Consider the following 56585-nt stretch of genomic DNA (forward strand, 5'->3'; position numbering starts at 1 on the left):
CTGGCCAGACAGCTTTCTCGCAAGCTGTCGCCATCGATGAACTTCGGAAGGGGGTAAATCTTTGCTGGGCGGGAGCGCTATGGCGCGCGGCGGCGTGATGCGGGGGTCATATGAATGTCTCCAGATCGTTATCATGGCCGCCGTTGTGAACAGGGCGAGCGCTTTCTCATGACTACACGATAGGGATGCAGGCTGCAGGTATCAATTAAGTTGCTGCGGCGAACATTCCGGTCAGCGAAACGGTTCGCCGACCTTCGCGGGTGCACGCGCGGTCCGCTGTTCAAGAAGTGGGGGTATTTCGCTGCGGCTGCGGGCGCATGTGATGCCGCCGACGAGACACCCCGGCGGTAACGTCGCGGCATCCGCAGCCCTCTCGATCAATCGGCGAAATCGGTGGCTTCTGAGGACCCCTTCCACGCTTCGAGATCCTTTGCGACGGCCTTGGCCTTGTTGGCCGCGAGTTCGTTGGCGATCTTGCCGGCAAACAGATGTAGCGGCGGCGATTCGACACTGACGGCCTGGATGATCAGCAGTGCCAGCTTGTCAGGGTCTCCGGCCTGGTGGCCGTGCAGCGTGCCGAGATGCAAGTCGAGCGAAGCCTTGGCCTCCGTGTACGCGTCGATCTGGCGCCTGGACACCGCCAGTGCACCGCTCGACAGGAAATTGGTGCGGACCGGACCGGGATAGACCACTGTCGCGCGAATACCAAATTCGGCGACTTCCGCGGCCAGCGACTCGGTCAGGCCTGCCAGCGCGAACTTGCTCGCGACGTAGCTGCCCCAGCCCGCGTATCCACCCTGATAGCCGACGATGGAGGCGATATTGATGATGTGCCCGCTGCGTTGGCCGCGAAGACGCGGCAGCGCATGGCGCAGCACGACCATCGGCGCAAAGAAGTTGACCTCGAAATTCTGGCGAAGCTCTTCGTCGGACAATGCCTCGACGGTTCCTTGCTGCGCGTAGCCTGCGTTGTTCACGACCACGTCGATGGCGCCGAACGTCTGCACGGCATTCTCGATGGCCCGCTGGACACTTTGGTCATTGGTCAGGTCCACCTCGAGCGGAAGGAAGCTGTCGGATGCTTGTCCGAACGTCGTCGTCAGCGATGCTGCGGTGCGCGACGTTGCGGCGACACGATGGCCTTGCTCAAGCAGATGCTTGACGAGTTTCTGGCCGACGCCTTTCGATGCGCCGGTGATAAACCAGGTACGGGATGCTGCGTTCATGATGAAGAGCCTTAATGGGCTGTGGGTTGAAGCTGGATCGGGCAACGTCTTCAGCGCACTCCGTGATCGGATTGCGTGATACGTGGCAGTGACTCAGAACGGGCTGGCGGTGGGCCGTACGACGATCTCGCTGACATCCACGTCGGCCGGCTGCTCCACGGCGTAGGCGATTGCGCGGGCGATGGCATCGGGCGTGATGGCGATGCGGCGGAACTCCTGCATGGCCGAACGTGCGGTGTCGTCGGAGATCGAGTCGGCCAGTTCGGACTCCACGACGCCCGGGCAGATGACCGTCACGCGGATCTTGTCCGTCTCCTGGCGCAGCCCGTCGGAAATGGCGCGCACGGCAAACTTGGTGGCGCAGTAGACGGCTGCGGTCGGCGACACGGAAAGGCCACCGATCGACGAGATATTGATGATCTGCCCCTGGCCTTGCTGCTCCATCGTTGGCAGGACGGCAGCGATGCCATGCAGTACGCCACGGATGTTCACGTCGATCATCCGGTTCCACTCGTTGACCTTCAGTGCGTTCAGCGGCGAGAGCGGCATCACGCCCGCATTGTTGATGAGCACGTCGATGCGGCCGAAGGCATCGAGTGCGAATCGCGCAAATGCGGCGACGTCATCCGCCGAGGTGACGTCGAGTGCGCGATAGCGGACGCTACCGCCAGCTGCCTGCAGCGATTCGGTCAGCTCGACGAGCCTGTCGGTGCGGCGTGCGCCGATCACTAGACGATGGCCTTGCGCGGCGAGCAATCGGGCGGCGCCCTCGCCAATGCCGCTGCTGGCGCCGGTGATCAGGATGACCTTCGATTCGTTGGATGGGATTGCCATCTTGCATACTCCTATTGTCGGTTCGGATTTGACGGCATTTGCCCGCGATTGCCAGCGGAACAAGCCTTGCCGGTTGCGGCCTGCAAGAAAGCGATACGTTTCGTTGGCCGGTGAATGAATGGTAGAGGCGACGCACTCCGAGGCGAATACACGGACCGATGCCGTTATTGCCTATTCCTATTGACTGCGGTGGTACGCGGGATGTTGGGGGCTAGAATGGCGACCATCGCGACACAAGGAGAGAGCGGTGTCGAACGTCCGCAATCCCGCTTCCACCCGGATGGTCCGTCTGCTTGAGAGACTGGCGCCCAACGAGGGTTACACCCAGTCGGCGCTCGACAGCGTGCGGCTGATGCGTTCCGATCGCCCGCTGGGGCGCACGCCTGTGCTGTACGAGCCGAGCATCGTGATTGTTTGTCAGGGGCGCAAGCTCGGATTCCTGGGCAACGAGGTGTATGTCTACGATGCGCAGCACTACCTCGTGCTGTCCGTGCCGCTACCGTTCTCGACGGAGACGCAGGCCTCGCCGGAGGAGCCCATGCTTGCGGTGTCCATCCGTCTGGACCTGATCGAACTTAGCGAGCTGATTACGCAGATCGGTGCCGACGGGCATCATCCCGAAGCGCCCCCGACCGGCATCGCATCCACGCGGCTGGAGGGAGACCTTGCCGGCGCCACGATACGGTTGCTGGAAGCATTGACGGCACCGCTCGATGCGCAGGTACTGGGGCCGGGCATCGTGCGAGAAATCTGCTATCGCGTGCTGACAGGGGAGCAAGGCGGGGCAATGCGTGCCGCGCTTGCGCATCACGGCCGGTTTGGACGTGTGGCGCGGGCACTCAAGCGGATTCACACCGACTACGCGACGCCACTCAACGTCGCTCGTCTTGCCGAGGAGGCCGGCATGAGCGTGCCGGCATTTCACGCCAACTTTCGCACGGTGACGCAGACGTCCCCGATCCAGTACATCAAGTCCACCCGCCTTCATCAGGCGCGCTTGCTGATGATCCGCGACGGCGTGACCGCCGCAGCCGCGGCGGGACGCGTCGGCTACGAAAGCGCGTCTCAGTTCAGCCGGGAGTTCAAGCGCCTGTTTGGCCGGACACCAGTCGAGGAAGTGCGCGACATGCGCGAGTCATTCACGCTCTCGCCGGCGGTCCGCTTTGGCACGTAGGTACGCTCTAGTCACGCTCTAGGCGGCCGGGAAAGCGGTCGGCGCGAGGTGGCTGCTGCTGGGGCGGCTCTGGAGGAGAGCCGCCCAGATAATCGGAGAGCAAGGCGCCGCAGGCAGATTCTTCCGTTTGCGTTCCGGCCCTACATGTCCCGGTGCGCAAAATGCCCGCGCTGTGCGTCGGCCATCAGGTCGACGAATTGCTCGATGCTCATGTGCACCAGTTCCTGGTGGTCGCCCGCTTCGAAGTAGACGTCCGGGTGTGTCAGCAGACTGTCGTCCAGCCAGGTCTGCGTGCCATATGCCATGCCGACCGGCGGGATCGCCCCGAGGTTGCAGTCCCTGAACACTTCGCGCACGCCGTTTTCATGCGCAAGCGTAAGCTTGCGGCCGGTCTGCTCGCGGAGCTCCGATAGTTTCAGGTGGTGCGTGGAAGGGATGACGGCTGTGAGATAGCCGCGGTTGTCTTCCAGCAGGACGGTCTTGGCCAGTCGGTCTCCGGGAACGTGCTCGGCCCGCGCAGCAGCCATGCTGCTGGGGCTGCCGGGGTGACGCACGGTGTCGAACCGACTTTGCTTGTTGCGCAAGCATCTTGCCAGCGTGGTAGCCATGGTCATGATTGCATCCTCCGACGCGCTCATCGCGACTGTTGTCCGAATGCAAACAACTATAGACGCCTCCCCAAGCGGCAGAGTCGGCCCAAATTCAATGGCGGCCATAGCTGGAATCAATGGAACGGGGCGGAATCGCGTTCTAGGATGGTATTGCAACTGTGATGTCCAAATCAGTCTGGAAAATCCGAACACTGTCCCCCAAGACCAGTCTCCACTGACGGCGACGAGCTACGGCGCGGTGTTACGTTGAGTTCAAGCGACCAAGGAGACACGCATGACGACTGAAGCGAAGTGCCCGTTTCTTCATCCCGCTGGCGCCGGCCGATCACTGAAGGAGTGGTGGCCAGAGCGGCTTAATCTGCATATCCTGCGCCAGAACTCCGCGCCGTCAGATCCAATGGGCAAGGAGTTCAACTACGCGAAGGAGTTCAGCAGCCTGGACCTGACGGCCGTGAAGAAGGATCTGGAGGCGCTGATGACCGACTCGCAGCCCTGGTGGCCGGCGGACTTCGGTCACTACGGCCCGTTGTTCGTCCGCATGGCATGGCATGCCGCAGGTACTTACCGCATCGGCGACGGGCGCGGTGGCGCGGGGGCAGGCCAGCAGCGCTTCGCACCCACCAATAGTTGGCCTGACAACGTCGGCCTCGACAAGGCGCGCAGGTTGATCTGGCCGATCAAGCAAAAGTACGGTCGAAAGCTCTCATGGGGCGACCTCATCGTCCTCACCGGCAACGTCGCACTGGAGTCGATGGGATTCAAGACCTTCGGGTTCGCCGGCGGGCGAGAGGACGTCTACGAGCCGGACGAATCCGTCTACTGGGGGAACGAAGACAAGTGGCTGGGCGACAAGCGTTACAGCGGCAACCGGAACCTCGAAAATCCACTTTCCGCAGTGCAAATGGGATTGATCTACGTGAATCCGGAAGGCCCGAATGGCAATCCGGACCCCCTTGCGGCAGCCGTGGATATTCGCGAGACGTTCCGCCGCATGGCGATGGACGACGAAGAGACCGTTGCGCTGATCGCGGGCGGCCACGCCTTCGGCAAGACGCATGGCGCTGGTCCGGCATCTCACGTGGGGCCCGAGCCTGAGGCTTGCGGCCTGGAGGAACAGGGCCTCGGCTGGCGCAGCAGCTTCGGCACGGGCAAGGGCGGAGACACCATCACCAGCGGGCTGGAAGTCATCTGGACCACCACACCGACGCGGTGGAGCAACGACTACTTCAAACACCTGTTCGAATATGAATGGGAGCTGACGAAGAGCCCGGCCGGCGCGAATCAGTGGAAGCCGAAGGGCGACGCGGGCGCCGGCACCGTGCCAGATCCTGCCGATCCGTCGAAGCGTCGTTCACCGTCCATGCTGACGACCGACCTATCACTGCGGCTCGACCCGGTCTACGAGAAGATCTCGCGGCGGTTCTACGAGCATCCGGAGCAACTGGCCGATGCATTTGCCCGTGCGTGGTTCAAGCTGACCCACCGCGACATGGGGCCGCGCGCACGTTATCTCGGCCCCGAAGTCCCGAAGGAAGAACTCCTCTGGCAGGACCCCATCCCGCCGGTCGATCATCCGCTGATCGATGCACAGGATGTTGCGGCGCTCAAGGCCAAGGTGCTGGCTTCGGGGCTGACCGTCCCGCAACTGGTATCGACAGCGTGGGCATCGGCCTCGACGTTCCGCGGATCGGACAAGCGTGGCGGCGCCAACGGCGCCCGCATCCGCCTTGCGCCGCAGAAGGACTGGGACGTCAACCAGCCTGCCGAACTGAAGAAGGTTCTGGCCACGCTGGAGGGCATCCAGGGAGAGTTCAACAAGGCACAGTCCGGCGGCAAGAAAGTCTCGCTGGCCGACCTGATCGTGCTGGCGGGGTGCGCGGGGGTCGAGCAAGCGGCGAAGAATGCCGGCCACAATGTCACGGTGCCGTTCTCGCCGGGACGCATGGACACCTCGCAGGAAAAGACCGACCTTGATGCCATGGTCGTGCTCGAACCGGTCGCGGACGGGTTCCGTAACTACCTGCAAGGCAAGTTCTCGATCCCGTCCGAGGCGCTGCTAGTCGACAAGGCGCAATTGCTGAAGCTGACGGTGCCGGAGATGACGGTGCTGGTGGGCGGCATGCGGGTGCTGGACGCCAACTTCGGCAAGTCTCAACACGGCGTCTTCACGAAGCGCCCCGGCACGCTGACCAACGACTTCTTCGTGAACCTCCTCGACATGGGCACGGAGTGGAAAGCCCTGTCGGAGGAAAAGGACGTGTTCGAAGGAAGCGACCGCAAGACAGGCGCGCCGAGATGGACCGGCACGCGAGTCGATCTGGTCTTTGGTTCGAACTCCGAGCTTCGGGCAGTTTCCGAGGTGTATGGCGGCTCGGATGCGCAGGAGAAGTTCGTCCAGGACTTTGTGGCAGCGTGGAACAAGGTGATGAACCTGGACCGCTTCGACCTCAAGTGACATCAGCGGCAAGGCCGCAGTAACGATGGGGCCGGTCGCAAGACCGGCTCCAGACTACGCTATATATGGCGCCAAAGTTCGTATCAGTCACGATGCGCTCAATGGCGACCTTCACGCGGAATCCTGTAAAGCTCACGCCTGGGTCCCGCCATTTCAGGCGATGACCTTCTGCTCCTCGGCAGGCTGCTCGCGCATGCGACGGGCTTCGTCGCGCAGGAACTGCTGGTAATCGTCCAGATCGCCGTCGAAGGGCTCGACACCGCCCTTGGTGACCAGCCAGAACTCGTCGCATACGGCGCGCAGCAGGGCCCGGTCGTGGCTGACCAGCATCACTGTGCCTTCGAATTCGTTGAGCGCCATGCCTAGCGCTTCGCGGGTGGACAGGTCGAGGTGGTTGGTAGGCTCGTCGAGCAACAGCAGGTTGGGGCGCTGCCACACGATCATGCACAACACGAGCCGCGCCTTTTCGCCGCCACTCATCGTGCTCACCGCCTGATGGACCATGTCGCCGCTGAAGTTGAAGGTGCCGAGGAAGGTGCGAAGCGATTGTTCGGTGCCACTCTGGCCGGGGGCGCGCATGTGCGGCGGCGTGTCCTTGGCAAGGCGGATCATGTGTTCCATCGGCGTGTCGAGCGGGCGCAGCACGTCGAGTTCCTGCTGTGCGAAGTAGCCGATATTCAGCCCCTTGCCTTCGCTGATTTCGCCGCCAATCGGCGCCAGCGCGTGCGCCACCGTCTTCACCAGCGTGGACTTACCCTGGCCGTTGGCACCAAGAATGCCGATGCGCTGCCCGGCCAGCACGGAACGGTTGATGCCCCGCACGATGACCGTGGGCGGCGTGCCCGGCAGTGCGCCGGTCGGCGCCGGGTAGCCGAAGCTCGCGTCCAGCATCGACAACAGCGGGTTCGGCACATTGAGCGGCTCCTTGAACTCGAAGTTGAACTCCGCGTCGGCAAGTACCGGTGCGATCTTCTCCATGCGTTCGAGCGCCTTGACCCGGCTCTGCGCCTGCTTTGCCTTCGAGGCCTTGGCCTTGAAGCGGTCGATGAATTTCTGCAGGTGGGCGATCTTGTCGGCCTGCTTGGCCATCGCAGCCTGCTGCAATACGAGCTGCTCGGCGCGCATGTCTTCGAACTTGCTGTAGTTGCCGCCATAACGCACGAGCTTGGCGTTGTCGACGTGCACCGTCACCTGCGTCACCGCGTCGAGGAATTCGCGGTCGTGGCTGATCACTACCAGGGTCCCTTGATAGCGCTTGAGCCAGGCTTCCAGCCAGACCAGCGCGTCGAGGTCGAGGTGATTGGTCGGTTCGTCGAGCAGCAGCAGGTCGGACGGGCACATGAGCGCGCGCGCCAGTTGCAGTCGCATGCGCCAGCCGCCGGAGAAGCTGTTGACCGGCTGGCCAAGCTGCGCTGCAGTGAATCCCAGGCCCAGGATCAGCGCCTGGGCACGTGCGGGGGCATCGTGTGCACCGGCGTCGTGCAGGGCCATGTAGGCGTGCGCCATGCGCATGCCGTCGTCGCTGGCCTCGGCGGCGGCTACTTCGGCCTGCGCGGCCAACAGCACGGTGTCACCCTCGACTACGAAGTCGGTCGCGCTCTGCGCGGTCTCCGGCATCTCCTGCGCGACCTGGCCCATCTTCCATGCAGCGGGAATCGAGAACTCGCCACTGTCTTCGTGCAGCGTGCCGTTGAGAAGGGCGAAGAAGGACGACTTGCCGGCACCATTGCGGCCGACAAGGCCAATCTTTTCGCCGGGGTTGAAGGTAACGGACGCGCGGTCGAGTACGACATTGACGCCGCGACGCAGCGTGACATTACGGATGGAAATCATAGGGCGCTACTTCGGAGGGGATTGGCATGATAGCCGACCGGACGTGCGGGGCTGTCTCTTTTCTGGCCGCACGCGTGAAAAGCCGCTTGCGCTTTGCGGCGCCCACCGGCCACAAGGCCGCAGTGGCCCCAACCCGCGGCCGATAGCTGCCATCGCCAGCAATAGCCGGCGTCGGAAGGGCTTCAAACGTATTAACATGGGAATGAGCAGGTGCTGCGGCTGCTCGCGCCGATGACGTCCACGTCACGATCCTCCGCGTGATGGGAGAAACACATGGCAACTTACGAGTTCAAGGACAAGGATCTCCAGTTCCTGGCTCAGGGCGCTGACTGCTGTTTTGCGTCTCCTGACACGGCTTTCGTTGAATGCGCAGACAGCCATCCGGCGTTCATGGTGACATGGCCGGAGGTCGGATCGCCGATGATGAGCCTTAAGGTGCAGATTCGGGCAAGCCAGTACGCCAGTTACCTGACGGACCCGTTCAGGGGACGAGAAGTCCTGCGCAAGGCAGTCGAAGATCGCCTTGCACTGATCCACACCGTGAAAAGCGGACTGCTCCTCGCTCCCGATATCTAGGAGCTTGTCGTTCTGACGGAATCGCTTACGTGCGGAGGCCGCGAGGCGAGCGGTCGACGTCGTCCGCCAATGCCCCAACAAAAAAGCACCTTCTACAGGTGCTTGGTGCTTCCAGCCATGGGGGGCGTCCGAACCGGGTCAGCAACTTATGATCCGGCTCGGACCTGCAGGCATATGTGGCCTGCACGATCACGCTTCAACCAGCAATCTATCCGGGAAACATGATCGATTCGCTGACCTACCTTCGCTTTACGAGAGCGTGTCTCAGTCAGCACTCTAATTTTAGGGCAGCCGGCGAATAGGTCAACCTGAATCCGGCTGTGCCGATTTCGTCGCGAGCGTGCCCGGACGATGCTCCACGATGCCGCAGAAGACTGATCACGCAGCGAGCGTGCCGTTGATACACGTGACCGACTGGCCACCGACGCGGATGACGCGATCCCCCTCGAAGTTCACGATCAACTTGCCCGCGCGGCCCACGACGGCGCCTTGCGTAGCCACATAAGTGGAACCAAACGTCGCGATCTGACCGGCGTCGCGAATGAACGCAGCCACGGAGCCGTTGCCGCTGCCGCACACTGGGTCTTCGTTCACGCCAACGCTGGGCGCAAACGCACGTACCTCGATGGCTGCCTCAGAGCCTGCGCCATAGGCTCCAAACACTACGATGCCGATGGACTGATTGCGCCTATCGAATTCGGCCATCCGGGCGAAGTCCGGTCGCAGGTCCAGGACGGCTTGTGCACTCGCGAGCTGCACAATCGTCCAGACCGGTCCCACATTGACGAACTTTGGCGTGTGCTCACGCAGCACGGGCGCGCCGAGGATGGATTCCATCTCATCGACCTGGGCGGGGACCATCGGCATCAGGCGGGGCTCGGGCAGGTTGAAGGCAATGACCGGGCTGGCGCCTTCACACATGGTGACGGTCAACTCGATCAGGCCGGCGCCGCACTCCTGGACCAGCTTGCCGTCCCTGGGCGTGATCTTGCGTGCTTCGATGAGAGCGTGGGCTGTACCCAGTGTCGGGTGACCTGCGAACGGCAGTTCGGATTGTGGCGTGAAGATGCGCACGCGGTAGTCTGCGCCGGCCTGCGTTGGCGGCAGCACGAAGGTCGTCTCGGAAAGATTCGTCCAGTTGGCTATGCGCTGCATCTCGTCCGAAGTCAAATCCTGGGCTTCCAGCACGACGGCTACGGGGTTGCCGCGGTAGGGGGTGCTGGTGAAAACGTCAACCTGCTTGAAGGGAACAGTGGACATGGGTCTGCTTTCCAGAAAATGGGGTCCGAGTGTGATGCCCAGTGACTCGCGCAAACGTCGACGGCAATACCGGCCCAGATGCCTGCGGTCCGCGCTCCGCCAACAATGCTGAAATATTAGGATTGGTGGGACAATGAGTACAGGTACAGCAATATGTCATTTCAATGGTGACAGTTCACGATGAAAAGAAGGCAAGTGCCATCAAGCGGGACCGCAGGGAGCCTGTATGAAGCACTGGCAGACGAATTAACTGCCGCAATCCGGTCCGGACGCCTGCCCGCTGGCTCCAGCTTGCCCTCTCTGCGCGAATGCGCCGCGCAGCGCAAGCTCAGCCTCAACACGGTGAACGCGGCCTATCGGCTGCTGGAGGATCGTGGGCTGATCGCTGCCCGACCTCAGTCGGGCTTCTACGTGCGTAGCGAGCTGGCGGAGCCAGAATTCGCATTCCGCCGAATCGCCAAGGACGTCATGAGCCCCGCGCAGGTGGATCTCATGACCTCCGTACTACAGGCCCAGCAGCAGCCTGGCCACATGGATCTGGCATTCGCCGGCCCGCGCGGCAAGAGGTTCTATCCGGGCGAGCGCTTGGCGCGCATCACCAGCTCTGTCCTGCGCAGACATGGCGAGATTGTCGCCACCTACGCGCTGCCGCCTGGCTCGCTGCTGTTGCGCGAACAGATCGCCCTGCGCAGCTCGCGGCTGGGCATGGATCTCACGGCGGACTGCATCGTGTTGACACATGGCGCGATGGAGGCGCTCCAGCTTGCGCTGCGTGCGGTCACGCAGGCGGGCGACTACGTCGGCATCGAAGCGCCGTCGTACTTCAACATCTACCCGTTGCTCGCGGCGCTGGGCCTCAAGGCCATCGAGATCCCGACACATCCGCAGCACGGCCTGGATGTTGATTCCGTCGAACACCTGCTTTTGCAAAAGCGCGTGGCTGCCGTAGTCGCCATGCCGACAGTGCATAACCCGCTCGGGTGCTCCATGCCAGTGGAAGCAAAGCAGCGGCTCGCCCAGCTCCTGCACCAGCATCGGACACCACTGATCGAGGACATGGTGTACGCCGAGCTTCAGTTCAGGGAGCCGCTGGAGCCCACCATCAAGTCCTTCGATCGCATGGGTTGGGTGTTGGCCTGCGGCGGATTCTCGAAAACGCTTGCTCCCGATTACCGCATCGGATGGATCGTGGGCGGCCGTTACCAGGAGGCCGTGCAACGCCTGAAGTTTGCGTCCAGCGCTTCAGAATCCATGCTTCTGACCGAAGCAGTGGGCCAGTTTCTCAAAAGCGGCGGTTATGAACATCACTTGCGTACGCTCCGGAGGCTGTACGCCTCGCAGGTGGCCACGGTGCGCGGATGGATCGCGCAGGCGTTTCCCGAGGGCACCCGCGCCACGCAACCCACCGGAGGCTTCGTGCTTTGGGTCGAGCTTCCGCCGCAGGTCGACAGCCTGAAACTGTTCCATGCAGCCCTGGCGAGGGGCATCGTGATCATGCCCGGCCAAGTCTATTCCAAGGGCCCGCGATATCGCCACTTTCTGCGCCTGTCCTGCTGCCAGGACATCGACGACAGGTTCGCCGCAGCCATACGCACCCTTGGGCAGCTAGCCGCCGAACTGCTGGCGGGTGAAGTATGTGAGCACGGCAACCACTAGCGTGAGAGTTTTGACCGTCCAGGAGAGGCCCACGGCGACGACCATTTGAAGAGGTCCAGACTTGATCTCCCTTCTTAAGAAAGGAGATCCGGCTTCAGATTCGCGGGGTTAGCCAGAAGGCACTGGTCGTCTGGCTTCCCGGCGTGGATCAGAACTTGTGCCGGATTCCCGCTACTGCAGTGACCTGCGATTTGGTGGATGACGGCGAGAGCGTATAGATCTGCGCGAAGGTGGCGTCGCCGGCCGCCCTTTGATAGATGCCGACCAGGAACAGGTCGGTACGCTTGGAAAGGAAGTAGTCGGCGCCCAGGTTGACCTGGTGCCATTTCGGCTGGTTGCCGCCGGGCTGGTACTCGCCCCATGTATAGATATAGGCGGCACCGAGCATCAGATTGGGCGTGATGTAGTCGGTCACGGAGATCTCGCCGTTGTTGACCGTCAGCCTGGTGTTGTCGAGATAGTCGAAACGCACGTTCGTGTACAGCACCGATACGCCTATCTTGTCGAACTGATAGGCGCCGCCGGTGCCGAAGATGCGCTGATGTTCCACCTTGGCGCCGCTTGCCAGGCTGGTGACGAAGGGGGAAGAGAAGCCATAGTCGCCAACCACCGCGCCGGACTGGTTGCCCGCGTTATTGGGCGTATTCAGTTCCTCATAGGCCATGCCCAGCGACAGATCATTGCGCTTGTAGGAAACCCCGAAGCTGTACGCGTTGTTGGAGCGGAAGTCGCCAGGCTTCTCGCCGAGACTCATCATGCCGGCGAATTGCAGGCCGCCGTACGAAGGGCTCTTGTAAGCGATCGTGTTGTTGACGCGGAAGGTGTTGAAGACGTTGTCGCTATCGCCGATGTGCGTGCCGAAAGCGGCGAACTGCGTGGCCGATTCATAGGGCCACAATGTCGCCGCGGGCAGGTCATATTGCCGGCCCAGACTGATGGTGCCAAGGACCGGCGACGACATGCCGACGAATGCCTGCCGGCCGAACAGGCGGCCGCCTTGCGACAACGTGCCGGTGTCAATGGCAAAGCCGCCTTCCAGCGTAAAGAAGGCGGTGTTCCCTCCCCCCAAGTCTTCCGTTCCCCGCAGGCCCCAGCGCGGCGTCTGCATCGGGCCGTTCGCCAGTTGCACCTGGGAATGGCCGTTCTGGTTATTGGCGTACACGATGCCGGTCGAAATCAGGCCATACAAATTCACCCCGCTTTCTGCATGAGACGCTTGGCAGGCCAGCAGCGTGGCGGCGGCAGCTATGACACATCGCTTCATTGTGACTTTCCTGTCGAGTGATGGATAAGTGCTTTCCTCCCCGCGTGCACGCAAGTGCACAGGGATTCGGGGATGACTGGGGCTAACCGGAAGAGAGGTCGGGAAACGCGCGCGCTATGGGCGGACCGGAGTCGTGCCGCGAGCGAGCCGGAGTGCAATGCCCGGCGCAGCAGGACGGACGGCGGGCGCCTTATGTGATGTGGCGGCCAGCCGGCAGGACGCTTGGTTCATGTCTGTCTCCTCTTGAATCTCTTTATTGGTGAGATCTGCAGCCATTGTCGAGGCACGGAAACTGGCGCGGGAAGCACAGATTTTGGCTACCGCCGAGCGAAATATTCGCGCGCGGGAAGGGATTGTGCGCGGCTCGATGCATCAGGACGGCGTCACGATGGCGATCTAATTTTGGCATCGGGTACGATCTAAAATCGGTTCTTGTTAGAGCACCCCTGTCAACTCAAAATACAGCCAACACGAGATTTGGCCGGCTTAGCCAGGCCAGCGGAACGACATAGAAACCAAAGGAGACGCAGATGTCAGGATTAGAGAATCCGGGGCGCCGCCGCGTGCTGCAAACGTCATTCGTGGCGGGCGGGCTGGCGGCCTCGGGTGCATTGCTGTCCGTACGCACCCTTGCCGCCGAACGTGCGGTGGTCAATATGCAACTGGGCTGGGTGCCCGGCGGCAATCAGGTGGGCGAGGTCGTGGCAAAGCGGCTCGGCTACTACGAACAGGAAGGCATCGATTTCAAGATCCAGCCCGGCGGCCCCAATATCGATGGGGTGGCCATCGTGGCCTCGGGCCGCGGTGAAGTCGGGCAGATTTCTTCCAGCCCCTCGGTGATGCTGGCGGTATCGGAAGGCTTGCCGGTCAAGTGTTTCGCGGTCGGCCTGCAGCAGCATCCCTATGCATTCTTCTCTCTCAAGAAGGCGCCGATCCGCTCCCCGCAGGACATGATCGGCAAGCGGATCGGCATTCAGGCCACCGGCCTGGTGCTGCTGAAGGCCCTGCTAGCCAAGCACAAGATCACCGAGAGCCAGGTCAACATCGTGCCGATCGGCGCTGACATGTTGCCGCTGCTGAGCGGCCGGGTCGATGCGGTGACCGGCTGGCAGACCAATGTTTCGGCGCTCAAGGCGCTGGGCGCGGACCGCGTCGATCTGAGCCTCTGGGACTCGGGCGTGCGCCTCTATGCGCTGCCCTACTACGCGCACACCAACACACTGCGCAACCATCCAGAGGTGTTGCAGCGCTTCCTGCGCGCGACCGCGCGGGGCTGGCTCTACGCCAACATGAACCGGGACCAGGCAGTCGACCTGCTGCTCAAGGACTACCCGAGCCTGAACCGTGCGGATGAACGCGCCGCGATCGACGCCTTGATGGGCTATGCCTTCAACAAGGAGAGCGGCACGCAAGGCTGGGGCGCGATGGACCCGGCCATTTGGCAGGAGCAGATCTCGCTGTACGCGCAGCTCGGCCAGTTCCGCGCGCGCGCCCCCAAGCTGGAGGACGTCATGACGCTCGACATTCTGCAGGCCACCAAGTCCTCCCGACTGACGGCGTAAACCATGCTAACCACTCAAACCAATCCCTCGCGCGTGCCGCTGTCGATCAGTTGCCGCGATATCAACGTCCGCTTTTTCACCGACCGCCGCAGCACGACCGCCATCTCGGGCCTGAGCCTTGATGTCGCCAGCGGGGAGTTCCTCACGCTGCTTGGCCCTTCGGGCTGCGGCAAGTCCACCTTCCTGCGCGTAGTGGCCGATCTGGTCAAGCCAAGCCGTGGCGAGATCCGCGTGCTCGACGCGGCGCCGCAGGTGGCGCGGGCGCGGCGCGACATCGGCTTCGTATTCCAGGACGCCGCACTGCTGCCATGGCGCACCGCGCTGGAGAACGTCGCGCTGCCGCTCGAGGTTGCCAACGGCCGTGCGCGCGCCGGACGCGCGACACCACGCGAGCTGCTGGAACTGGTCGGCCTGAAGGGGCGCGAGGATGCCTTCCCGCACGAAATGTCCGGTGGCATGCGCCAGCGCGTGGCGATTGCCCGGGCGCTGGTCAGCGATCCGAAAGTGCTGCTGATGGACGAGCCGTTCGGCGCGCTCGACGAGATCACGCGCGACCGGCTCAACGAGGAACTGCGCCGGGTCTGGCGGGAAATGGGGCTGACCATCCTGTTCGTGACCCACAGCATCTACGAGGCCGCGTTTCTCGGCCAGCGCGTGTTGCTGCTGGCGGCCAATCCGGGCCGGGTCAAGGAGATCGTGCCGGTCACCCTGCCCGAGGACCGCACCCTCGACATCCGCGAGACGCCTGAATTCGTACAACTTAGCGCGCATCTGCGGCGCGTGCTGGAGACCTGCTGATGAGTACATCGGAAATCAAGCTTGACCTGCCGGGCGTAGCGCCGGACGCCGAAGCCGACGCCTATTTCGCCAGCCGCCGCCGCCGTATCTGGCGCGCGCGTGCGATGCCGGCGCTCGGCATTGCCGGGCTGCTGTTCGCCTGGTGGGCGGTGGTGGTGGGCTTCGACATCAAGCCGTTCATCGCGCCATCTCCCGGCCTGGTGCTGCAGACCTTGTTCGACAAGCGCGACGTGTTGCTGCAGAACCTGATTCCTACCGCCGTCGAAGCGACCGGCGGCTTCCTGCTGGGCAACCTGCTTGCCATCCTGCTGGCAACGGTCTTTGTCCACAACAAGACGCTGCAGGAGATCTTCTACCCGGTCGCGGTCATGATCAATTCCATCCCGGTGGTGGCCAAGGCGCCGATCCTGGTGCTGATCATGGGCAACGGCATCGAGCCGAAGATCACCATCGCCGCCATCGTGTGCTTCTTCCCCACACTGGTGAACATGGTGCGCGGGCTGGAGGCCGTGAATCCGCAGTCGCTGGAGTTGATGCAGGTGCTGTCCGCCAGCAAGCGCGAGATTTTCTTCAAGCTGCGCCTGTTCAACTCGCTTCCCTATCTGTTCTCCGCACTACGCATCGCCGCGTCGATGTCGGTGATCGGCGCGGTGGTCGGTGAATGGATCGGCGCCACCGAAGGCATCGGCGCCATGATCATCCAGGCCACCTACGCGTTCGACTCGGCCCTGCTGTACGCGGCAATCGTCATGTGCGCGGTGATGTCCGGGACCTTCTTCCTGGTGATCGCGACGATCGAGCGCTGGCTCATCAAGTGGCAACCCGAGAACGCCCATTGAGCACGGCACCACAACAACAATTTCGAGGATAGCAATGACCAAGATCAGTGACTGGATTCGCCAGCCGGTTCAAGACGTGCGCGTCGCAGCCAAGGCCAACGTGGTGGTGGTGGGCGGCGGCCCGGCGGGCCTGTCGGCCGCGCTGGCGGCCGCGCGCAACGGTGCCGAGACCATCCTGCTCGAGCGCTACAACCACCTGGGCGGCCTGGCTTCGGGTGGCATGGTGCTGGTGCTGGACGATATGTGGGACAGCCACCTGCAGGAAATCTCGGTGCGCGGCAACTGCCTGACGATGATCGAACGCATGGCCGGGCTGGGCCTGGCAAGGTTCCCGCGCGCCAATGAGTGGGGCGAGGATCCCGCCGCATACCGGCGCTGGGGCCGCTGGGGCACCTTCGACTTCCATAGCCAGAAGACGCCGCATCCGGTCTGCTTCGCCGCGGCCTTCGATCCGGACGCCTACAAGCGCGTTGCGCTCGACATGGTGCAGCAAGCCGGCGTCCAGCTGCGGCTGCACTCCTGGTTCTCCCAGACCCTCGTCGAAGACGGACAGGTCAAGGGTGTGATCTGCGAAACCAAGAGCGGGCGCGAAGCCATCCTGGCCGACGTGGTGATCGATGCCACCGGCGATCTCGACGTGGCCGCCTCGGCCGGTGCGCCGCACGTCGGCGGCAGCTATATCACCACCACGGTGTTCCGCCTTGGCGGGGTCGATACCGAAGCCGCCGAGCGCTTCGAGCAGGAAGAGCCGGAGGCCTACGCGCAGCTTGACCGTCAGATCAAGCGCATTCTCGGCGGGTCCTGGGGCCTGTGGTGGCTCAAGACGCCGCTTCCCGGGGTGGTGTGGTGCAACTGCCCCCACATGGCCGGCATCGACGGCCTCAAGGCGGAAGACCTCACCCGCGCCGAGATCCAGGGGCGCCAGCACATTCACGCCGTGGTCGAGTTCGTGCGCGACAAGCTGCCTGGCTTCGAGCAATGTTTCGTGATCGACGTCGCGCCGCAGACGGGCGTGCGCCAGACCCGCCTGCTTGAGGGCGAGTACGTGATGAGCAAGGAGGACGTGGCGCAGCGCGTGCGCTTCGACGACAGCATCGCGCGCGGCCGCGACTACTACATGCCGTACCGTGTGCTGCTGCCCAAACAGGTCGACAACCTGCTGGTGGCCGGCCGCCACTACTCGGCCACCTCGCAGGCGCAGAAGATCTCGCGCGAGATCCCGCCGTGCATGGCGATGGGCGAAGCGGCCGGTGTCGCCGCGGCGCTGGCGCTCAATGCCGGAGTGTCGGTGCGCAATGTCGACGTCGGCAGCGTCCAGAAGGCCCTGCGTGCGCAGGGTGCCGATCCGGGCAACCAGGCGGGCCGCAATGCCGACATTCCGGCACTGGCCGCCTATATCCCGCAGGCACAGGCAGCATGAACGACATGGAGACAGGGAATATGCAGCAAGACATGCCGCTGACGGGTATCCGGGTGATCGATTTCACCCAGGTCATGATGGGCCCCGTGTGCACGCAAACGCTGGCCGACTACGGCGCCGATGTGATCAAGATCGAGCGCAAGGGGGCAGGCGATCTGAGCCGCTCGACCTTCGAGCCGGTGGCGGGCACCGATAACCCGATTTTCTGCAGCCTGAACCGCAACAAGCGCAGCATCGCGCTTGACCTGCGCGATCCGGCCGCGATGGCGCACGTGAAAACGCTGATCGCCGGCGCGGACGTGGTCGTCAACAATTTCCGGGCTGGCGTGATGGAGCGCATGGGCCTGGGTTACGAGGCATGCCGCGAGCTGAACCCGCGCATCATCTACGCCGTTGGCACCGGCTTTGGCGAGAGCGGGCCTTACGCCCACAAGGGCGGGCAGGATGTGCTGGCGCAAGCCGTCAGCGGCGTCATGGCGCGCCGCGCTGACGAATCGGTGCCGGTTTCGGTCTACCCGACGGCGCTGGCCGACTACTCGGCCGGCATGCACATGGTGCAAGGCGTGCTGCTGGCCCTGCTGCACCGCGCCCGTACCGGCGAGGGGCAGAAGATCAGCGTGTCGCTGTACAACTCCATGCTGGCTATGCAGATGCAGGAGGCGGCCATGATCATGATGGAGGATTCGGAGGTCAACTGGGCCGCCATGCCACTGTCCGGCGTGTTCCACACCCAGACCGGGCCACTGGTGATGGTCGGCGCATTCAAGGAGAATCCGCTGCGCGATATCTGTACCGCGCTCGAACTCGAAGACCTGTCGGCCGATCCGCGCTACTGCGACCTCAACCAGCAGTTCCGCAACAAGGCTGCGCTGCAGACCATGCTGCGCGAACGCTTTGCCGCCAACACGCGCGAGCACTGGCTGGCGCGCCTGGAAGCGCAGGACATCCTGTGCGCACCGGTGCGCGACCTGCGCGAGGCGCTGGTGGACCCGCAGACCCTGCACAACCAGATCCTGCTGGAAGGGCAGGGCGAAGGCCGGCCCGTCAAGTTCGTCGGCAGCCCGATCAGCATGTCGCGCGCGCGCGTCAGCCTGCGCCGGGCGCCGCCGCGCCTGGGCCAGCACAACGAAGAGGTGCTGGGTGAACTCGCCCAGGCAACCACCTGCGCAAAGGCGGAGGCAGCATGAGCGTCCATCTGCAAGTCGAGAATTTCGTCGCCACGGTGACGCTGTCGCGCCCCGATGTGCTCAATGCGATCGACCTCGCCACCGAGGCCGAACTGCAGCGCATCTGGACCGAGCTGGAAGGCCGCCGCGATGTGCGCGTGGTGGTGCTGACCGGAGCGGGCGAGCGCGCCTTCTGCGTCGGCGCCGACCTGAAGAATCCTTCCACCACCGGCCTGGAGTACTGGGGCGCGGCGCGTCCCGGCGGCTTCGGCGGAATCGCCCTGCGCGAGTCGCTGAACGTGCCGGTCATCGCCCGCGTGAACGGCTTTGCCCTCGGCGGTGGCTTCGAGATGGTACTGGGCTGCGATATCGTGGTGGCCTGCGAGGAAGCCAGCTTCGGCCTGCCGGAAGCCCTGGTCGGGCGCATGCCGCTCGACGGCGGCATGACCTTGTTGCAGCGCCAGATCCCCTTCCGCAAGGCGATGGCGCTGCTGCTCACGGGACAGCGCATGCCGGCACGGGAAGCCGCCGAGATCGGCCTGGTCAACGAAGTCGTGCCGCGTGCAGAACTGGATGCGGCGGTGCAGCGTTGGATCGACGCGCTGCTGGCGTGCGCGCCGCTGTCGCAGCAGGCAATCAAGCAGGTGGTGCGGCGCACTTCGACGCTGTCGCCCGTGGATGCTCAGGCGCAGCGCCTGCCGGCGCTGGTGGCCGCGCTGCAGTCCGAGGACGCGCACGAAGGCGTGCTGGCCTTCCAGCAAAAGCGCAAGCCACAGTGGCGGGGTTGCTGATGGCCTACGTCATTGCCTCGGGATGCATCGACGTCAAGGATGGCGCCTGCGTAAAATGCTGTCCTGTTGATTGCATCTATGAAGGCGGGCGCACGCTCTATATCCACCCGGATGAATGCATCGGTTGCGGGGTGTGCGTGTCGGTGTGCCCGACCGAAGCAATCTACGAGGATGTGGAACTGCCGTCGGCCGAAGCGGTATTTGCCGACGTCAACCGCGACTTCTTCGCCAGCGGGGTGAGCGGCATCGGCTCGCCCGGCGGTGCCGACTATGTCGGGCCGCTTGCCTGCGACCATCCGCTGGTGGCCGCGTATCCGGCCAGGGACGGGCGCTAGGCCCGGCGAGCCGGCATCGCGATTCGAGAGAACAGGTCATGCACGCCAGCATTCTGAAGTACTTCGTCGAGGTCGCACGCTGCGGGTCGATCCGCAAGGCAGCGCAGAATCTCTATGTCGCATCGAGCGCAGTCAACCGGCAGATCCTCAAGCTCGAAGCCGAAATGGGGACCGACCTGTTCGACCGCCTGCCCAACGGCATCCGCCTGAATGCCGCCGGGGAACGGATGCTGCAGCATATCCGCGCGACGCTGAACGACTTCCACCTGATGCGTAGCGAACTCGACGAACTCAAGGACGAGCGCAAGGGCCACGTGTCGGTGGTGGCGATGGATTCGCTGTTTGTTGATTTCCTGCCTGCCGCCGTGGAGGACTTTACCGAGCTCTACCCCGCGGTGACATATGCCGTCGCGGCGGTCACGCCGTGGGACGTGGCGCCCAAGGTGCTGGGCGGCGAATACGATGTCGGCGTCACCTTCGTCGCCAAGCTGCCCGCGGGGCTGGACGTGGTGGCGCAGGTAGCGCTGCCGCCTGGCGTAGTGATGGCGTCCTCGCACCCGCTGACCAAGCTGGAGCGCCTGAGCTTTGCCGATTGCCGCAACCATGCGTTTCTGCGCCTCGAGGGACGCTCGCCGATACAAGGCGTGGTGTCGCCCAGGTTTGCCGAGTTCTGGGATATTCAGACGCCTAGCGTGACCTGTAATTCGACGACCCTGCTCAAGCGGCTCGTGGCCTCGGGGCGCGGCATCTCGTTCTTCTCGAAGCTGGCCTTCCTCGATGAAATCGCGAACGGCGAAGTGGTCTGGCGACCGTTCGACGAACCCAATATCAACTCGCTGACAGTTGGCATCATCACGCCGAACCAGCGCGTGCTGTCCAAAGTCACTCATGAATTCGTCAGAGGCATCGTGCACCGCCTGAAGCAGGTGGAGCTGTCCTTGCTCGATACCTGACCGCCCGAAGTCAATCCAGCCCGATAGCTGTCATCACTTCTCCCGCGCGGGCGGGAGAACGATGGCTGTCGTCCGATCTATCCATCTGAAACAGTGAAGGTCTTCGAATGAAGCACAACTATATCGCCGGCCAATGGCTGGAGGGCATCGCCAGCGTCGCCAATATCAACCCGTCCGACACTGCCGACGTGATCGACTACTATGCCCACGCCGACGCCGCCCAGGCGGGTGAGGCCATCGCGGCTGCCCACGCGGCCGCGCCGCTGTGGGCGCGCAGCACGCCGCAGCAACGCGCCGACGCGCTCGACAAGATTGGCAGCGAGATCCTGGCGCGCCGCGAAGAGCTCGGCGGGTTGCTGTCGCGCGAGGAAGGCAAGACCTTGCCGGAGGGGATCGGCGAGGTCACGCGAGCCGGCAACATCTTCAAGTTCTTTGCTGGCGAAGCGCTGCGCCAGCGTGGTGACAAGCTGGCGTCGGTACGCCCCGGGGTGGAGATCGAGGTCACGCGCGAGCCGGTGGGCACGGTTGGGATCATCGCGCCATGGAACTTCCCGATGGCCATCCCGGCCTGGAAGATTGCCCCCGCGCTGGCATTTGGCAACGCAGTGGTGTTCAAGCCCGCTGAACTGGTGCCGGGCTGCGCCTGGGCGCTGGCGGAGATCATCAGCCGTGCGGGGTTGCCCGCGGGCGCATTCAATCTCGTGATGGGCCGCGGCTCGCAAGTCGGCCAGGCGATGCTTGACGACCGGCGCATCGACGCGATTTCGTTCACCGGCTCGGTCGCCACCGGCACCCGCGTAGCGCAGGCCGCCGCGCAGCGGCTGGCCAAGGTCCAGCTCGAGATGGGCGGCAAGAACCCGATGGTGGTGCTCGATGACGCCGACCTGGAACTGGCGGTCGAATGCGCGGTGCAGAGCGCGTTCTTCTCCACCGGCCAGCGTTGTACGGCATCGAGCCGGCTCATCGTGGAGCAAGGCATTTACGCGCGCTTCATCAAGCGCATGCGGGAGCGTACGGCGGAGCTCAGGATCGATCATGCGCTCACCGCCGGCACCGATATCGGCCCCGTGGCCAGCGCCGACCAACTCGAGCAGGACCTGCGCTACCTCGCCATCGGGCAGCAGGAAGGCGCCCGCCTGGTGTGCGGCGGCGAAGCGGTGACGCGCGCCACCCCTGGCTACTATCTGACGCCGGCCATCTTTGCCGATTGCAGCAACGAGATGCGCATCTGCCGCGAGGAAATCTTCGGACCGGTCGTTGCCGTGATCCCGGCCAGAGACTATGAGCATGCGCTCGAGCTTGCCAACGACACCGAGTTCGGCCTTGCCACTGGCATCTGTTCCAACTCGCTCAAGCATGTGCAGCACTTCAAGCGGCATGCGCAGGCCGGCATGGTGATGGTCAATGTGCCCACTGCGGGCGTCGACTACCACGTGCCATTTGGTGGTCGCAAGGGCTCCAGCCTGGGTTCACGCGAGCAAGGCAGCTACGCGGCCGAGTTCTACACGACGGTGAAAACGGCTTACGTGGGTTGTTGAACCACGCCACGCTGGCGCGCCGTCGACGGCAGAATCGCGAAGACCAGCGGCTCGGCTGACGCATCGGTGACTCTGTGCGTGCTGACCAAGTCACTTCCGGTGTGTTGGTTGTTGTGAACGCTCCGGCGGCGCGCGAACGGGAATCCGGTGTCCGCCCTGGCGCGGCAAGCGGGCGTCGAGCCTGAAAATGCCGTGCAGATCAGACTGAAACGGCGCGCAGTTGCACTTTGCTGGCGGTCCTCTACGCTGCTTGCATGCCCGGACCGCCCTCACGCGCCTCCCGGGCAAGTACGTAAGAAGAATGCAACGTAGCGGGAGCGCCTGCGACGAGACTGACGCCGCGATGTCCGCCTGGGCGACGCGTTGCGAACAGCGGCGGACCTTGGTGACGATGTCAGTCTTCATCTCCTATTCGCGTCGAAACACCGACTTCGTCCGTCGCCTGCACGAGGGCATGGTCGCGCACGGCCGCGAAACCTGGGTTGACTGGGAGGGGATCCCGCCGACGGCCGACTGGATGAACGAAATCCACGCGGCGATCGACGCGGCCGAGGCCGTCGCGTTCGTGTTGAGTCCGGATTCCATCAAGAGCGCGGTCTGCCTTCAGGAGCTTGAGCACGCCCTTGCCCAGAACAAGCGGTTGATCCCGCTCGTCTGCCAGGAGGTCAATCCGGGCGAAACGCCACCGGCGCTGGCCCGGCTGAACTGGGTGTTCTTCACTGGTGACGATTTCGACAAGGCCTTGCAGACGCTGCTGTCCGCAGTCGATACCGATCTGGACTGGGTAAAGGCACACACACGACTGCTGGTACGCGCGGCCGAGTGGGATCGAAAGGCGCGCGAACCCAGTCTTGCATTGCGGGGCGCTGACCTGAAGGCCGCCGAGCAATGGCTCACCGAAGGTCCGACGAAGTCTCCACCGCCCACCGAGCTACAGACGCGGTACGTCATCGAGAGTCGCCGCCTGGCGGTCAGGCGTCGAACGTTCCTGCTCTCTGGTGTCGGCGTGGCCTTGATCGTTTCGGCCGTGCTGGGCACCCTGTTCCTGCTTCAGCGCAAGGAATCAGGCCGTCAGGAGGCGGTCGCCGTTTCACGCCGCCTGGCTGCGGTCGCCGAACGCGTACAGGACGCCCCCCTCGAGTATTCAGACGATGCAAGTCGCTTGCACCTCGGTGTGCAGTTGGCCGCGGAGGCGTTGCGACGTGTCGACGCCGTGGGTGAACGGTCAGTCGAAGCCGACCGGGTGCTCCGAGCTGCGGTGGCGCGTCTGCCCCAGCGCATTGCGCAGCTTGGAGGCGACGATGCCTTGCGTATCGACGCCCTCGCATTCCTTGGCGGAGCCGAGCTCGTCGCCGCCAGCAAAGCGATGTCGGCCAGCGTTATCTGGCGCCTGGACGACTCGAAACCCGTTGGGGGAGGGAAGGACACGGGCAAGGCCAACGCCAACGCCGTCGTGCTCAGTCCTGACGGCGGCACGCTGGCAACGATCGAGCCGAAGCATCCCGAAGGTCCGGTCGCCGTGCGTGAGGCCCGCAGCCACGCGCTCAAGGTGCGCATCAGGGAATCGACGGACGCCGTGGACGTTGCGCTTGCGCCTGGCGCTACGTATGCGCTCGTGACGCAGGTAAAGTGGCTTCCCGACAAGAACAGCTACGAGCCGCCCGTGTCGACACTCTGGCAATTGCCGCCTGATGGGCACGATGCGCGGGAGATCGTGAAGCTGCCGCCGATTTTCGGCCCGGTGTTCAGTCCCGATGGTGCCTACCTCGCAGCCCTCGGCAAGGACTACGAACCCCTGATCTGGTCGGTCGAGCGACTGAGCAAGGGCGACCCGTTACCCTTGCGTTCCCTGGCGGCCGATGCGCCGCTGGCAGGCCGGTCGTTCTTTAGCCCCGATGGCCGGTATCTGGCGATCTCCTACGGCGAGAACCCGAACCGTATCGGCGTCTGGGCCGTTTCCGATTGGTCGAGGGTCTACGACCTCCCCGCGCCGGAGGCGTCCCACCTGATCGCCGTCGCGCCCGGTGGTCGCTATGTGGCCCTGGCCGCGGAGCATGGCAGCGCGTCCCTGGTGCGCGTGTTTGACAGCGAGCATCAGTGCGAGGTCACGCAGGCGCTCGCCGGCACGACCGCCCCCGTGGTTGCGTTCGCCGCCGCTGGACGCAGAATGGCCCTCGGCGCCGCCAATCGTATCGACATCTTAGAGTTCCCGTCGGGCTGTGGCGATGAAAGGCAATTCGACTCACTCACCGGTGCGGTCGAGGTCGCTTTCTCGGCCGACGAAAGACAACTGCACGTCGTCGCGCGTTCGGGCGAAGGGCTTGCGCTGCAGCGCGTGGAGGTGTCCGGCGCACGAGTCCTGTCCACCACGCCGCTAGGATCGGCCGTCGTCCTGCAATTCAGCGGGGATGGCAGCGCGCTGGCGCTCGCGTCCGACAATCGGGTTCGGCTCGTCGATGTCGCGACCGGCCGCGAGCGCGCCAGCGTCACCTCGACCGACGTCGTGGCAGCGCTCGCCCTGAGCGCGGATGCGGGCTACCTGGCCGCGGCTACCCGGGGCAAGGTACTCCAGGTCTGGAGCGGGGCGTCCCTGCATGAGCTGCCGTCGGCGCCGCTACCCGAACCGCTCGATGCAAGCGCCGGTTCGCTTGCCATCGATCCACGGCGCGTCGTCGCCATTACACGGAGCGAGGCGAGGCGAATTGGGGAACCGCTCAACCTGGAGTCGTGGACGTTGCCGGCGATGGCGCATGCCGCGACGCCAGTCGGGCAGGATCGAGGCGGCTTTGCTGCGAACGTCTGTGGTCTGAGCAAAGGCGGCGGTCGCGTCGCCATCAATGCGGGCGTATCGGGGATCCGGGTGCGCGAAACGGCGTCAGGACAAGACATCGTGATTCTGGACGATCCTGGCAAGAACCGGCGCTGCGCGTTCAGCGCGGACGAACGCTACCTTGCGGTGGAGACCGAAGGATTCATACGGATCTGGGATGTGGGCGGCCAGATCGAAGTCGCACAGCTCAGGGCGTCCGCAGGCGTGCGCTCCTTCGCTTTCAGTCCCGGTGGGCGATACCTGGTTGCCGTGCTTGAGAATGGGAACCTGGGGCGATGGCTGCTTCGGCCTCGGGATCTGATCGAGGACGCCTGTGCGCGGCTGCCGGAAAAAATGTCGCAGGATAACTGGGAGCGATATGTCGGGAGCACGCCCTACATCGAGTTGTGTCCCGGGCTCGCCAAATAAGGGGTGAGGTGGAGTGTTGGTGGAACGTCCGGCCGAGCGGACCCAACGCATGCATTAGCCGAATCACGTACATGGGGAACGCAGGCGAGACCGACGTGTTCTCCCGCCAGTCTCGCTCCTGCAAATGCAGCGTGCCTAGAATCGATGCCGCATCCCGGCGCCAAAGGTCTCGGCGTGCGATTGACCGGTCACGCGGTCATAGAAGTACGCGGCATACAGATCGGTCCGCTTGGACACGTTGTAGTCGTAGGCAATCGCCGCCGTATGCCGGCCCATCGCGGCCGTGTCGTTGCGCGTATTGGCATAGGCATATGAAGCCAGCACGTTGCCCGCGCCCAGCGGGACCAAAACGCCAGCCTGCCCATTGGCATGGCGGATATCGCCTTGTGCGCCATTGACAGCCGTGCGAATGTACTGGGCCTGCCCAAATACCTTGGCGACGCCAAAGTCGTAGCTCAGGCCAAACTGGGCGGCCGTCTGCTTGTCGAAGCCGGCCAATGCCGCGGGTGGAGCGGTGACATCGCCGGGGACGATATTGAACCTGGACTGCTGGACCGCCGCCGTTGCCGCAAACGCCCCGTTGAAGTAGGTCACATTGCCGCCAAACTTGTTTTGTCCCGTGCTTCCAGGCTGCTCGCCAAACGCATAGATCAGATTCACCGTCAGGCCGCCAAAATTTGGCGATGAGTACACGACGGAGTTCGACCAACCCGAGTCACCAATGATGCCGGGGTCGAATACACGTCCGTCGGTGGCCGTCTTGTACGTCTGGAAGATGGAAGGCCCGAAGTTGTAGGAATCGACCAGCGGATTGAACAGGATCGTCGAAAGAAAGTACGGCGTTGTGTTTCGCCCCAGCCTGACCGTACCGTAGGTGGAGGATTGCAGTCCCACGTAGGAACTGCGCGTCAGGAACCCGTCAGTGTCGGATCGGCCGAAGCGCCCGGTGTCGACGCGATAGTAGCCATTCAGGTCGAAGATTGCCTTCAGGCCGCTGCCCAGATCCTCGGACCCGCGCATGCCCCAATAGGAAGTCTGCATGCCGCCAGCCCCCAGGATTGCTGCACGGTCTCCACCCGAGGCTTTCGTGGAGCCGACAAAGGCGTCCACCTGGCCATAGAGCGTGACGCTCGATTGCGCCAACGCAGGCTGAATCAGCCCTGCCGCCAGCGCTGCGGCGGCAAGGGATCGGTTCAATTGATGCATGGTCTCCTCCTTATTTTTTAGGAACGTTGTTGAGCTTGCTGAGCTTGCTGAGAACGCCGCGGTGATCAACCCGAAAACACGAAGCGTCGTGCAGCGAGTTGCGAGCGATAGGCCGCCATGTCGACAATCGGGCGTCGTGCCACGCCGGCATCCATGGCTGCCTGGGCCACGGCAGGCGCGAGATGCGTAATGAGGCGGGGGTCGAATGGCTTCGGAATCAGGTACTCGGCGCCGAATTCAAACGATTGGCCGGGATAGGCGCTGGCAACCTCCTGGCCGGGCGCTTCCTCTGCCAACGCGGCCAGGGCGTGCACGCACGCCAGCTTCATCGACTCGGTGATCGTTGTTGCGCCGACGTCGAGCGCGCCACGGAAGATGAACGGGAAGCACAGCACGTTGTTCACCTGGTTGGGATAGTCCGAGCGACCGGTCGCAATGACGCAATCGGGGCGCACGTTGCGCGCTTCCTCCGGGCGAATCTCGGGTTCGGGATTGGCGAGTGCGAGAATCAACGGGCGCTCACGCATGCCACGCAGCATGTCGGGCTTGAGCACACCGGCACTTGAGCAACCCAGGAATACGTCGGCGTCTTCCAGCGCCTGGCCCAGCGTGCGCGCCAGATAGGACGTTCCATCCTGGGCGTAGCGTCGCTTGCCTGGTTCGAGTGCTTCGCGCTCGGAATGAATCACGCCGCGAGAATCCAGTACGGCGATATGCTCACGACGCAGTCCAAGGCTGACCAGCAGGTCAAGGCACGCCAGGGCCGCGGCACCGGCGCCCGAGCAAACCAGCTTGACGTCGTCGATGGATTTTCCGACGACCTTGAGGCCATTCAGGATGGCTGCGGCAGCAATGATGGCGGTGCCATGCTGGTCATCGTGGAATACCGGGATGTGCATCCGTTCCCGCAGCGCCTGCTCGATGTAGAAGCACTCCGGTGCCTTGATGTCCTCCAGATTGATGCCACCGAACGTCGGCTCCATCATGGCGATGGCGTCGATGAGCTTGTCCGGATCCGTTTCAGACAGTTCGAGGTCGAACACATCGATATCGGCGAACGCCTTGAACAGGCAGGCCTTCCCCTCCATCACCGGCTTGGCGGCAAGTGGACCGATATTGCCAAGCCCCAGTACTGCGGTGCCGTTGGTGATCACACCAACAAGATTGTTGCGCGCCGTATAGTGCCGCGCGTCCTGCGGATCGGCGTGGATCGCTTCGCACGCGATGGCGACACCGGGGGAGTAGGCCAGCGCGAGATCGGCCTGATTGGCAAGTGGCTTGGTGGGCGCGATGGAGATCTTGCCGGGTGTCGAGGCGCGATGGTATTCGAGTGCGCGTTGCTTGAATGCGTCGTCCATGGGTGGTTTCAGAAAATGCGGGCAAAAGGAGGCCACCGCCCGTGGTGAACGGGCGGAGGTGCCACATACAACTCAAAGGTTTGGGGCTATCCGGCGATGCCGCCGTGCGCGCTGGACCAGTGCGGTGGATCGCTCAGGAACGCGCGCAGCTCGGACAGTTCAGCCTCGGGCACGTCGCCGGATTCGCTCAGGACGTCCAGGACGTCGCGCCACGTGGCCAGGGCGTGGACATTCGGCTTCCACCTGGAAAGCGCGTCGGCTGTGGGGAAGGTTCCGTAGTCGAACAGGACCAGGATGTCCTGCACGGTCGCACCCGCAGCGGACAGTGCCTCGCAGAAGGCGACCTTGGATCGTCCTGCCGCCATCATGTCGTCGACCAGCAGCACGCGGTCACCGGGACGGATATCGCCCACGACCTGCGCCGCAGGGCCCATGCCGCGGGCTTCCTTGCGCACATAGACCATTGGCAGGTTCAATAACTCGGCGAGCCATGCGGCGAATGCAATGCCACTGGATTCGGCGCCAGCAATCACATCGATGCCGGTCAGGCGATCCCGGTCACGGAGCAGCGCCAAGCCTTGCCGGACTAATGCGCGACGCAACGCCGGGTAAGAGACCAGGCGGCGGCAATCGATGTAGACAGGGCTCGTCCAGCCTGAAGGAAGGCGGAATGGCTCATCGCTGCGAAAGCGAACGCAACCGGCATCCAGCAGTGCCTGGCTGACCGATGCCTGGAGGGTGAGGTCGGTGCGGTTCCTGAACATGGCAATCGTTCCTTTATGCCTTGCCGTGCATGTCCGCACGGGGTTGCACCAGTGCCTCCGGACGCAGCGCTTCTTCCAGAGCCTCCGCCGTCATCAGGCCGCGGGCGAGTACCACTTCACGAATCGTCCTGTTCTCCGCGTAGGCCTGGGCGGCAACAGACGTCGCGTTCTTGTAGCCGATCACGGGATTGAGGGCCGTCACCAGTGCGATGGACCGCTCGATGGTCTCGCGCAGGCGCTCCGGGTTGGCAGTGATGCCGTTGACGCATTTCTGAGCCAGCGTCACGCACCCATTCGTCAAATGCCGGAAGCTGCGGAACAGGCTCGCGGCGATGACTGGCTCGAAGGCATTGAGCTGCAACTGCCCAGCTTCTGCCGCAAACGTGATGGTCGTGTCATTGCCAAACACCTCGAACGCTATCTGGTTGACCACTTCCGGAATGACGGGGTTGACTTTGCCCGGCATGATCGACGAGCCCGCCTGCATCGGCGGCAGGTTGATCTCGCCGAAGCCTGAGCGCGGGCCGCTCGACAGGAGTCGCAGGTCGTTGCAGGTCTTGGAGAGCTTGACGGCAATTCGTTTGAGCACGCCAGAGATCTGGACGAACGCACCGCAGTCCTGGGTGGCTTCCACCAGGTTGGGTGCGAGCGCAAGATCGAGACCTGTGATACGCCGCAGCGCGACCAGCGCCTTCGCCGCATAGTCGGGATGGGCCGTGATGCCCGTGCCGATGGCCGTCGCGCCGAGATTGATCTCGCGAATCAGCGTTCCTGCTTCGCGCAGCCGTGCCATGTCCTCTTCCAGCATCACGGCATAGGTGGAGAACTCCTGCCCGAGGGTCATTGGGACTGCATCCTGAAGCTGCGTGCGCCCCAGCTTGTAGAGACCGGCAAATTCCTTTGCCTTCATGTCGAAGGCAACGCGGAGTACGGCCATCGCTTCCAGGAGATGCTCGATGGCAAAGCACGTAGCGATGCGAAGCGCCGTCGGATAGACGTCGTTGGTGCTTTGCGCCATGTTCACGTGCTCGTTCGGATGCAGGACGGCGTATTCCCCCTTTTGATGGCCCAGGTGCTCCAGGGCGCGGTTGCAGATCACCTCGTTGGCGTTCATGTTGGTGGAGGTGCCGGCACCGCCCTGGATCGTGTCAACGATGAACTGATCGTGCAGGCGGCCGTCGCGCACGTCGTGGCACGCGGCAATGATGGCGTCGCGCAGCGCGGGAGCGAGCAGGCGCAGCTCGGCGTTGGCCTCGGCGGCGGCCTGCTTGACCGAAGCCAGCGCGATGATGAGCTCCGGCCACGACGAAATGGGCGTGCCGGTAATCTGGAAGTTCTCCCAGGCCCGCAGGGTATGCACGCCATAGTAGGCGTCGGCGGGAACCTGGCGTTCGCCAAGCAGGTCGGCTTCAATGCGGTAGGTAGTAGTCACGGTGCGGTCCAATGAAATAGTGCGTGAAGCTATGCGAGGGTCCATGGCAGCGTTTCCCCGGCGAGGAACGTCTGGATGCGGCGTCCATCTGGCAGGTCGATGCTCCCGGTCACGCGCGTCGGTATCCGGTGGAAGGTGACAGTGCCTTCGTTCAGCGGGACGCCATAGAAGCGCGCGCCGTTCTCACTGGCGAATTTTTCGAAGTGGTGCAGGGCTTGTTCTTCTTCGAACACCGTCAGGTATGCCTGCAAGGCGATGGGGGCGCTGAAGATGCCGGCGCAACCGCATGCCGATTCCTTGGCGTCCGTGTCGTGCGGTGCGGAATCGGTGCCCAGGAAGAAGGCGTGCGACCCGGAGGTGGCCGCGCGCCGCAGCGCGAGTCTGTGCTGCTCGCGCTTGAGCACCGGCAGGCAGTAGTAGTGAGGGCGAATGCCGCCGGTGAACATCGCGTTGCGGTTGAACATCAGGTGCTGCGGCGTGATGGTGGCGGCCAGGCGGCCGCTTTCATCGCGCATGACGAAATCGGCTGCCTCCTCTGTCGTGATGTGCTCCAGCACGACCTTCAGTCGCGGATAGCGGGTGAGGATCTGCGTCAGCGTCGTGCGTAGAAAGGCCGCTTCCCGATCGAAGACATCGACCGCCGGGTCCGTGGACTCGCCGTGGATCAGCAACGGCATGCCAATGTCCTGCATGGTCGCCAGGACGCCGGCAGTCCGGTCGACCGATGTGACGCCATACTCGGAATGCGTGGTGGCGCCAGCGGGATAGAGCTTGGCGGCGGCAAACGCTCCGCACTCGAATCCGGCACGGATTTCCCCGGGGTCGGTGTCGTCGCAGAGATAGCACGTCATCATTGGCGTGAACGCCGAATCGCCGGGTAGTGCATCGCGAATCCGCTGCCGATAGGCGAGAGCCGCTTCGACAGTCGTAACCGGCGGCTTCAGGTTCGGCATCACGATGGCCCGGCCGTACTGGCTGGCGGAAGCCGGCAGCACGGCGCGCAACATGTCGCCATCGCGCAGATGCAGATGCCAGTCGTCCGGACGGCGAATCGTGAGCGTCTCGATGGTCATGATTGCCTCCCGCGCGGAATGGCCTCAAGCGCTTCGTACAGGACCTTCGTGCCGAGCATGAAGTCGTCCAGGTCCATGGCTTCGTCGGGATTGTGCGAGCCGTGTTCGTTGCGGACGAAAAGCATCGCGGTCGGGATGCCGGCATTGGCAAACAGCGACGCGTCATGGCCTGCGCCGCTCGGGACCATCTCCACTGGCAGTTTCGCGTTGGCACACGCGTTGCGCAGGAGATCCGAAAGCCCGGGGTCCATCGTCGCTGGCGCGGATTCAATGCGGCGATCAAATTCGAAATGCACGCCACGATCGCGGCTGATGGCCTTGCACTCGGTGCGGAACAGCTGGTAGAAGCCTTCGAGCGTGTCCACGCTTTTGCTGCGCACCTCGAAGCTGAAGTCGACCTTGCCGGGAATGCGCGAGATGGAATGTTCGGCGGGATCCGTGGAAACCATCCCGGTGGTGACGACCAGATCGCTGCCGCGTTCCAGCAGCACTTTCCAGTGCTCGTCGAGGCGTGTAATGAGGTCAGCCACTGCGAACATCGCATCCTTTCGCAGCCAACGGGGTACGGCGCCAGAATGGCCGGGTTCGCCGATGCATGTCACGCGATTGTGGCGGACATTCCCGCGAATACCCGGCACCACGGCCAGCGGCAACTTCCGCGCCACCATGACGGGCCCCTGTTCGATGTGCAATTCCAGGTACGCAGCGGCAGACGCCCGGTCGAACAGCGGTTGCTGCAGCGCAATGGCTTCGATGTCGGCACCGGCCTCCGCCATGCACTCCGAGAGCGTTCGGCCGGAACTGCGATGCTTCAGCGCAAGGTCGTCCGGCGTCAGCTTGCCCAGGGCAGCACCAGAGCCCATGTATGCCTTGCCGAACCAGGCGCTTTCCTCGCCGCGGAAGGCGACGACCCGAAGTGGCGCAGCGCTGGCTGCGCCTTGCTCCTTCCGCGCGACCTGACACAGTAGCCCGGCAACAATGCCAGCGAGTCCGTCGAAGTTGCCGCCTTGCGGCACCGAATCCATATGCGAGCCGACCCAGGCAGCCGGCGCGCCGGCGTCCTCTTCAGGCAGCGAGAACACAAGGTTGGCGGCTTTGTCGCTCTGCACGGAAAGCCCATGCTGCTCGGCGAAGCGACGCAGGTAGTCCGCCGTTGCGGACTCGCCCGCACCGTAGCTGTCGCGCGTGACGCCGACACCGTCAAAGGACAATGCGCGGATATCGGCGAGGAGCTGCTCGGCCAGCGGCTTGAGGTTGAGGATGTCCATATGCGTGTCCGGTTGCTCAGCCCGATTGCTGGGCGAACCGCAACCAGCGGTCACTAAGCTGGCGATCCAGAATTACCTGGCCAGTGAGATCGCGGATGGATTCGACGCCGGTCTGCTCGCAGTACGCGCGGAGTCCATCGATGATCTTCTGCATCGCGGCCGGATCACGGAACGACGCGGTGCCAACCTGGATGGCGGAAGCGCCTGCCAGCATGAATTCGACGGCGTCCTCGGCACTTTGAATGCCACCGCAGCCGATGATGGGAATGCGCACGGCGCGGTAGCATTGGTGCACCATGCGCAGCGCAACCGGCTTGATGGCGGGCCCCGAAAGGCCGCCCATGACATTGCCCAACCGGGGCTTGCGGGTACGGATATCGATTGCCATGCCCAACACGGTGTTACCCATCACGATGGCATCGGCGCCTGCTTCTTCCGCAGCCCTGGCGATCGAAGCGATGTTGCCGGCGTTCGGCGTGAGCTTGACCCAGAACGGGTGCCTGGTGCGACGGCGGATCGCGGCGACGGCCTTGTAGGTCGTTTCCGGCAGCATGGCGAAGGCCATGCCGTCGGCTTCAAGATTCGGGCAGGAGATGTTTGCCTCGATCGCCGCCACTTCAGGCAGGGACAGCTCTTCGCAGGCCGCGCCGAACTCTTCGGCGGTATCGGCGGAGATCGATACGATGACAGGCGTGTCGTATTGCGTGTAAGGCGGGAGCACTTCCTTCCTGTAGTACTCGAGCCCCTTGCTGGGAATGCCGATCGAATTGAGCATCCCGCCATGAGTTTCCGCCACGCGTGGCGTGGGGTTGCCGGCCCGGGATTTCGGTGAAACGCTCTTGATGACCAGCGCGCCAAGCTGGTTCAGGTCCATGGCCTCGCGATACTCGATCGCAAAGCAGCCGGATGCGGGCATTACGGGGTTGCGCAGCGTCAGATCGCCAACCCGGACAGTCAAATTAGCCAAACTCCACCTCCCCGACGACTTCGCGAATCTTGAATACCGGACCTTCGCGACACACGCGCAGGAACTGCTTGTCGCCATCGCAATCGAACAGGCGCACGCAAGACAGGCACACGCCCATGCCGCAGGCCATGCGCTGCTCCATGGCGACTTCGCCTTGCACATCCGGATGGTCTTGAAGCACCCGCTGAAGCAGCATCAGCAGGCGGTGAGACCCGCAGGTGTAGATGGCGTCGGGGCGTTGGTCGGCGATGAGACGTCGAATCAGGGCCTCGACGGCCTCCACGGAAGACGTGCCGTCCGCGTCGAATACGCTATGCACTTCTGCCGTGGCGCCGCGCAGGAACTGCTTTTCCATCAGGTCGCCAGAGGTGCGTGCGGACATCACCGCGGTGATCCCCACGCCAGCAGCCGCAGCCTCGTGGATCAGCGGTGCCATCGTGGCCAGACCAACGCCACGGGCCACGACGAGAATCCTGCGGAAGGCGGGCTCGAACGTAAAGGTGTTGCCGAGCGGGCCGACAATGTCCATGTGGCCGTCGACGGGCAGCGTCGCCATCGCCCGCGTGCCGACGCCGGTGACGTTGTAAAGGAACTCGATCCGTCCGGCTTCAGGGCCGGCGCCGTAGACGCTCATCGGCCGCAGCAGGAACGGTTGCTCTTCGGCGGTGGTCGGGCAATTGAGCTGGTAGAACTGCCCAGGCCGCGTAATGTTGGCGATCGGGGCATCGGATTCGAGCCTGATGTACTTGTATCGCTGGTTGACCCAGTAATGCTCGACAATTCGACAGCGATAGGAGGCTACGGTAGCCGCGGAATCCGGGCTACACACGGTGGCACACATGGGGATGACTCCTGAGAAATGCGCTGCGCCGGACGGCGCAGCCGAGGAATGCCTGACAGGTTCTGGCGTTATTCCAGTTCCACGCCCTTGAGCTCGGGAACAAGGAAGAATGTTGCGATCATGTCGAGGACGTAGATGCTGGCAAGCAGTGCGATCGCGAGTTGGAAGGAGTAGGTTGCCGCGATGGCGCCTACGACAATCGGTCCAAGTCCGCCTACCGCGCGTCCGATATTGAACAGGACGTTTTGTGCGGTAGCGCGTGCCGCCGTGGGGTAAGCCTCGGAGATCAGCGCACCGTATCCGCCGATCATGCCATTGACGAACATGCCCATTACCGCACCGGCCCACAGCATCGTCATGGGATCAGACAACCTGGCATAGAGCAGCACCATCGCAACCGCGCCAGCCTGGAAGAACAGGAAAGTCGGCTTGCGGCCAATGCGGTCGGCGAGATGGCCAAAGATCACGACGCCAATCATCATTCCGACGATCGTGACAGAGGTCCACATGGCCGACTTGGTCAGCGAGAATCCGAGCGTCCTGGAGAGATAGGTGGGCAGCCAGATCATGATGCCGTAGTACCCGAAGTTCTGGACCGAGCAAAGGACGACGATGCCAAGGCTGGTTCGCGTGGTCTTGCGGTCTGCCACCAGCAGCCTGAATGCGTTGGGCTTCTTCTCCGTACGGGCGCTCCGCACGAATACTTCGGGCTCGTGCAGGCGATTACGGATAAACCACGCTACCAGCGCCGGAATCACGCCAATCAGGAACATTCCGCGCCAGCCCACCACGGGCAGCAGCAGTGGGGTCAACAGCGCAGCCATCAGCACCCCCGATTGCCAGCCCAAGGCGACATAGGACGAGACGCGCGCCCGCTTGCTGGCCGGCCAGGCTTCGGCTGCGAGTGCCATGCCGATGCCGAATTCGCCGCCGAGGCCGATGCCGGCGATGGTGCGATAGGCCAGCAAATCCCAGAACCCCTGCGCAAAGGCACACATGCCGGTGAACACCGCGAACAGGACAATGGTCCAGGTCAGTACGCGAACGCGCCCATAACGGTCGCTGAGCGCGCCGAAGATGATCCCGCCTGCAACGGCGCCGATCAGCGTCCATGTCACCAGTGCGCCCGACTGGCTGGTGCTGAGCGCGAGGGCGGCACTGATGGCAGGCAGCATGAAGCCAAGAATCAGGAGGTCAAAGCCGTCCATGGCGTAGCCAATGGCCGATCCGGCCAAGGCCTTCCATGCGTAGGGGGAAGTTGGGGCCTCGGCCTCTGAAACTGACTGAGTGAGGGGCTGGCTGCTCATGCTGTCTCCATTTTTAGACTGTAGGGGCCTGAAAAACCACTGCATTGCGGTGCACTTGGGGTTCATGGACGAGGCCAAGTGCTGATGCAGTGGAGAATCTTATTTTTTAGACTATGTCGAAGGCCCTGCGATTGCAAGCGGTTTGCAGCGAACTTCGGGTTTCCACCGATGCTCGCCCGTTGCGCGGTATCGTGCGCGCAGTTGACGTGCTATAGTGAAATCCATCTAATTAATGAGACAGAAATGGAACACCGCGCCACGACATTGGGTGGGATCGACTTCGAAGCCATCGGTGCCCGGCTTCGTGCCTACCGCCTGGGCGCGCAGCTAAGGGCCGAACAGATTGCCGATGTGCTCGGGATCTCGCGTGCCGCGGTCTACCGGATGGAGAAAGGCGAGATCGTCAAGATTGAAACGCTCGAGCGGCTCGCCGGCATCCTGGGTACGTCGCTCGAGTCGCTGCTTGGAGCTGGCACCGAATACTATCCCTCGGCCATCGCCTACATCGAGCGGATGCGGCAGCTTGAGCAAGGTGCGACGCGCATCCTGGCGCACTTCGAGCCCATTTCGTTCCTGCTCACTTCACCCAGCTACGCGGGGTATCTCGAGCAAATGCTGAGAGAGAGCGGGGACAACGACGAAGGCCGGATCCAGGCCATGATGGAATTGCTGCGCGAACGGAAAGCGTCCTATAGCTCGCAGCCAGCGCCGATTGTGAGCCTGATTGGTTTGCGCGAGCTGGAACGGTTCGTGCACTTCGGGTTGGTCGGACGAATGGATTTGCCGCCAGCGACAAAGATGGAACGGTCGCTGGCTGCCCGATCCGAAGTGGCGCGCATTGCCAGCCTCCTGGAGCAGCAACCTGCCGGGATGCAGATCGGCATCGTCAACGAGAGCATGCCGAACGCCACGTTTCAGATCTTCGAGCGACCAACCGGGTCGTACGTGGCAATCAGCCCATTTCGCTTCGGCGAATTTCCCAATATCTCCGGAGGCATTGCGTCTGTGACCGCCGCGCCAGAGGCTGTCTCCCTGTACACGAACATGGTCGAGGCGTTGTGGCAGCGATCCTACAAGGGCCTCGACGGCGCCGATCTATTGCGGCGCATGCTGCAACAAGTTTGATTTGATTGTTTTAGAGAGAGACTCATGGACTTCAAGACCATCACCGCCGAGTTTGCGCAGAGCGTCCCTGGAACGGACGCCTTCCTGAAGGTCAAGCAACAGTCGCTTGCGCTCATGAAGAGCGATCCGGGCAATGCTGCAGCCTACTTCCTGATCTACGGCTTCGCCCGCTCCTATGTGATCCTGCACGACGATGAAGGCATTACGACCGAAGTCGCGAGCGCCGCTCAGGCTCAGTTGCTGGGCTACATGAAGGCGATCGAGCCGACACTGGGCAATGACCAGGCGCTCCTGAAAGCCATGAATCAAATCGTGCTCGACTACGATGGGCGGCGCCAGCTTTTCTAATCGGGAAACCTGATCGAGCCGCATCTGGCTCGGCTTGCATTCGAAGGCTCGCCACCTACCATTGTCTGCATGCGGGGCAACTCGGGAGGGCAGGTCATGGAACTCAGCGTGGTGCAGGTATCGAAGCCGGAAGCGACCAATTTCATCTTCGGACAGTCGCATTTCATCAAGACCGTCGAGGATCTGCACGAGGCGCTCGTCGGTACGGTTCCTGGCATCCGGTTCGGCATCGCCTTCTGCGAGGCGTCCGGCAAACGGCTCGTGCGCTGGTCCGGCACCGATGAGGCGATGATCGACCTGGCCTGCCAGAACGCGATGGCGATCGCGGCCGGACATACCTTCCTGATTTTTCTTGGGGATGGGTTCTTTCCGGTCAATGTACTGGGCGCCGTGCGCGCCGTGCCGGAGGTGTGCCGCATCTATTGCGCCACCGCGAACCCCACGCAGATCATCGTCGCGCAGACGGAGCTGGGACGGGCCGTGCTCGGCGTGGTCGATGGCGAGCCGCCACTCGGCATCGAGACCGCGGCCGACATCGCCGACCGCAAGGATCTGCTGCGGCGCATCGGCTACAAGCTTTAAGACCCCCTATCGCCCGGCGCCGAACGCGCCGGCGGGCCGCGGTCGCAGGTCCGCCTACGGCGTGAAGAACGACACCGGCGTCATCAGCCGGTTCTCCTGGCTGATGAGGTAGCCGGCCTCGGCGCTCATTTTCAGGTACTCGCTCCAGGCCGGGTCCCTCTGCAGCGCCTGGCGCTTTGCCTCGCGATCGGCAGCGCTGTCATAGACCCAGATGTGCATGTAGCTGTTGACATTGCCGGTCTCGGTTTGCATGTAGGCCAGCGGCTTGCCCAGGTGGCGGCTCTGGGTCGCGTAGCCGTACTCGGCATACAGCGCCAGGTGTTTCTTGATCGTGCCGGGGTGGCAGGTGTAGGTGCGAACGTCGAACAGCATGGGGTTTCCTCGAACGGTGGCAGATGAGTGGATTCAATCGACGGTGGCGCCGGATTGCCTGACAAGCACGGCCCAGCGCGCCACCTCCTGGTTCACGTACTTCTGAAATGCAGCCTGGTCGTCGCCGACGGGATCGGCGCCGAGCCCTTTCAGCCGCTCCTTGACGGCGGGGTCGGCTACGCTCTGGACGATGGCCTGCGCGAGTTTCTCGACGGCGGCCGGTGGCGTGCCGGCCGGCGCGAACAGGCCGAACCACGAGCGCGCGGTCATCCCCGGGAACGGCGTTTCCGAGAAGGCGGGCACGTCGGGCAGGGCGGCGTGGCGCTTGCTGCCGGTGACCGCCAGCGCCTTGAGCTTTCCGCTCTGCACCTGCGCGAGAACTTCGGGCAGGTTGGCGAACATGATCTGCACCTGGCCGCCCATCACGTCATTGAGCGCCTGCGCTCCGCCCTTGTAGGCCACGTGCGTCATCTTCGTGCCGGCCAGCGTGCTGAACTGCTCGCCGGCCAGGTGGGATGCGGTGCCGGTGCCGCCCGACGCGTAGTTGACGCGGCCGGCATGGGCCTTGGCGTACGCCGCGAGCTCGCTCGCCGAATTGGCCGGCACCGACGGATTCACCACCAGCAGCAGGGGCACCGACGCCAGGTTCGACAGACCCACGAAATCGCGCGTGAGACTGTAGTTGAGCTTCTGGTAGAGCGACGCGTTGATCGCGTGGCTCGACGTGGCCATCAGCAGCGTGTAGCCGTCGGGGTCCGAGCGTGCGGCCGAGACGGCGCCGATGTTGCCGTTGGCGCCGGCCTTGTTTTCCACCACGATCGACTGCCCGAGCCGGGCCGACATGGCTTGCGCCACGGTGCGCGCAATCACATCGGTGGCGCCGCCGGCGGCGAACGGCACGATGATGCGCAAGGGATGATCCGGGTAATCCGCCATCGCGCTGAGGGAAGTGACGGCCAATGCGGTGGCCACGGCAAGGCTCCGCAACGGAGCGATTGCTTTCTTGTACATGTCTGTCTCCTGTGCCTCTGGTTTCTTATGGCATGCCGACGGCGACGCCGGGTTCGGCTGCGCCATGGGGGACACTTTAGGCAGCTGCGTGGCGGCGGCGTTAGGACGGATCAGACGTTGTGTTGGACTTTTTCGCGCGTCATTCCAGCGGGCGGCAATGCTTCCTGCGGAAGTCGCCCGGCGTGAGGCCGGTCTGCTTCTTGAAGAAGCGCGCGAAGTAGGCCGGGTCCTCGATATTGAGACGGAACGCGATCTCGGCGATGCCCGTTTCGGTGTTGCTGAGCCAGCGCTTGGCTTCGAGCACCACGCGTTCCTGCACCACCTGGCTGGCCGTGCGCGCCACGGTTCGCTTGACCGCGTCGTTGAGCTGACGCTCGCTCACGCATAGCGCCTCGGCGTACTGGCCGATCGTGCCAAAGCGCAAGTAGTGCGTTTCCACCAGCATCGTGAAACGGCGCGTGAGCGCCTGCTGCGGGCCAACGCCGCCAGCGTGCTCGTTGCCGGGGCACAGGCGGCGCAGACGCGTGAGAAGGATCATCAGGCAGGCCCGCACCACGTCGGGGAAGCCAGGCTGGCGATCGCGCGCCTCGCGCTCCATCTCGCCGAGCAGCGGCAGCATGCTGTCATGCTGGGCTTGCGTGAGATAGAGCGCACTGTTGCCGCGCGAGGGGTGGTAGAACGGAAATTTCGCGACATCTTCGGCGCGCGGAAACATCCGGGCGAAGAAGTCGGTGCTGAAATTCAGCACATAGCCGTGGGGTTTGACCGATGACGTCCAGGCATGGACCTGGCCTGGCGAAAGGAAGAACACCGAGTGGTCGCGCACGTCGAAATGCGCGAAGTCGAGCATGTGCGTGCCGCTCGCTCGAGTCATCCAGAGCAGGTGGTAGTAGTTGTGCCGGTGCAGGAAACCGCGCGGGATGTCATCGCGGTCCTGCAGCCGCACGAGGTCGAAGTAGAACGACCCCTCGCCCGCGAAATCCGACGTCTCGAAGGTGGGAAACTCGCCGGAGGGGCTGGAGGGGAGGGCTTCGGGCAAGCGCGGGTTTCCTTGCGGTTTCGGATCCTGGTTACCGGCGCCATCCTATCGCAAAGTGCGGCATCAAGCGTCTCCTGCTGCAAAGATCTCGCGCAGCCATTGCGCGAAGACCCGAACCCGTGACGAGAGCTGGCGATGCTGCGAATACAGAACGGAGACGGGCATCGGGGGGCACGGGAAGTCCGGCAGGACGATCTTCAGGCGACCCGACGCCAGTTCCGCGGCCACCCGGTAGCGGGGCACCTGCACGAGCCCCAGCCCCGCCACCGCTGCCCCGGTGTAGAGATCGGCGCCGGTCACTGAAACGATCGCGGGAAGCTGGACCGCCGCCACGCGGCCATTCGCCGTGAATTCGAGTGGGACGGCTTTGCCAGTCGCGCTGGAGACATAGTTCACCGCCCGGTGTGCCGCCAGTGCGTGCAAGTCGGCCGGCTCGCCATATTTCGCGAGATAGCCGGGGGCGGCGACGGTCACCTGCTCCAGCAGCGCGATCTGCCTGCCTACCATCGATGAGTCCTGCAGCGTGCCAGCTCGCAATACGCAATCGACGCCTTCGCGCACCAGGTCCACCAGGCGGTCGTCTTCGCCGATCTGCAGTTCGATCTCCGGGTACTGGGCCAGGAAATCGGGCAGTGCCGGTACCACGAAATGGCGGGCCAGCGTGCCTTGCAGATTCACACGTAGCAGCCCTTTGGGCGCCGTGTTCCGGAACGATCCCTCGGCCTCCTCCAGATCGGCGATCAGCCGCACGCATCGACGGTAGTACGCCTCGCCATCATGCGTCAGCCGCACCGTGCGGGTAGTGCGCTCCAGCAGCCGGGTGCCGAGCCGCTGCTCCATGCGCTTGATCAGGTTGGTCACGGTCGCCCGGGGTATCTGCAAGTCGTCGGATGCCTGCGTAAAGCTCTGCCGCTCGGCAATACGTACAAAGGCCTGCATTTCCTGAAAGCGATCCATCAGGCGCTCCGTTGGGTTTATTGTTAAAGACGATGGAAATATGTTACCAGCCTGAGCGAGATTATCTTTCGGATGGAATGATCCAGTATTCGCTTCACCACCACCCCAAATGAGGAAGCGAATCATGAATCAAGCCAGCAACACTAAAGTCGCCATCGTTACCGGCGCATCGCGCGGTATCGGCGCCGCCGTCGCCCAACGCCTGGCACAAGACGGCTTCGCCGTCGCCGTCAACTACGCGTCCAGCCCCGCCCAGGCGGATGCACTGGTCGCCAGCCTGCAAGCGGAGGGCGCCAGGGCCATCGCCGTAAAGGCCGATGTCTCCGATGCCGGCGAAGTGCGGCGCATGTTCGAGATCGTCGAACACCAGCTCGGCAAGGTCGATGTGCTGGTGAACAACGCCGGCGTGCTGAAGACGGTGCCCCTGGCTGACACCAGCGACGCGCTCTACGACCAGACCTTCGACATCAATGTGCGCGGTACCTTCAACACGCTGCGCGAAGCCGCCACGCGCCTGAACGACGGCGGGCGCATCGTCAATTTCTCCAGCACCACACTGGCCCTGAACATGCCCGGCTATGCGGTCTACAACGCGACCAAGGCAGCGGTCGAGTCGTTCACGCATGTGTTTGCCAAGGAACTGCGCGGCCGGAACATCACCGTGAACGCCGTGGCGCCGGGCCCAATCGCCACGTCGCTGTTTCTCGATGGCAAGACTGACGAGCAGATCCAGGCGTTCGCAAAGATGCCGCCGCTGCAGCGGCTGGGCCAGCCCGACGACATTGCCGGCGTGGTGTCGTTCCTCGCCGGCCCCGATGCGGGCTGGGTGAACGGCCAGATCCTGCGTGCGAATGGCGGCGTCGCCTGACCGGCCGCACCCCCCAATCCATCAAACGTCACTGAACAGGAGTTCGGTCATGAAACAAGTTGTCCTGGTAACTGGCGCCGGCAGCGGCATTGGCAAGCTGTCCGCACAATCCCTGGCCCTGGCTGGCCACGTGGTGTACGCATCGATGCGGGACATCGAGGGCCGCAACAAAGGCCGTGCGGACGAAGTCCGGCAGTGGGCCACCGAACGCGGCGTGCACCTGCACCCGCTTGAGCTCGATGTGCTGCAGCAGGAATCCGCCGATGCCGCGGCCGCGGCGATTGTCCGGGAGCAAGGTCGCATCGACGTGGTGATGCAGAACGCCGGCCACCTCGTGGTGGGACCTGCCGAGGCGTTCACACCCGAGGAAATGATGCGGGTCTTCGATACCAACCTGTTCGGTGCGCAACGCGTGAATCGCGCGGTGCTCCCGTACATGAGGGAGCGCGAGGCCGGCCTGATGCTGTGGATTAGCAGCACCACGACCAAGGGCGGATTCCCGCCGTTCATGGGCCCGTATGGCGCGGCCAAGGCGGCGATGGATTCCCTCGCGGTGACGCTGGCCTACGAGATTGCACGCTTCGGCATCGAGACTTCGATCGTGGTCCCCGGCGCGTTCACCAGGGGCACGTCGCATTTCCCCACCGCGGGCAAGCCGGCCGATGCAGCAAGGGCTGCAGCCTACCGCCGCTATGACGGCCTGATGGACCAGATCGGCGAACGCCTGACCGCGTTGACGCCCGATGACGCCGACCCGCAGGCCGTGGCCGACGAGATCGTGCGGATCGTGGGCATGTCGTCAGGGTCCCGCCCGATGCGCGCGGTGATCGATTTCGTCGGTGATGGCGCCCGGGAAGTCCTGGAGGTGTCGGAGCGCGTACGAATCGACTTCGCCAGGCGGATCGGCATGGGCGACCTGCTCGGCGCCAGGATCCGCCGTTAGGCAAATGCGGCGCGGGCCTGGCTGGGTCCGCGCTGCCCTCTGGATTCTGGAGATGACCATGAAGCGATGGATCTGCCTTGCGTCCGCGGCATTGCTGCCGGCGCTGACCGGCGCATGCGATGCGCAGCCAACGTGGCGCGACGATGCCGCTGCCGCCACACAGGGGAAACCCATGAAAGCCTCGATTACCTACCTGCACCTGTTGCGCAAGACACCGTTCTTCACCAGCTTGTCGACGCCGCAGTTGCGCGCGACGATCAGCCACTCGCGCGAGTGGGAGGCGGAGGCCGGCACCGTCATCGTGCAATGCCAGGATGACTCCGCCGCCTCCGAGGATGTCTGGATCTTGCTCGACGGAGGATGGCAGCTCGAATACGACGGCCACAGCTACCCGGCAGGCCATGCGGACGCAGGAAAGTGGTTCAGCGCGCGTCAGGCGACCAGAGCTTGCCGCCTGGTCGCCACGGAACACAGTTACGTCATGCAGATCACGCGCGCCGACTTCGATGACATGCTTGCGCAGGGCTTCGCCTTCGACAAGCACCTGGACGAGGGATATCGCTACTATCGCGGGATCTTCGCCGACGTGCCAGCCGGCGTCCCCGATCCGGCGCCCGGCGCCCCGGTCTCCGCTACCGATACCCGAACGGGCCGACCAGGTTGATCGCCTTGGTTTCGGTATAACTCAGCATCTCCTCGATACCTTCCTCACGGCCCACGCCGGAACTCTTGTAGCCGCCATACGGCATGCCCTTGAAATGCGTGCCGACGCCGTTGACCCAGATATAGCCGGTGCGAAGCCGTGTCGAGGTCGCCAGCGCGGCCTGGATGTCTCGGGTCCAGATCGAGGCGGTCAGGCCGTACTCCACACCATTGGCCATGTGCAGCGCCTCCTCCGGCGTTGACCAACGCATGATGGACAGGATGGGACCAAACACTTCCTCCTGTGCGATGCGCATCTCCGGCGTCACGTCGGCGAAGACGGTCGGCTCGATCCAGTAGCCGCGCTTGAAGGGCTCGCCAGCAGGCCGTTTGCCGCCGGTCACCAGGCGGGCACCATCACGCTTTGCGATTTCCACGTAGTCGAGGACGCGCTGGTATTGCGCCTGCGAATTGATGGGCCCCATATCGGTCTCGGCCGACTGGGGATCGCCCAGGCGAATTCGGGCGACGCGTGCAGCCACCGCCTCGACGAAGTCGTCATAGATGCTGTCATGGACCAGCAGGCGGCTGGTGGATCCGCAGGACTGGCCTTGCCACAGGAAGTTCATGCCGCGCACGGCAGCGTCCTTGGCGGCTTCCAGGTCGGCATCGGGGAAGACAATCAGCGGGTTCTTGCCGCCAAGTTCGAGCGATATATGCTTGACGCCCACGTCGGCGGCACTCCGCTGAATCTGCCGGCCCGTGGCGGGCGATCCGATGAAGGCAATGCGCTTGATGCGAGGATTCCGTGCGATGGCATCGCCGGCGTCCTTGCCGAGCCCGGTGACGATGTTCATGACGCCAGCCGGCAAGACGTCCCGGCAGATCTCCGCGAGCATCGTGGCGGAAAGGGAACTGGTTTCGGGCGGTTTGACCACCACGGCGTTGCCCGCCATCAGGGCGGCAGCCGTGCGCGCCGTGGCGAACATGAGGGGATGATTGAATGGCACGATGCGGCCAACCACGCCGTAGGGCTCGCGCACCGTGAAATGCAGCGACTCGGCCGTTGCCGGGATGGTTTCCCCCTTCAGCTCATAGCCGAGGCCGGCATAGAAGTTCAGACCCCAGGCCGCATCGGCAACGTCGCGCCGCAGCGACGTCACCGTATTGCCTGTGTCGGCAACCTCCACGGTCAGCAGGGATTCGGCTTGCTCGGTCAGGCGCCGGGCGACTTCGCGCAGCCGCTCCGCGCGGCCTTCGACACCCAGCGCCTGCCACGCGGGCCAGGCGCGCTCGGCGGCTGCCGCAGCACGCTCGACGTCATCGGCATTGCCAGCCGGAATGTGTCCGATGACGGATTCGGTGGCCGGATTGAGGCTGGGCAGCCATTGGCGGCCGGCGCTTTCGCACAGCTCGCCGTCGATCAGCATCGGACGCTGGTTTCGTTCATTCAGGTGCATGGAGTGAATCCTGGGTGTCGGTGGTCCACGGGATGAGCGGCGCCCCTCGGGGCACCGTCGTCCCTAATCGAGATGGATGCCGTTGCGGCGAATGAAGGCGGCCCATTGCTCGCGCTCCTTCCGCAGGCTGCCGCGGAACGCATCAGGCGTATCGAGTACGGGTACGAGCGCGTGCGCTTCCAGTGCGGCAGCCAGCTCCGGCGTCTTCATCGCCTGCACGACCTGATCGCTCAGCTTGCGCAGCACGGCGGGCGGTACGCCGGTGGGGGCAAACACACTGAATGACGTCCATACCTGTACCCCCTTGAGTCCGGCGTCGGCCAGGGACGGCACGGCTGCCAGAAGCTGGGTCTTTTCGTTGACCGCGAGCGCGATCAGCTTGCCGGACTTGATGAACGACTGCACCGAACTCAGATCGGTGAACATGAACTTCAGGCGGCCGCTGAGCAGGTCCTGATATGCAGGGCCCACGCCCTTGTAGGGCACGTGTAAAAAGCGTGCGCCCGTCGATTCCTCGATCATCCGCACGCCAAGATACGGCGGGCTGCCTTCGCCGGCGGATCCATACGGCAGTTCTCCCGGCTTTTCCTTCGCAAGCCGGATCAGATCCGAAAATGTCCGGATGCCCGCGTCTGGCGTGGCAACCAGCACCATCGGCGCCATCACGCCGCGCGCGATTGGAACCAGGTCACGCTCCACATCGAACGGCAGCTTGCTGTACAGCGCCGGACTGATTGCAACGGCGGCATTGGCGGTGATGAGGAAGGTGTAGCCGTCGGGTGTGGCGCGCGACACGGCCTGCGTGCCGACATGGCCACTGGCGCCCGGGCGATTCTCGACGACAAACGACTGCTTCATCGATTTGGACAGGCTGGTGGCCAGCAGCCGCGCGTAGACGTCGGTGCCGCCTCCCGCGGCCGACGGCACGATCAGCCTGACGGGTCTTGCCGGCCATTCGTCGGCAGCTGCGGAGGGCTTGGCCCAGCCTGCCGCGGCGCCCGCGAGCGCCGCGGCGATCAGGGCATAGGCGCGCAGGCTCGGCAATAGTTGTGGGGTAATCATCGGGGGTCTCCTTGTGTTGTCGTGTCTCTTCGTATCTTCGTCTCGTCAGGCGACGGTCGACTGTCGGGCGGACCGCCGCCACAGGTCCCATGCCCGGCTGACCTGCTGCGCGTTCGTGGCTTCCGCAGCAAGGGCCTCCTCGTCGGAGAGGTACTCGATGTCGCCGAGGCGACCGGCATCCAGCACCAGGCGGGCGTTCTTCTCGGTATAGATGGCGCAATAGACTGCCTGCCGCAGCGAGCTGGCGGCCACCGTGGCCCCATGTCCGCGCATCAGGACGACGGTGGCCGTGCCGAGCCTGACGGCCAGTGCCTGACCCAGGGCCGCGTCGCGGATGAGCAGATCCGATCCCGGGCCGGCCGTGTCGCGGATTTCGAACACCGGTGTCCCACGTGCCAGGAAGCCGCTCATGTGGCACACGGGCCGCAGCGTGGCGTTCCTGACCACGCCGAACGGGATCACAGCCGGTGAATGGCTATGCACGACGGCCATGACGTCGGGCCTGGCGCGATAGATGGCGCTGTGGATGAAGCGCTCAAGGAAGACGGCCGGAGCCGCGCCTTCGATCGGAGTGGCATCGCCATGCGCTACCGGGTTTGCGTCCAGGTCGAACGTAAGCAGATCGTTGGCCGTCACGAGCGCGGGTGCCATGCTGCGGGCCAGCACAAAGCGGTCGGCGCGCTGCGGGGAACGCATGCTGACGTGGCCAAAGGCGTCCAGCAGGCCTTCGTGGTACAGGATATGGTTCGCATCCACCAGGTCCTGCATGGCGTCGGCGATGGCGACGGGCGCTCCGGGAGCTTGGGGTATTGGGGCAGGCAAGGTTGTCTCCTACTGGTTCGTGGCGCGCCGGTTCTGGCGTCGGCGCCAGCCGCAGCCGCTTCAGGGGTTCAGAAAACAGGGGTTCAGAAAATCAGAAGATATGTTTGACGCCGACCATGGCGCCGAGCTGGTTGCCGCCCGGCGCGGCGCCCGCGCCGGCAGCGCCAGAGCTGACCGAAAGCGCGAGGTTGCCGCGGTTATCGATGAAGCCGGCCGTGCCATAGACGGAGGTGCGCTTGCTGAAGGCGTACGTGCCTCGCGCGGCGTAGAGCCAGGCCTTGTTGGGGCTGTTGTGGTAGCGCAGCAGGAAGACTTCGCCGTCGACGCTGAAGGCCGGCGTGATGGCATATGAGACCCCGCCAAACCACAGGTCACTGCGCGGCGTAGGACTGCCATCGTTGTCGCGCCGGATCACGCCGCCACCGAGCTTGGCCTTGCCGACGTTGGCGTATGCGTTCAGCGCAAGGCGATCATCCTTCAGGCCACTGCTGGTCAGGCCACCCGCCGCGCCCTGGCCGCCGCGCAAGGAATCGTAGGCGACACTTGCGCCCCAGGTTCCGATCTCGTACTTGAGCATGGCGGACCATTCGCGGCAGGCACTGCGGTCGGCCGGGTTCTCGCCGGCGCATGTCGTGGCAGTGGGTCCGGAGCCGGCAAGCGCGGTATCGCGGCCGAAACTGTAGGTGGCACCGACGGTCAGCCCACCGAAGGTTCCCTTGTACGACATCGCATTGTCGGCGCGCGAGCTGGGCATGTAGCTGTCAAGTGACGACGATCCGAACGTGTTCGGCCCCAGCATGTCGGGCTCCAGCATCGACCAGAACAGCATGGTGTACTGCCGCCCGAACGCTACCTGGCCCCAGCCGCCGGACAGCCCCACCAGCGCCTGGCGTCCGAACAGGCGGCCTCCCTGGTTGGAAGTCCCCGCATCCGGTGCGAATCCCGACTCAAGCACGAAGAGGCTCTTCAGTCCGCCACCCAGGTCCTCGCTGCCCCGCAGGCCCCAGCGCGACGGCACCGTGCCCGCTAATCCCGGCATGCGGACCACGCTGTTCTTTGCCGTGCCGATGCTTGACACGTACTCGATCCCCGTATCCACCACGCCATAAAGAATCACCGATTGCGCCATCGACAGCGCCGGCAGGCCAGCCAGGGCGCCGAACACGAGCGCCGTGGCCAGGCTGCATTTCTTCTTATTCATGTTGTCTCCTCCATCACCTCTGATTTGTCTTGCCTATGCGCGGGTCTTGCGGTTGCCGGCGATTGCGATTGCGGCTACCAGCGCCGGTACGATGCCGGCCAGAAAGATGTGTGCGACGTCCCATTGCAGGCCCAGCATCACGCCGCCCAGCAACGGGCCGCAGATGGAGCCGATGCGGCCCATGCCAATGGCGCAGCCGACGCCAGTGGCCCGCATGTGGGTGGGGTAGATTTCCGCGGCCAGTGCATTGAGGCCAGCCTGCGCGCCCTGCACCGCAACGCCAATCAGCAGGCTCACCGTGGCTACCGTTGCAAAGCTGGCCGACCAGTTGGCCAGCACCACTGCAAGCGCCGCATAGGCAAGCAGTTCGCACAGCAGGACGCGCCTGGCGCCGAAGCGGTTCATCAGCGGGCCCTGCGCAATCGAGCCAGCCACGCCACCGATGCTGAACAGCGAAATTGCCGTGATGCCGACCGAAGCGGGATGCTGCGCGCCGATCAGCAGTGCAGGCATCCAGCTCACGATGAAATACAGCACCACCAGGTTCAGGAAATAGGGGATCCACAGCAAAACCGTCTCAGCCGCCCGCCCGCCGGTGAAGAGTTCGCGCACGGGCACGCCGCCGCGCGGTGCCTGGGGGGCGCGATATACCTGCGAGGCTCCCAGCTCCGGAGCAATCCGCCGCATGATCGCCGCCACCCGTCCCGCATCGCCGCCGCGGGCAATCAGGAAGCGCGCGGATTCCGGCATGAATGCGGCCGCCAGCAAGGCCACCGCCAGCGGCAGAACGCCACCCACGACAAACACCGAGTGCCAGCCGTGCACCGGCAGTAGCGCCGAGCTGACCAGCCCGCCGAGCACGGCGCCAAGCGGCATGCCGCACATCAGCGTGGCCACGGTGGTGCGGGCGTGCCGCTTCGGCGCGTATTCGGAGGCCAGCGAGATCGCATTGGGCAGGGCACCGCCCAGGCCAACTCCGGTCAGCAATCGCAGGATCAGCAATTGATCGAAGCTGGTGGCATAGGCCGTGGCCAGTGACAGGCTGCCGAACAGCACGGAAGACAGCACGATCATCGTCTTCCTCCCATGCCGGTCTGCCAGCGGCCCGAGAGTGACAGCGCCGATCAGCATGCCGACCAGGCCGGCGCTGAAGATGGGCCCGAAAGACCGGACGGGAATGCCCAGCTCCGCGGACATGGCGGGCGCCAGCATGCCGATCGTCTGGGTATCGAAGCCGTCGAGCACTGCCACGAGGATGCACAGCCCGATGGCCCAACATTGCATGCGCCCCAGCGGGCGGCTGTCTATCACCTCATGAACGAACAGCGAGGGGGACGAGGTATTCATTGTTGTCTCCGTGCGCGGGATAATCCCGTCGCCTTGATCGCGACGCGGCCGGCCGGATTGCCGTCCGGCCGCCTGCGGTGTCGCCTCGTGCATTGCGAGGCGGGTGGCACCATGGGGGGCTGCTCAGCTGCGAATCCAGCCACGGCCCCAGGAGTTGAGGGTGTATTCCTCGTGTGGCCAGATACCCGGCAGGCCGCCGGCATCCACCTGCACCAGTTCGGCCGAGAGTTCGATCCGGTTGCCGTCGGGATCGGTCACCATGAAGAACAGGTTGTTGCCCGGACCATGGCGCCCCGGCCCGAAGAAGATGGATCGGCGCGCGCGCGCGAAGCGGTCGCCCCAGTCCCGGATGTCGTTCCAGCACCCGGTCTCGTAGCAGTGGTGGTCCCAGGCATTGTTCGATCCGCGGAAGAACGCCAGGCTGTGGTGCTCGTCGTCCGAGCGCAGGAAGCACGTCATGAGCATGCCGTCGTCATCCACGACCTCGTCGGAGACGGCGAATCCAATCCTGTTCACGTAGAAATCCAGCACCCTCTCCAGTTCGGTGGTCTGGAACACCGTGTGCTGCACGCGCGCCGCCATGCGGTCGGCGGAACGCGGCGCCCTGGCCACGCCCAGGATCAGCTGCCGGCCCTGCGGATCGCGCACGCTGAAAGCGTCGTCGTGGAAGAGCAGGCTGGCGGAGGGGGGCGGCGGCTCAGCCAGATCGTGCAGCCGGGCCCGCAGCAGGGAGAGCGCCGCATGATCGCGGGCCGTGTACGCTGCCGCGGCGAGCTCGCCGGGTTTGCCATCGCCGATGACGACGGCGCGCTCGCCCGCGGCCAGCACGATGGCATCGGCATGGCTGTTCATCCGCTCCAGCTCGAACAGGTCCTCGTAGAAGGCGGCGAGCGCCTCGGGTTTGTCACTGGTGATATGCAGGTGATGCAGGGACAGCGGCGTGTCGGTTTGCAGGCTGCTCATCGTTTTCCTCCGGTTCTGGTGATCAATGGCCGAGGGCGGCCCGGCCTGCGGGTGCGGCGGCGTGTGCCTGGGGTTCCATGGCGTCCTGCGCCGTGCCATCCATATGGCGAGCGAAGCGGGCCGCGAGCGCGTCGGCCTGCGATGGTTCGCAAATCGCTGCGATATAGCGGTCGGGCCGGACCAGGATCAGGCGGCCTTGCATCGTGTGAAAGCTCGCGGGCCATTGAGGGCCGGGCAGGCACACCACCTCGAAGCCAGACGACCGTGCCGAGCCGGCCAGCGCGGCATCCGGCGCCGGCAGCAGAAGCACACGTGCAGCGCCAAGGCGGCGCCACAGCGGGTGCGCTGCGATCTGCGTCAGCCGGGCAGCGTCAACGCCAAGCGCGAGCAGTGCAAAGCGATGGCCGATGACGTCGTCGAGTGGTACCTGCGGACCGTCATCGATTGCCACGGACGGTTGGGGCAACATCGTCCCGACCAGCCTGGCGGTGTCGGCCTGCATGACCTCGAGCACGCCCGCGCGTCCGGCGTTCAGACGCGGCTTGGGTTTGAACTTCATCTTGAGGAAGTAGTCGCGTACCGGCGGCACCAACGCCGTGGCGGTGAAGAACGACGCCACGGCCCAGGCGCGCAGGCGGCTGGACGGCGCCATGACCACGCCGAGGTTCAGCGCCAGCCGGATCAGCGCCCACGCGTGGTCGCGCCGTTCGGCTTCGTAGCTGTCCAGCGTCGACGGTCGCATCGTGCCGCGCAGCACCGCCGCCAGCTTCCATCCGAGGTTGTGCGCATCGCGTACACCGCTGTTCATGCCTTGTCCCGCGTAGGGGGGCGTGAGATGCGCGGCATCCCCGGCCAGGAACACACGGCCCTTGCGCCAGTGGTCTGCGACCCGCGCATGGAAGGTGTAGACGGTCTTGCGCACCACGTTGGTCTGGCGCTCGCCACGGAATGGCCGAAGCAACTCGCTGACGCGCTCCGGCCGCAACGTTGCCTCGTCGGTTTCCTGTGGCCGGAGCAGAAACTCGAAGCGGCGGGTGCGATTCGGCCCCGGCACTTCCACTACCGGACGCCGCGCATCGCAATAGGCGCGCGTCTGCCAGAACGGATCGTCGTCGTCCTCGGTGTCCACCACCAGCCAGCGCGCGTTGAAGGAGGACCCTACGAGGGTCGAGCCGATTGCCTGGCGCACCGAACTGCGGCCGCCGTCGGTGCCGACCAGGTACGCCGCCCGCACAGTGACGGAACCCTGCGGCCCGTTCACCACCGCGCTGACGCCGGTATCGTCCTGTGTGAATTCCTCCAGCGTATGGCCGAACAAGACCCGGACCGAGCCGAAGCGCTGCAGCCCCTCGCACAAAGTGGCTTCGAACAGCGGTTGCCGGAAGGCGTTGCGCTTCGGAAAGCCATAGTCGCTCGCCGTCGGCTCCACCTTGCCAAAGCAGCGGCCGTCGGGCCGCGTGTAGTAGTGCACGCCATAGCCCGGCACCACGTCCTTCATCACCGGTTCGATCAGCCCGATCGCCTGCATGGTGCGAAGCGACTCGTCATCGATCGAAACCGCCCGTGGCTCCGCCACCGTGGACGGCTTGCGGTCGATCAGCACCGTGTCGATACCGTGCTGGCCGAGGATATTGGCCAGCGTGAGCCCGGTCGGGCCGGCACCTACCACCAATACCGCGGTGTGCAGGGTTTCCGTGCTTTGCATGATTTGTCTCCTGTGTGCCGTGCTTCCGCCTGGCCCTTACTCGTCGCGGATGGTGTTGCGCAGCACACCGATGGCGGAGATCTCGACCTCGACGACATCGCCGGCTCGCATCCACAGCGGCGGCTCGCGGAAGGCGCCAACGCCTCCGGTGGTGCCGGTGATGATGACGTCGCCCGGGCGTAGTTCAGTGAAGGTGGAGCAGTAGGCGATGACTTCGCCCACGCTGAAGATCAGGTCGTCGGTGGTGGCCTGTTGCACGACCTCGCCATTCAGCCGGGTGGTCAGCGAGAGCCGCGACGGATCGGGAATCTCGTCGGCGGTCACGAGCCAGGGCCCGAAGGCGCCGGTCTGCGGGAAGTTCTTGCCGGGCGTGAACTGGATGGTGTGCTTCTGCCAGTCGCGCACGCTGCCGTCGTTGTAGCAGGCGTAGCCCGCCACATGGCTGAGGGCATCCGCGGCGCTCACGTGCCGTGCGGTCTTGCCGATGACCACCGCCAGCTCGCCTTCGAAATCCAGCTTTTCCGAAGCCCTGGGACGCAAGATCGGCTGCTCGTGGGCGGTCTGGGAATCGGCAAAGCGCGTGAAGAACATGGGATACCGGGGCATCTCCCGCCCCGTTTCCTTGACGTGCGATGCGTAGTTGATCCCCACGCAGAGGATCTTCGCGGGGTCCGGGATAACCGGCAGAAAGCGGACTTCGGACAGCGAAATGGTCGCTTCACTCTCCTTTGCGATCTCCGCGATAGCCGGCAGCGTGCCGCGCTCGAGCGCATCACGGAGGCTCGTGCCGAGCGCTGCCCGATGGGGGCCCAGGTCAATCACGCGGTCATCGGCAACCACGCCGAAGGAGTGCTGGTTGCGGTACTCAAAACTCACTAGCTTCACTGTCGTCCCCTGAAGGTGATTTGATCATCACAAATACGTTGTGTTGATCGGTTGGTGAGCGCAGTATTGTCATATTTTGACAAAAAAACACGTCACGTTTACCCGGAGGCGCGTATTTAGATAATTTGTGGATATCGAGGCGACGAAATTTGATGCTATGCTTCAGGCACACGAATTTCTGGCGAGAGACGGGCAATGGCAACCGATCGTGCCTTGGGGGTGCTGGGGCTTTTTTCCCTGGAGAAGCCGATCTGGACGGCGGACGAGGTGGCGGCGCGGCTGGAGGTGTCGATCAGCAGCGCCTACCGCTACCTGTCGAACCTGATGGAGATTGGCCTGGTAGCGACGGCCGGCGCAGGGCGCTATGTGCTTGGCCCCGCGATCATTCAGCTGGATCGGCAGATCCAGCTGACCGACCCCATGCTGCAACTGGCGCGTCCGGTCATGGAAGAGTTGATCGGTTATGCGCCGGCCGGCTCGGTGATGCTGCTGTGCCGCGCGTTTGCCGATTCGGTGCTTTGCGTGCACCAGGTGCTCGGGCCCGGCCCGCAATCCGTGATCAGCTACGAGCGCGGGCGCCCCATGCCCATGTTTCGCGGTGCTACGTCACGGATCATCCTGGCTTATCAGCAGACCCGGACGCTGCAGGCGATCTATCAGAAGCACGCCGATGAAATCCGCGCGGCGGGCCTTGGCGACGACTGGGCCACGTTCCGCCAGGCGTTAAGTCAGTTGCGCCGCGCGGGGCACGCGGTCTCTCACGGCCAGATTGACCGCGGACGCGTTGGCCTTGCCGCGCCCGTGCTCAGCGAAGATGGCCGCGCCATCGGCAGCCTGAGCTACGTCGTATCGGAATCCGCAATCGACGCGCGTGGAATCACGCGCCTGACGCATCTGCTTGCGGCCGCGGCAAACGAAATCAACGCCGCATTGCAATCGCAAGAGCCGATCTCCGATGCTGGCCAGCGTCAGGCATAGGCACGCGCCTTCGGCAGTTGACCGCCATCCTCGGTGGCGACGGCAACAACTCCGCGTTCCAGACCAGGAGTGCGTATCAGGCTGTGCGTGCCGCTCGGGTCGTCAGCACAATCTTGCCGATATGCGTGCCCGAATCCATTAGCGCATGCGCGCCGCGCGCATCGTCGAGATCGAAGGTCCGATACATCACGGGCTTTACCGCGCCGCTCTGAATGAGCGGAAAAACGGATTGCTCGAGATCGTCGATCAACGCCGCTTTTTCCTCGTGTGTGCGCGAGCGCAGCGTCGAGCCGATGTGCGTGAGGCGCTTCGCCAGCATGGGGAACAGGTCGAGTGACTGCGCCGGCCCCTTGATGACGCCGATCTGCACAATCCGGCCGTTCATCGCAGCCGCGGCGTAATTCCGCGTAACGTAGTCACCGGCAATGATATCCACCACCACATCGACGCCTCGCCCGTCCGTCGCGCGCGCGACCGCCTCGACGAAGTCCTCGTTGCGGTAGTCCACCGCGACGTCGGCGCCAAGCGCAATGCTCGCGTCGCGCTGCACGTCGGAGCCGACCGTCGTGATGATCTTCGATGCACCAAACGCCTTTGCGAGCATCGTCGCCGTGGTGCCGATTCCGGATGCGCCGCCGTGAATCAGCACGCTTTCGCCCGCCGCGAACTTGCCGCGCTGGAACAGGTTCAGCCATACCGTCAGGAAGGTTTCAGGCATCGCGGCCGCTTCGACCATCGAGAGACCTTCCGGGATCGCCAGCGTGTTGCTCTCGTGCGCGACCGCGTACTCCGCATAGCCGCCGCCCGGGACCAGCGCGCAGACAGCATCGCCGACCGCGAACCGGGTCACGTCACGCCCGACGGATACGATCTCGCCCGCGACTTCGAGTCCCGGGATGTCCGTCGCGCCCGGCGGCGGATCATACAATCCCTTGCGCTGCATGACATCGGGGCCGTTTACGCCGGCTGCGTGAATGCGGATCAGCACTTCGTCGGCAGTCGGCGCGGGAACAGGCCGCTGCACGGGGGCCAGGACATCGGGGCCGCCCGGACGCGTGATTTCAATTGCGGCCATCGCCACGGGAATGGTATGCGTTGCATGTGTCACGACTTCGTCCTTTCAAAATGCCGGATGCACTGCGGATTCGAGCGGTTTGCCTGATCGCTGCATCGGTTGAACAAAGTGTAGGGACGCCGCCGGTGCTTGACACGCAGCGATTTTCCGATCGTATGATGCAAATTTGCATCACGGAGGAGGCGACATGAACTGGGACGACGCACGCATCTTCGTCGCGCTCTATCGGGAAAGGACCTTGCGGGCCGCCGCACGTGCGCTCGACATCGATCAGGCGACGGTGGGCCGCAGGCTTGCCGTGCTCGAGCACGCGCTCGGTGCGACGCTATTCCTGCGCACCTCGAATGGCTATGAGCTCACGCCGGCCGGCAAGATCGCGATCCGCGCCGCCGAGGCGATGGAGCAGTCGGCGCACGATCTGGTGCGCCACACGCAAGGCATGGACAAGCGGCTCGCCGGCGAAGTGAAGCTCTCGACGACTGACGCGCTCGCGCAGGAATATGTGGTCCCGGCGATCGAGCGCCTGCACGCAAAGCACCCGGACGTATCGGTGTTGCTCGACACGACGACCCATGTCCTCAATCTCGCGAAGCGTGAAGCCGACATCGCGATCCGGACCGTCAAGCCGCGAAATCCGGATCTGCTCGCCCGCCGGCTTGCGCGCTGGGAAGTGGGGCTGTTCGCGTCGCCCGACTATATGCGGCGCCATGGCGAACCCGTACCGGGGGAGCGATTCGCAGGGCACGATCTCGTCGTCTACCAGCCTTATTTCGCCAAGTCGCGCGCGCCGTCGTTTGTCGGGGAGCCGCTGACGGATGGCCGCATCGTCGCACGGCTAAACACGAACCTGACGCTGCGCGCGGCGCTCAAGGCCGGGCTCGGCATCAGCGAGATACCCGTGCCGATGGGCGAGCGCGACGGCCTTGTGCGGCTTTGGCCAGACCGCTCAAACGACGCGCAGTATGAGGTTTGGCTCGTCACGCATCAGGATCTGCGGCACACCGCACGCATCCGCGTGACGATCGACGAGATCGTCTTTGCGTTCGGCGGATAACAGCGAATGCGCCGCTCATCTCAGTTCGATTTCAATTCGGCTCGCGGGGCGCCGCCAATCCAGTGAACTACGGATGCAACGATCCCGAGGGCGATGCCAAAGATGACGATGCCGGTCCAGCCGAAGCGCGTCATCAGCCAGCCGCTGATCATCACGCCGATGGCGCCGCCAAGGAAGGTGGCCGTCATGTAGAGGCTGTTGATGCGGCCCTGCGCCTTGGGATCGACAGCGAAGGCGCGCGTCTGGTTGGACACCAGTCCCGACTGCACGCCGATGTCGAGCACAACCACACCAATCACCAGGAACGTCAGCGAAGACTCCGCGCCAGCGAGCAGCACGTAGGCCAGCATCACGAAGCCGATACTGGCCGCGATGACGGTCCGCGGGCCCATCCGGTCGGT

At 64.2% G+C, this 56585-nt stretch carries 50 protein-coding genes and 1 pseudogene (1 of these 51 only partly in view); 22 read left to right on the forward strand and 29 right to left on the reverse strand.

Features of this window, described 5'->3' with window-relative positions; all coding sequences use genetic code 11:
* Positions 1-377: 377 nt before the first annotated feature.
* The gene (locus BLR29_RS10690) at positions 378-1226 is read right to left on the reverse strand and encodes an SDR family oxidoreductase (protein WP_092136944.1); all 849 of its coding nucleotides are present in this window, start codon (positions 1224-1226) and stop codon (positions 378-380) included.
* A gap of 93 nt (positions 1227-1319) precedes the next feature.
* Positions 1320-2060 carry an SDR family oxidoreductase gene (locus tag BLR29_RS10695; protein ID WP_092136945.1) on the reverse strand — a complete coding sequence of 247 codons (741 nt, stop codon included), beginning with the start codon at positions 2058-2060 and terminating at the stop codon, positions 1320-1322.
* Positions 2061-2340: 280 nt separating this feature from the next.
* Between BLR29_RS10695 and BLR29_RS10700 the strand changes: the two genes are divergently transcribed.
* Entirely contained in the window at positions 2341-3234 is an 894-nt protein-coding gene (locus BLR29_RS10700; RefSeq protein WP_143018450.1) for an AraC family transcriptional regulator, read from the forward strand.
* A gap of 140 nt (positions 3235-3374) precedes the next feature.
* Here the strand turns inward: BLR29_RS10700 and BLR29_RS10705 are convergent, their stop codons facing one another.
* Positions 3375-3848 (reverse strand): aminoacyl-tRNA deacylase, encoded by a 474-nt coding sequence (locus BLR29_RS10705; RefSeq protein ID WP_092137301.1) that lies wholly within the window; start codon positions 3846-3848, stop codon positions 3375-3377.
* A gap of 271 nt (positions 3849-4119) precedes the next feature.
* Between BLR29_RS10705 and katG the strand changes: the two genes are divergently transcribed.
* Positions 4120-6300 (forward strand): catalase/peroxidase HPI, encoded by a 2181-nt coding sequence (katG, locus tag BLR29_RS10710; protein WP_092136947.1) that lies wholly within the window; start codon positions 4120-4122, stop codon positions 6298-6300.
* Between the two features lie 153 nt (positions 6301-6453).
* On the opposite strand, the gene BLR29_RS10715 is transcribed toward katG, so the two are convergent.
* Complete coding sequence (locus tag BLR29_RS10715) at positions 6454-8133, reverse strand: ABC-F family ATP-binding cassette domain-containing protein (protein WP_092136948.1); 1680 nt, start codon at positions 8131-8133, stop codon at positions 6454-6456.
* Positions 8134-8406: 273 nt separating this feature from the next.
* Here BLR29_RS10715 and BLR29_RS10720 point away from each other — a divergent pair, with 273 nt between their 5' ends.
* The gene (locus BLR29_RS10720; RefSeq protein ID WP_092136949.1) at positions 8407-8709 is read left to right on the forward strand and encodes a hypothetical protein; all 303 of its coding nucleotides are present in this window, start codon (positions 8407-8409) and stop codon (positions 8707-8709) included.
* A gap of 378 nt (positions 8710-9087) precedes the next feature.
* Here BLR29_RS10720 and BLR29_RS10725 read toward each other — a convergent pair whose 3' ends face one another.
* Positions 9088-9969, reverse strand: a complete 882-nt coding sequence (locus BLR29_RS10725; RefSeq protein ID WP_092136950.1) for a PhzF family phenazine biosynthesis protein — start codon at positions 9967-9969, stop codon at positions 9088-9090.
* A gap of 180 nt (positions 9970-10149) precedes the next feature.
* Between BLR29_RS10725 and BLR29_RS10730 the strand changes: the two genes are divergently transcribed.
* Entirely contained in the window at positions 10150-11625 is a 1476-nt protein-coding gene (locus BLR29_RS10730) for an aminotransferase-like domain-containing protein (protein WP_092136951.1), read from the forward strand.
* A gap of 148 nt (positions 11626-11773) precedes the next feature.
* Here the strand turns inward: BLR29_RS10730 and BLR29_RS10735 are convergent, their stop codons facing one another.
* Positions 11774-12889, reverse strand: coding sequence for a porin (locus BLR29_RS10735; protein ID WP_092136952.1), 1116 nt, complete (start codon positions 12887-12889; stop codon positions 11774-11776).
* Between the two features lie 530 nt (positions 12890-13419).
* Here BLR29_RS10735 and BLR29_RS10740 point away from each other — a divergent pair.
* From BLR29_RS10740 to BLR29_RS10785, 10 genes are all read left to right on the forward strand, one after another.
* A complete protein-coding gene (locus BLR29_RS10740; RefSeq protein ID WP_092136953.1) occupies positions 13420-14451 on the forward strand; it encodes an ABC transporter substrate-binding protein in 1032 nt (343 codons plus the stop codon).
* A 3-nt stretch (positions 14452-14454) separates the two neighbouring features.
* Positions 14455-15249, forward strand: coding sequence for an ABC transporter ATP-binding protein (locus BLR29_RS10745; protein WP_092136954.1), 795 nt, complete (start codon positions 14455-14457; stop codon positions 15247-15249).
* Entirely contained in the window at positions 15249-16088 is an 840-nt protein-coding gene (locus BLR29_RS10750) for an ABC transporter permease (RefSeq protein ID WP_092136955.1), read from the forward strand. Before BLR29_RS10745 ends, BLR29_RS10750 begins: the two co-directional genes overlap by 1 nt.
* Before the next feature lie 34 nt (positions 16089-16122).
* The gene (locus BLR29_RS10755; RefSeq protein ID WP_092136956.1) at positions 16123-17508 is read left to right on the forward strand and encodes an FAD-dependent oxidoreductase; all 1386 of its coding nucleotides are present in this window, start codon (positions 16123-16125) and stop codon (positions 17506-17508) included.
* 20 nt (positions 17509-17528) lie between these two features.
* A complete protein-coding gene (locus BLR29_RS10760) occupies positions 17529-18695 on the forward strand; it encodes a CaiB/BaiF CoA transferase family protein (RefSeq protein ID WP_255371178.1) in 1167 nt (388 codons plus the stop codon).
* A complete protein-coding gene (locus BLR29_RS10765) occupies positions 18692-19465 on the forward strand; it encodes an enoyl-CoA hydratase-related protein (RefSeq protein WP_092136957.1) in 774 nt (257 codons plus the stop codon). The genes BLR29_RS10760 and BLR29_RS10765 overlap by 4 nt, the downstream gene beginning before the upstream one ends.
* Complete coding sequence (fdxA, locus tag BLR29_RS10770; protein WP_092136958.1) at positions 19465-19800, forward strand: ferredoxin; 336 nt, start codon at positions 19465-19467, stop codon at positions 19798-19800. Before BLR29_RS10765 ends, fdxA begins: the two co-directional genes overlap by 1 nt.
* 38 nt (positions 19801-19838) lie before the next feature.
* Positions 19839-20753 carry a LysR family transcriptional regulator gene (locus BLR29_RS10775; RefSeq protein WP_092136959.1) on the forward strand — a complete coding sequence of 305 codons (915 nt, stop codon included), beginning with the start codon at positions 19839-19841 and terminating at the stop codon, positions 20751-20753.
* Positions 20754-20860: 107 nt separating this feature from the next.
* Positions 20861-22291, forward strand: a complete 1431-nt coding sequence (locus BLR29_RS10780) for an aldehyde dehydrogenase family protein (protein ID WP_092136960.1) — start codon at positions 20861-20863, stop codon at positions 22289-22291.
* A gap of 391 nt (positions 22292-22682) precedes the next feature.
* Entirely contained in the window at positions 22683-25529 is a 2847-nt protein-coding gene (locus BLR29_RS10785) for a toll/interleukin-1 receptor domain-containing protein (RefSeq protein WP_176860922.1), read from the forward strand.
* 135 nt (positions 25530-25664) lie between these two features.
* On the opposite strand, the gene BLR29_RS10790 is transcribed toward BLR29_RS10785, so the two are convergent.
* From BLR29_RS10790 to BLR29_RS10830, 9 genes and pseudogenes are all read right to left on the reverse strand, one after another.
* On the reverse strand, positions 25665-26735 hold the full coding sequence (locus BLR29_RS10790; RefSeq protein WP_092136962.1) for a porin: 1071 nt from the start codon (positions 26733-26735) through the stop codon (positions 25665-25667).
* A 95-nt stretch (positions 26736-26830) separates the two neighbouring features.
* A pseudogene (locus tag BLR29_RS10795) lies at positions 26831-28093 on the reverse strand (malic enzyme-like NAD(P)-binding protein); the annotation flags it as partial.
* Positions 28094-28179: 86 nt separating this feature from the next.
* The gene (locus BLR29_RS10800) at positions 28180-28857 is read right to left on the reverse strand and encodes an orotate phosphoribosyltransferase (RefSeq protein ID WP_092136964.1); all 678 of its coding nucleotides are present in this window, start codon (positions 28855-28857) and stop codon (positions 28180-28182) included.
* A gap of 13 nt (positions 28858-28870) precedes the next feature.
* A complete protein-coding gene (gene aspA / locus BLR29_RS10805) occupies positions 28871-30289 on the reverse strand; it encodes an aspartate ammonia-lyase (RefSeq protein ID WP_255371179.1) in 1419 nt (472 codons plus the stop codon).
* A 29-nt stretch (positions 30290-30318) separates the two neighbouring features.
* On the reverse strand, positions 30319-31362 hold the full coding sequence (gene pyrC / locus BLR29_RS10810) for a dihydroorotase (protein WP_092136966.1): 1044 nt from the start codon (positions 31360-31362) through the stop codon (positions 30319-30321).
* Positions 31359-32630, reverse strand: a complete 1272-nt coding sequence (locus BLR29_RS10815) for a hydantoinase/carbamoylase family amidase (RefSeq protein ID WP_092136967.1) — start codon at positions 32628-32630, stop codon at positions 31359-31361. The genes pyrC and BLR29_RS10815 overlap by 4 nt, the downstream gene beginning before the upstream one ends.
* A gap of 16 nt (positions 32631-32646) precedes the next feature.
* Positions 32647-33597 (reverse strand): dihydroorotate dehydrogenase, encoded by a 951-nt coding sequence (locus BLR29_RS10820; RefSeq protein WP_092136968.1) that lies wholly within the window; start codon positions 33595-33597, stop codon positions 32647-32649.
* Complete coding sequence (locus BLR29_RS10825; protein WP_092136969.1) at positions 33590-34438, reverse strand: dihydroorotate dehydrogenase electron transfer subunit; 849 nt, start codon at positions 34436-34438, stop codon at positions 33590-33592. Before BLR29_RS10825 ends, BLR29_RS10820 begins: the two co-directional genes overlap by 8 nt.
* A gap of 68 nt (positions 34439-34506) precedes the next feature.
* Positions 34507-35745: an MFS transporter gene (locus BLR29_RS10830; RefSeq protein WP_092136970.1), complete on the reverse strand. Its 1239-nt coding sequence runs from the start codon at positions 35743-35745 to the stop codon at positions 34507-34509.
* Between the two features lie 243 nt (positions 35746-35988).
* Between BLR29_RS10830 and BLR29_RS10835 the strand changes: the two genes are divergently transcribed.
* From BLR29_RS10835 to BLR29_RS10845, 3 genes are all read left to right on the forward strand, one after another.
* A complete protein-coding gene (locus BLR29_RS10835; RefSeq protein WP_092136971.1) occupies positions 35989-36870 on the forward strand; it encodes a helix-turn-helix domain-containing protein in 882 nt (293 codons plus the stop codon).
* Positions 36871-36894: 24 nt separating this feature from the next.
* Positions 36895-37218 carry a hypothetical protein gene (locus BLR29_RS10840; protein ID WP_092136972.1) on the forward strand — a complete coding sequence of 108 codons (324 nt, stop codon included), beginning with the start codon at positions 36895-36897 and terminating at the stop codon, positions 37216-37218.
* A gap of 96 nt (positions 37219-37314) precedes the next feature.
* On the forward strand, positions 37315-37800 hold the full coding sequence (locus tag BLR29_RS10845; RefSeq protein ID WP_092136973.1) for an adenosine-specific kinase: 486 nt from the start codon (positions 37315-37317) through the stop codon (positions 37798-37800).
* A gap of 54 nt (positions 37801-37854) precedes the next feature.
* Here BLR29_RS10845 and BLR29_RS10850 read toward each other — a convergent pair whose 3' ends face one another.
* The 4 genes from BLR29_RS10850 to BLR29_RS10865 form a co-directional block, all read right to left on the reverse strand.
* Positions 37855-38172 (reverse strand): NIPSNAP family protein, encoded by a 318-nt coding sequence (locus BLR29_RS10850; RefSeq protein ID WP_092136974.1) that lies wholly within the window; start codon positions 38170-38172, stop codon positions 37855-37857.
* Positions 38173-38205: 33 nt separating this feature from the next.
* Positions 38206-39183, reverse strand: coding sequence for a Bug family tripartite tricarboxylate transporter substrate binding protein (locus BLR29_RS10855; RefSeq protein WP_092136975.1), 978 nt, complete (start codon positions 39181-39183; stop codon positions 38206-38208).
* Positions 39184-39322: 139 nt separating this feature from the next.
* The gene (locus tag BLR29_RS10860; protein WP_092136976.1) at positions 39323-40222 is read right to left on the reverse strand and encodes a helix-turn-helix domain-containing protein; all 900 of its coding nucleotides are present in this window, start codon (positions 40220-40222) and stop codon (positions 39323-39325) included.
* Positions 40223-40285: 63 nt separating this feature from the next.
* Complete coding sequence (locus tag BLR29_RS10865) at positions 40286-41179, reverse strand: LysR family transcriptional regulator (protein ID WP_092136977.1); 894 nt, start codon at positions 41177-41179, stop codon at positions 40286-40288.
* A 124-nt stretch (positions 41180-41303) separates the two neighbouring features.
* Here BLR29_RS10865 and BLR29_RS10870 point away from each other — a divergent pair, with 124 nt between their 5' ends.
* From BLR29_RS10870 to BLR29_RS10880, 3 genes are read left to right on the forward strand one after another with little or no spacing between them, the layout of a single operon-like run.
* On the forward strand, positions 41304-42047 hold the full coding sequence (locus BLR29_RS10870; RefSeq protein WP_092136978.1) for an SDR family oxidoreductase: 744 nt from the start codon (positions 41304-41306) through the stop codon (positions 42045-42047).
* A gap of 49 nt (positions 42048-42096) precedes the next feature.
* On the forward strand, positions 42097-42990 hold the full coding sequence (locus tag BLR29_RS10875) for an SDR family NAD(P)-dependent oxidoreductase (RefSeq protein ID WP_092136979.1): 894 nt from the start codon (positions 42097-42099) through the stop codon (positions 42988-42990).
* A 58-nt stretch (positions 42991-43048) separates the two neighbouring features.
* Positions 43049-43654, forward strand: a complete 606-nt coding sequence (locus tag BLR29_RS10880; RefSeq protein ID WP_255371180.1) for a cyclic nucleotide-binding domain-containing protein — start codon at positions 43049-43051, stop codon at positions 43652-43654.
* On the opposite strand, the gene BLR29_RS10885 is transcribed toward BLR29_RS10880, so the two are convergent.
* The 8 genes from BLR29_RS10885 to BLR29_RS10920 all read right to left on the reverse strand — a co-directional run bounded on the left by BLR29_RS10885 (position 43623) and on the right by BLR29_RS10920 (position 53077).
* Complete coding sequence (locus BLR29_RS10885; RefSeq protein WP_092136980.1) at positions 43623-45092, reverse strand: aldehyde dehydrogenase family protein; 1470 nt, start codon at positions 45090-45092, stop codon at positions 43623-43625. The genes BLR29_RS10880 and BLR29_RS10885 overlap by 32 nt on opposite strands.
* Before the next feature lie 63 nt (positions 45093-45155).
* Positions 45156-46154, reverse strand: coding sequence for a Bug family tripartite tricarboxylate transporter substrate binding protein (locus tag BLR29_RS10890; RefSeq protein WP_092136981.1), 999 nt, complete (start codon positions 46152-46154; stop codon positions 45156-45158).
* 45 nt (positions 46155-46199) lie between these two features.
* Complete coding sequence (locus tag BLR29_RS10895; RefSeq protein ID WP_369804580.1) at positions 46200-46976, reverse strand: class II aldolase/adducin family protein; 777 nt, start codon at positions 46974-46976, stop codon at positions 46200-46202.
* 91 nt (positions 46977-47067) lie between these two features.
* Positions 47068-48177 (reverse strand): porin, encoded by a 1110-nt coding sequence (locus tag BLR29_RS10900; RefSeq protein WP_092136983.1) that lies wholly within the window; start codon positions 48175-48177, stop codon positions 47068-47070.
* Between the two features lie 33 nt (positions 48178-48210).
* On the reverse strand, positions 48211-49524 hold the full coding sequence (locus BLR29_RS10905) for an MFS transporter (RefSeq protein WP_092136984.1): 1314 nt from the start codon (positions 49522-49524) through the stop codon (positions 48211-48213).
* A gap of 123 nt (positions 49525-49647) precedes the next feature.
* Positions 49648-50487: a VOC family protein gene (locus BLR29_RS10910; RefSeq protein ID WP_092136985.1), complete on the reverse strand. Its 840-nt coding sequence runs from the start codon at positions 50485-50487 to the stop codon at positions 49648-49650.
* Positions 50488-50509: 22 nt separating this feature from the next.
* Positions 50510-52192, reverse strand: coding sequence for a bifunctional 3-(3-hydroxy-phenyl)propionate/3-hydroxycinnamic acid hydroxylase (locus BLR29_RS10915; protein WP_092136986.1), 1683 nt, complete (start codon positions 52190-52192; stop codon positions 50510-50512).
* 36 nt (positions 52193-52228) lie between these two features.
* Positions 52229-53077, reverse strand: a complete 849-nt coding sequence (locus BLR29_RS10920; protein ID WP_092136987.1) for a fumarylacetoacetate hydrolase family protein — start codon at positions 53075-53077, stop codon at positions 52229-52231.
* 195 nt (positions 53078-53272) lie between these two features.
* Between BLR29_RS10920 and BLR29_RS10925 the strand changes: the two genes are divergently transcribed.
* The gene (locus BLR29_RS10925; RefSeq protein WP_092136988.1) at positions 53273-54055 is read left to right on the forward strand and encodes an IclR family transcriptional regulator; all 783 of its coding nucleotides are present in this window, start codon (positions 53273-53275) and stop codon (positions 54053-54055) included.
* Between the two features lie 76 nt (positions 54056-54131).
* Here BLR29_RS10925 and BLR29_RS10930 read toward each other — a convergent pair whose 3' ends face one another.
* Positions 54132-55130, reverse strand: coding sequence for an NAD(P)H-quinone oxidoreductase (locus BLR29_RS10930; RefSeq protein WP_092136989.1), 999 nt, complete (start codon positions 55128-55130; stop codon positions 54132-54134).
* Between the two features lie 187 nt (positions 55131-55317).
* Here BLR29_RS10930 and BLR29_RS10935 point away from each other — a divergent pair, with 187 nt between their 5' ends.
* On the forward strand, positions 55318-56184 hold the full coding sequence (locus BLR29_RS10935) for a LysR family transcriptional regulator (protein WP_092136990.1): 867 nt from the start codon (positions 55318-55320) through the stop codon (positions 56182-56184).
* Between the two features lie 20 nt (positions 56185-56204).
* Here the strand turns inward: BLR29_RS10935 and BLR29_RS10940 are convergent, their stop codons facing one another.
* Positions 56205-56585: the end of an MFS transporter gene (locus tag BLR29_RS10940; protein WP_092136991.1), read on the reverse strand. Its footprint extends 837 nt past the window's final position; the window shows 381 of its 1218 coding nt (coding positions 838-1218); its start codon lies off the right edge, out of view; the stop codon is at positions 56205-56207.

The sequence above is a fragment of the Cupriavidus sp. YR651 genome (assembly GCF_900101625.1).
Taxonomy (GTDB): Bacteria; Pseudomonadota; Gammaproteobacteria; order Burkholderiales; family Burkholderiaceae; genus Cupriavidus.

What these genes read in the sequence shown, in the direction of transcription:
- BLR29_RS10690 (WP_092136944.1), bottom strand. Translation starts at nt 1,226, where the DNA reads ATGAACGCAGCATCCCGTACCTGGTTTATCACCGGCGCATCGAAAGGC.
- BLR29_RS10695 (WP_092136945.1), bottom strand. Translation starts at nt 2,060, where the DNA reads ATGGCAATCCCATCCAACGAATCGAAGGTCATCCTGATCACCGGCGCC.
- BLR29_RS10700 (WP_143018450.1), top strand. Translation starts at nt 2,341, where the DNA reads ATGGTCCGTCTGCTTGAGAGACTGGCGCCCAACGAGGGTTACACCCAG.
- BLR29_RS10705 (WP_092137301.1), bottom strand. Translation starts at nt 3,848, where the DNA reads ATGACCATGGCTACCACGCTGGCAAGATGCTTGCGCAACAAGCAAAGT.
- katG (WP_092136947.1), top strand. Translation starts at nt 4,120, where the DNA reads ATGACGACTGAAGCGAAGTGCCCGTTTCTTCATCCCGCTGGCGCCGGC.
- BLR29_RS10715 (WP_092136948.1), bottom strand. Translation starts at nt 8,133, where the DNA reads ATGATTTCCATCCGTAATGTCACGCTGCGTCGCGGCGTCAATGTCGTA.
- BLR29_RS10720 (WP_092136949.1), top strand. Translation starts at nt 8,407, where the DNA reads ATGGCAACTTACGAGTTCAAGGACAAGGATCTCCAGTTCCTGGCTCAG.
- BLR29_RS10725 (WP_092136950.1), bottom strand. Translation starts at nt 9,969, where the DNA reads ATGTCCACTGTTCCCTTCAAGCAGGTTGACGTTTTCACCAGCACCCCC.
- BLR29_RS10730 (WP_092136951.1), top strand. Translation starts at nt 10,150, where the DNA reads ATGAAAAGAAGGCAAGTGCCATCAAGCGGGACCGCAGGGAGCCTGTAT.
- BLR29_RS10735 (WP_092136952.1), bottom strand. Translation starts at nt 12,889, where the DNA reads ATGAAGCGATGTGTCATAGCTGCCGCCGCCACGCTGCTGGCCTGCCAA.
- BLR29_RS10740 (WP_092136953.1), top strand. Translation starts at nt 13,420, where the DNA reads ATGTCAGGATTAGAGAATCCGGGGCGCCGCCGCGTGCTGCAAACGTCA.
- BLR29_RS10745 (WP_092136954.1), top strand. Translation starts at nt 14,455, where the DNA reads ATGCTAACCACTCAAACCAATCCCTCGCGCGTGCCGCTGTCGATCAGT.
- BLR29_RS10750 (WP_092136955.1), top strand. Translation starts at nt 15,249, where the DNA reads ATGAGTACATCGGAAATCAAGCTTGACCTGCCGGGCGTAGCGCCGGAC.
- BLR29_RS10755 (WP_092136956.1), top strand. Translation starts at nt 16,123, where the DNA reads ATGACCAAGATCAGTGACTGGATTCGCCAGCCGGTTCAAGACGTGCGC.
- BLR29_RS10760 (WP_255371178.1), top strand. Translation starts at nt 17,529, where the DNA reads ATGCAGCAAGACATGCCGCTGACGGGTATCCGGGTGATCGATTTCACC.
- BLR29_RS10765 (WP_092136957.1), top strand. Translation starts at nt 18,692, where the DNA reads ATGAGCGTCCATCTGCAAGTCGAGAATTTCGTCGCCACGGTGACGCTG.
- fdxA (WP_092136958.1), top strand. Translation starts at nt 19,465, where the DNA reads ATGGCCTACGTCATTGCCTCGGGATGCATCGACGTCAAGGATGGCGCC.
- BLR29_RS10775 (WP_092136959.1), top strand. Translation starts at nt 19,839, where the DNA reads ATGCACGCCAGCATTCTGAAGTACTTCGTCGAGGTCGCACGCTGCGGG.
- BLR29_RS10780 (WP_092136960.1), top strand. Translation starts at nt 20,861, where the DNA reads ATGAAGCACAACTATATCGCCGGCCAATGGCTGGAGGGCATCGCCAGC.
- BLR29_RS10785 (WP_176860922.1), top strand. Translation starts at nt 22,683, where the DNA reads ATGTCAGTCTTCATCTCCTATTCGCGTCGAAACACCGACTTCGTCCGT.
- BLR29_RS10790 (WP_092136962.1), bottom strand. Translation starts at nt 26,735, where the DNA reads ATGCATCAATTGAACCGATCCCTTGCCGCCGCAGCGCTGGCGGCAGGG.
- BLR29_RS10800 (WP_092136964.1), bottom strand. Translation starts at nt 28,857, where the DNA reads ATGTTCAGGAACCGCACCGACCTCACCCTCCAGGCATCGGTCAGCCAG.
- pyrC (WP_092136966.1), bottom strand. Translation starts at nt 31,362, where the DNA reads ATGACCATCGAGACGCTCACGATTCGCCGTCCGGACGACTGGCATCTG.
- BLR29_RS10815 (WP_092136967.1), bottom strand. Translation starts at nt 32,630, where the DNA reads ATGGACATCCTCAACCTCAAGCCGCTGGCCGAGCAGCTCCTCGCCGAT.
- BLR29_RS10825 (WP_092136969.1), bottom strand. Translation starts at nt 34,438, where the DNA reads ATGTGTGCCACCGTGTGTAGCCCGGATTCCGCGGCTACCGTAGCCTCC.
- BLR29_RS10830 (WP_092136970.1), bottom strand. Translation starts at nt 35,745, where the DNA reads ATGAGCAGCCAGCCCCTCACTCAGTCAGTTTCAGAGGCCGAGGCCCCA.
- BLR29_RS10835 (WP_092136971.1), top strand. Translation starts at nt 35,989, where the DNA reads ATGGAACACCGCGCCACGACATTGGGTGGGATCGACTTCGAAGCCATC.
- BLR29_RS10840 (WP_092136972.1), top strand. Translation starts at nt 36,895, where the DNA reads ATGGACTTCAAGACCATCACCGCCGAGTTTGCGCAGAGCGTCCCTGGA.
- BLR29_RS10845 (WP_092136973.1), top strand. Translation starts at nt 37,315, where the DNA reads ATGGAACTCAGCGTGGTGCAGGTATCGAAGCCGGAAGCGACCAATTTC.
- BLR29_RS10850 (WP_092136974.1), bottom strand. Translation starts at nt 38,172, where the DNA reads ATGCTGTTCGACGTTCGCACCTACACCTGCCACCCCGGCACGATCAAG.
- BLR29_RS10855 (WP_092136975.1), bottom strand. Translation starts at nt 39,183, where the DNA reads ATGTACAAGAAAGCAATCGCTCCGTTGCGGAGCCTTGCCGTGGCCACC.
- BLR29_RS10865 (WP_092136977.1), bottom strand. Translation starts at nt 41,179, where the DNA reads ATGGATCGCTTTCAGGAAATGCAGGCCTTTGTACGTATTGCCGAGCGG.
- BLR29_RS10870 (WP_092136978.1), top strand. Translation starts at nt 41,304, where the DNA reads ATGAATCAAGCCAGCAACACTAAAGTCGCCATCGTTACCGGCGCATCG.
- BLR29_RS10875 (WP_092136979.1), top strand. Translation starts at nt 42,097, where the DNA reads ATGAAACAAGTTGTCCTGGTAACTGGCGCCGGCAGCGGCATTGGCAAG.
- BLR29_RS10880 (WP_255371180.1), top strand. Translation starts at nt 43,049, where the DNA reads ATGAAGCGATGGATCTGCCTTGCGTCCGCGGCATTGCTGCCGGCGCTG.
- BLR29_RS10885 (WP_092136980.1), bottom strand. Translation starts at nt 45,092, where the DNA reads ATGCACCTGAATGAACGAAACCAGCGTCCGATGCTGATCGACGGCGAG.
- BLR29_RS10890 (WP_092136981.1), bottom strand. Translation starts at nt 46,154, where the DNA reads ATGATTACCCCACAACTATTGCCGAGCCTGCGCGCCTATGCCCTGATC.
- BLR29_RS10900 (WP_092136983.1), bottom strand. Translation starts at nt 48,177, where the DNA reads ATGAATAAGAAGAAATGCAGCCTGGCCACGGCGCTCGTGTTCGGCGCC.
- BLR29_RS10905 (WP_092136984.1), bottom strand. Translation starts at nt 49,524, where the DNA reads ATGAATACCTCGTCCCCCTCGCTGTTCGTTCATGAGGTGATAGACAGC.
- BLR29_RS10910 (WP_092136985.1), bottom strand. Translation starts at nt 50,487, where the DNA reads ATGAGCAGCCTGCAAACCGACACGCCGCTGTCCCTGCATCACCTGCAT.
- BLR29_RS10915 (WP_092136986.1), bottom strand. Translation starts at nt 52,192, where the DNA reads ATGCAAAGCACGGAAACCCTGCACACCGCGGTATTGGTGGTAGGTGCC.
- BLR29_RS10925 (WP_092136988.1), top strand. Translation starts at nt 53,273, where the DNA reads ATGGCAACCGATCGTGCCTTGGGGGTGCTGGGGCTTTTTTCCCTGGAG.
- BLR29_RS10930 (WP_092136989.1), bottom strand. Translation starts at nt 55,130, where the DNA reads ATGGCCGCAATTGAAATCACGCGTCCGGGCGGCCCCGATGTCCTGGCC.
- BLR29_RS10935 (WP_092136990.1), top strand. Translation starts at nt 55,318, where the DNA reads ATGAACTGGGACGACGCACGCATCTTCGTCGCGCTCTATCGGGAAAGG.